This is a genomic window from Seongchinamella unica (assembly GCF_004354085.1).
Lineage (GTDB): Bacteria > Pseudomonadota > Gammaproteobacteria > Pseudomonadales > Halieaceae > Halioglobus > Halioglobus unicus.
On record NZ_SMSE01000005.1, the window covers coordinates 57,672 to 114,826 of the forward strand.

At 55.2% G+C, this 57,155-nt stretch carries 55 protein-coding genes and 1 tRNA gene (1 of these 56 only partly in view); 38 read left to right on the plus strand and 18 right to left on the minus strand.

The window, feature by feature from the left end:
* From pdxA to E2F43_RS18040, 10 genes are all read left to right on the plus strand, one after another.
* On the plus strand, positions 1-612 hold the 3' portion of the coding sequence (gene pdxA / locus E2F43_RS17995; RefSeq protein ID WP_133215336.1) for a 4-hydroxythreonine-4-phosphate dehydrogenase PdxA. It extends 387 nt beyond the left edge of the window; only the last 612 of its 999 coding nucleotides appear in the window; its start codon lies beyond the left edge, outside the window; it ends in the stop codon at positions 610-612.
* A gap of 158 nt (positions 613-770) precedes the next feature.
* Positions 771-2,603, plus strand: coding sequence for a hypothetical protein (locus tag E2F43_RS18000; RefSeq protein ID WP_133215338.1), 1,833 nt, complete (start codon positions 771-773; stop codon positions 2,601-2,603).
* Positions 2,603-3,856: a hypothetical protein gene (locus tag E2F43_RS18005; RefSeq protein ID WP_133215340.1), complete on the plus strand. Its 1,254-nt coding sequence runs from the start codon at positions 2,603-2,605 to the stop codon at positions 3,854-3,856. Before E2F43_RS18000 ends, E2F43_RS18005 begins: the two co-directional genes overlap by 1 nt.
* A complete protein-coding gene (locus tag E2F43_RS18010) occupies positions 3,853-5,289 on the plus strand; it encodes a hypothetical protein (protein ID WP_133215342.1) in 1,437 nt (478 codons plus the stop codon). The genes E2F43_RS18005 and E2F43_RS18010 overlap by 4 nt, the downstream gene beginning before the upstream one ends.
* Positions 5,290-5,410: 121 nt before the next feature.
* A complete protein-coding gene (locus E2F43_RS18015; protein WP_133215344.1) occupies positions 5,411-6,556 on the plus strand; it encodes a hypothetical protein in 1,146 nt (381 codons plus the stop codon).
* A 135-nt stretch (positions 6,557-6,691) separates the two neighbouring features.
* Positions 6,692-7,564, plus strand: coding sequence for a class I SAM-dependent methyltransferase (locus E2F43_RS18020; protein WP_133215346.1), 873 nt, complete (start codon positions 6,692-6,694; stop codon positions 7,562-7,564).
* Positions 7,565-7,609: 45 nt separating this feature from the next.
* Entirely contained in the window at positions 7,610-8,692 is a 1,083-nt protein-coding gene (locus tag E2F43_RS18025) for a LicD family protein (protein WP_165954394.1), read from the plus strand.
* Positions 8,689-10,950 (plus strand): bifunctional glycosyltransferase/CDP-glycerol:glycerophosphate glycerophosphotransferase, encoded by a 2,262-nt coding sequence (locus E2F43_RS18030; RefSeq protein WP_133215350.1) that lies wholly within the window; start codon positions 8,689-8,691, stop codon positions 10,948-10,950. The genes E2F43_RS18025 and E2F43_RS18030 overlap by 4 nt, the downstream gene beginning before the upstream one ends.
* Positions 10,950-12,254: an ATP-grasp domain-containing protein gene (locus E2F43_RS18035; RefSeq protein ID WP_133215352.1), complete on the plus strand. Its 1,305-nt coding sequence runs from the start codon at positions 10,950-10,952 to the stop codon at positions 12,252-12,254. The genes E2F43_RS18030 and E2F43_RS18035 overlap by 1 nt, the downstream gene beginning before the upstream one ends.
* Entirely contained in the window at positions 12,251-13,360 is a 1,110-nt protein-coding gene (locus E2F43_RS18040; protein WP_133215354.1) for a DegT/DnrJ/EryC1/StrS family aminotransferase, read from the plus strand. Before E2F43_RS18035 ends, E2F43_RS18040 begins: the two co-directional genes overlap by 4 nt.
* 114 nt (positions 13,361-13,474) lie before the next feature.
* Here the strand turns inward: E2F43_RS18040 and E2F43_RS18045 are convergent, their stop codons facing one another.
* The gene (locus tag E2F43_RS18045) at positions 13,475-13,891 is read right to left on the minus strand and encodes an FAD synthase family protein (protein ID WP_133215356.1); all 417 of its coding nucleotides are present in this window, start codon (positions 13,889-13,891) and stop codon (positions 13,475-13,477) included.
* A gap of 215 nt (positions 13,892-14,106) precedes the next feature.
* On the opposite strand from E2F43_RS18045, the gene E2F43_RS18050 reads away from it, so the two are divergent.
* The 4 genes from E2F43_RS18050 to E2F43_RS18065 are packed head-to-tail and all read left to right on the plus strand — an operon-like array spanning position 14,107 to position 18,927.
* Positions 14,107-15,513 (plus strand): undecaprenyl-phosphate glucose phosphotransferase, encoded by a 1,407-nt coding sequence (locus tag E2F43_RS18050; protein WP_133215358.1) that lies wholly within the window; start codon positions 14,107-14,109, stop codon positions 15,511-15,513.
* A 25-nt stretch (positions 15,514-15,538) separates the two neighbouring features.
* Positions 15,539-16,687 (plus strand): UDP-galactopyranose mutase, encoded by a 1,149-nt coding sequence (glf, locus tag E2F43_RS18055; protein WP_133215360.1) that lies wholly within the window; start codon positions 15,539-15,541, stop codon positions 16,685-16,687.
* A 1-nt stretch (position 16,688) separates the two neighbouring features.
* Positions 16,689-17,672 (plus strand): glycosyltransferase, encoded by a 984-nt coding sequence (locus E2F43_RS18060; RefSeq protein ID WP_238947011.1) that lies wholly within the window; start codon positions 16,689-16,691, stop codon positions 17,670-17,672.
* Between the two features lie 55 nt (positions 17,673-17,727).
* Complete coding sequence (locus E2F43_RS18065; protein ID WP_133215364.1) at positions 17,728-18,927, plus strand: FkbM family methyltransferase; 1,200 nt, start codon at positions 17,728-17,730, stop codon at positions 18,925-18,927.
* A gap of 72 nt (positions 18,928-18,999) precedes the next feature.
* Here E2F43_RS18065 and E2F43_RS18070 read toward each other — a convergent pair whose 3' ends face one another.
* Both E2F43_RS18070 and E2F43_RS18075 read right to left on the minus strand, forming a co-directional pair.
* A complete protein-coding gene (locus tag E2F43_RS18070) occupies positions 19,000-19,710 on the minus strand; it encodes an ABC transporter ATP-binding protein (protein WP_238947012.1) in 711 nt (236 codons plus the stop codon).
* Positions 19,710-20,489 (minus strand): ABC transporter permease, encoded by a 780-nt coding sequence (locus tag E2F43_RS18075; RefSeq protein ID WP_238947013.1) that lies wholly within the window; start codon positions 20,487-20,489, stop codon positions 19,710-19,712. Before E2F43_RS18075 ends, E2F43_RS18070 begins: the two co-directional genes overlap by 1 nt.
* 119 nt (positions 20,490-20,608) lie before the next feature.
* On the opposite strand from E2F43_RS18075, the gene rsmA reads away from it, so the two are divergent.
* The 5 genes from rsmA (at position 20,609) to E2F43_RS18100 (ending at position 25,761) form a co-directional block, all read left to right on the plus strand.
* Positions 20,609-21,409, plus strand: a complete 801-nt coding sequence (rsmA, locus tag E2F43_RS18080) for a 16S rRNA (adenine(1518)-N(6)/adenine(1519)-N(6))-dimethyltransferase RsmA (protein ID WP_133215366.1) — start codon at positions 20,609-20,611, stop codon at positions 21,407-21,409.
* Complete coding sequence (apaG, locus tag E2F43_RS18085; protein ID WP_133215368.1) at positions 21,396-21,809, plus strand: Co2+/Mg2+ efflux protein ApaG; 414 nt, start codon at positions 21,396-21,398, stop codon at positions 21,807-21,809. The genes rsmA and apaG overlap by 14 nt, the downstream gene beginning before the upstream one ends.
* A 4-nt stretch (positions 21,810-21,813) precedes the next feature.
* Positions 21,814-22,644, plus strand: a complete 831-nt coding sequence (locus E2F43_RS18090; RefSeq protein WP_133215370.1) for a symmetrical bis(5'-nucleosyl)-tetraphosphatase — start codon at positions 21,814-21,816, stop codon at positions 22,642-22,644.
* A gap of 150 nt (positions 22,645-22,794) precedes the next feature.
* Positions 22,795-24,483, plus strand: coding sequence for a hypothetical protein (locus E2F43_RS18095; protein WP_133215372.1), 1,689 nt, complete (start codon positions 22,795-22,797; stop codon positions 24,481-24,483).
* Positions 24,484-24,522: 39 nt separating this feature from the next.
* Positions 24,523-25,761 (plus strand): multifunctional CCA addition/repair protein, encoded by a 1,239-nt coding sequence (locus E2F43_RS18100; RefSeq protein WP_133215374.1) that lies wholly within the window; start codon positions 24,523-24,525, stop codon positions 25,759-25,761.
* 248 nt (positions 25,762-26,009) lie between these two features.
* Here E2F43_RS18100 and E2F43_RS18105 read toward each other — a convergent pair whose 3' ends face one another.
* From E2F43_RS18105 to tsaD, 4 genes are all read right to left on the minus strand, one after another.
* Entirely contained in the window at positions 26,010-26,300 is a 291-nt protein-coding gene (locus E2F43_RS18105) for a CCDC90 family protein (protein WP_133215376.1), read from the minus strand.
* Between the two features lie 113 nt (positions 26,301-26,413).
* Positions 26,414-26,920, minus strand: a complete 507-nt coding sequence (folK, locus tag E2F43_RS18110) for a 2-amino-4-hydroxy-6-hydroxymethyldihydropteridine diphosphokinase (protein ID WP_133215378.1) — start codon at positions 26,918-26,920, stop codon at positions 26,414-26,416.
* On the minus strand, positions 26,920-27,276 hold the full coding sequence (gene folB, locus E2F43_RS18115) for a dihydroneopterin aldolase (RefSeq protein WP_133215380.1): 357 nt from the start codon (positions 27,274-27,276) through the stop codon (positions 26,920-26,922). Before folB ends, folK begins: the two co-directional genes overlap by 1 nt.
* Positions 27,276-28,313, minus strand: a complete 1,038-nt coding sequence (tsaD, locus tag E2F43_RS18120; protein ID WP_133215465.1) for a tRNA (adenosine(37)-N6)-threonylcarbamoyltransferase complex transferase subunit TsaD — start codon at positions 28,311-28,313, stop codon at positions 27,276-27,278. The genes folB and tsaD overlap by 1 nt, the downstream gene beginning before the upstream one ends.
* Before the next feature lie 110 nt (positions 28,314-28,423).
* Between tsaD and E2F43_RS18125 the strand changes: the two genes are divergently transcribed.
* The 10 genes from E2F43_RS18125 to E2F43_RS18170 all read left to right on the plus strand — a co-directional run bounded on the left by E2F43_RS18125 (position 28,424) and on the right by E2F43_RS18170 (position 36,949).
* The gene (locus tag E2F43_RS18125; protein ID WP_133215382.1) at positions 28,424-28,621 is read left to right on the plus strand and encodes an AbrB/MazE/SpoVT family DNA-binding domain-containing protein; all 198 of its coding nucleotides are present in this window, start codon (positions 28,424-28,426) and stop codon (positions 28,619-28,621) included.
* Positions 28,622-28,741: 120 nt separating this feature from the next.
* A complete protein-coding gene (locus tag E2F43_RS18130) occupies positions 28,742-28,972 on the plus strand; it encodes an AbrB/MazE/SpoVT family DNA-binding domain-containing protein (protein ID WP_133215384.1) in 231 nt (76 codons plus the stop codon).
* A complete protein-coding gene (locus E2F43_RS18135; protein ID WP_133215386.1) occupies positions 28,959-29,303 on the plus strand; it encodes a type II toxin-antitoxin system PemK/MazF family toxin in 345 nt (114 codons plus the stop codon). The genes E2F43_RS18130 and E2F43_RS18135 overlap by 14 nt, the downstream gene beginning before the upstream one ends.
* Positions 29,304-29,423: 120 nt before the next feature.
* A complete protein-coding gene (gene rpsU, locus E2F43_RS18140) occupies positions 29,424-29,639 on the plus strand; it encodes a 30S ribosomal protein S21 (RefSeq protein ID WP_117955815.1) in 216 nt (71 codons plus the stop codon).
* A 17-nt stretch (positions 29,640-29,656) separates the two neighbouring features.
* Positions 29,657-30,112, plus strand: coding sequence for a GatB/YqeY domain-containing protein (locus E2F43_RS18145; RefSeq protein WP_133215388.1), 456 nt, complete (start codon positions 29,657-29,659; stop codon positions 30,110-30,112).
* Positions 30,113-30,398: 286 nt separating this feature from the next.
* On the plus strand, positions 30,399-32,321 hold the full coding sequence (dnaG, locus tag E2F43_RS18150) for a DNA primase (RefSeq protein WP_133215390.1): 1,923 nt from the start codon (positions 30,399-30,401) through the stop codon (positions 32,319-32,321).
* Positions 32,322-32,538: 217 nt separating this feature from the next.
* Complete coding sequence (gene rpoD / locus E2F43_RS18155; RefSeq protein ID WP_133215392.1) at positions 32,539-34,341, plus strand: RNA polymerase sigma factor RpoD; 1,803 nt, start codon at positions 32,539-32,541, stop codon at positions 34,339-34,341.
* 276 nt (positions 34,342-34,617) lie between these two features.
* On the plus strand, positions 34,618-35,145 hold the full coding sequence (locus E2F43_RS18160) for a fasciclin domain-containing protein (RefSeq protein ID WP_133215394.1): 528 nt from the start codon (positions 34,618-34,620) through the stop codon (positions 35,143-35,145).
* Positions 35,146-35,263: 118 nt separating this feature from the next.
* Positions 35,264-36,340, plus strand: coding sequence for an NAD(P)H-dependent amine dehydrogenase family protein (locus E2F43_RS18165; RefSeq protein WP_133215396.1), 1,077 nt, complete (start codon positions 35,264-35,266; stop codon positions 36,338-36,340).
* Positions 36,341-36,343: 3 nt separating this feature from the next.
* A complete protein-coding gene (locus E2F43_RS18170) occupies positions 36,344-36,949 on the plus strand; it encodes a hypothetical protein (RefSeq protein ID WP_133215398.1) in 606 nt (201 codons plus the stop codon).
* Here the strand turns inward: E2F43_RS18170 and E2F43_RS18175 are convergent.
* The gene (locus tag E2F43_RS18175) at positions 36,936-37,574 is read right to left on the minus strand and encodes an alpha-ketoglutarate-dependent dioxygenase AlkB family protein (RefSeq protein WP_133215400.1); all 639 of its coding nucleotides are present in this window, start codon (positions 37,572-37,574) and stop codon (positions 36,936-36,938) included. The two genes, E2F43_RS18170 and E2F43_RS18175, sit on opposite strands and share 14 nt — an antisense overlap.
* 143 nt (positions 37,575-37,717) lie before the next feature.
* On the opposite strand from E2F43_RS18175, the gene E2F43_RS18180 reads away from it, so the two are divergent.
* The 4 genes from E2F43_RS18180 (at position 37,718) to E2F43_RS18195 (ending at position 40,441) form a co-directional block, all read left to right on the plus strand.
* Complete coding sequence (locus E2F43_RS18180) at positions 37,718-38,260, plus strand: hypothetical protein (RefSeq protein ID WP_133215402.1); 543 nt, start codon at positions 37,718-37,720, stop codon at positions 38,258-38,260.
* Between the two features lie 244 nt (positions 38,261-38,504).
* Complete coding sequence (locus E2F43_RS18185; protein WP_133215404.1) at positions 38,505-39,677, plus strand: glycerol dehydrogenase; 1,173 nt, start codon at positions 38,505-38,507, stop codon at positions 39,675-39,677.
* Positions 39,678-39,779: 102 nt separating this feature from the next.
* A tRNA-Ile gene (locus tag E2F43_RS18190) sits at positions 39,780-39,856 on the plus strand.
* Between the two features lie 96 nt (positions 39,857-39,952).
* On the plus strand, positions 39,953-40,441 hold the full coding sequence (locus E2F43_RS18195; RefSeq protein ID WP_133215406.1) for a hypothetical protein: 489 nt from the start codon (positions 39,953-39,955) through the stop codon (positions 40,439-40,441).
* 156 nt (positions 40,442-40,597) lie between these two features.
* Here the strand turns inward: E2F43_RS18195 and E2F43_RS18200 are convergent, their stop codons facing one another.
* The 9 genes from E2F43_RS18200 to E2F43_RS18240 form a co-directional block, all read right to left on the minus strand.
* Positions 40,598-41,053 carry a hypothetical protein gene (locus tag E2F43_RS18200; RefSeq protein WP_133215408.1) on the minus strand — a complete coding sequence of 152 codons (456 nt, stop codon included), beginning with the start codon at positions 41,051-41,053 and terminating at the stop codon, positions 40,598-40,600.
* 15 nt (positions 41,054-41,068) lie between these two features.
* Positions 41,069-41,392 carry an STAS-like domain-containing protein gene (locus E2F43_RS18205; RefSeq protein ID WP_238947014.1) on the minus strand — a complete coding sequence of 108 codons (324 nt, stop codon included), beginning with the start codon at positions 41,390-41,392 and terminating at the stop codon, positions 41,069-41,071.
* 14 nt (positions 41,393-41,406) lie between these two features.
* The gene (locus E2F43_RS18210) at positions 41,407-42,240 is read right to left on the minus strand and encodes a hypothetical protein (RefSeq protein WP_133215411.1); all 834 of its coding nucleotides are present in this window, start codon (positions 42,238-42,240) and stop codon (positions 41,407-41,409) included.
* A gap of 112 nt (positions 42,241-42,352) precedes the next feature.
* A complete protein-coding gene (locus E2F43_RS18215) occupies positions 42,353-43,666 on the minus strand; it encodes a restriction endonuclease subunit S (RefSeq protein WP_238947016.1) in 1,314 nt (437 codons plus the stop codon).
* A gap of 1 nt (position 43,667) precedes the next feature.
* Positions 43,668-45,194: a class I SAM-dependent DNA methyltransferase gene (locus E2F43_RS18220; RefSeq protein ID WP_133215415.1), complete on the minus strand. Its 1,527-nt coding sequence runs from the start codon at positions 45,192-45,194 to the stop codon at positions 43,668-43,670.
* Positions 45,195-45,241: 47 nt separating this feature from the next.
* The gene (gene hsdR / locus E2F43_RS18225; protein ID WP_133215417.1) at positions 45,242-48,652 is read right to left on the minus strand and encodes a type I restriction-modification system endonuclease; all 3,411 of its coding nucleotides are present in this window, start codon (positions 48,650-48,652) and stop codon (positions 45,242-45,244) included.
* A 49-nt stretch (positions 48,653-48,701) separates the two neighbouring features.
* Positions 48,702-49,259, minus strand: a complete 558-nt coding sequence (locus E2F43_RS18230) for a hypothetical protein (RefSeq protein WP_133215419.1) — start codon at positions 49,257-49,259, stop codon at positions 48,702-48,704.
* A 42-nt stretch (positions 49,260-49,301) separates the two neighbouring features.
* The gene (locus E2F43_RS18235) at positions 49,302-51,080 is read right to left on the minus strand and encodes an N-6 DNA methylase (protein WP_133215421.1); all 1,779 of its coding nucleotides are present in this window, start codon (positions 51,078-51,080) and stop codon (positions 49,302-49,304) included.
* 22 nt (positions 51,081-51,102) lie between these two features.
* Positions 51,103-51,363 (minus strand): hypothetical protein, encoded by a 261-nt coding sequence (locus E2F43_RS18240; RefSeq protein ID WP_133215423.1) that lies wholly within the window; start codon positions 51,361-51,363, stop codon positions 51,103-51,105.
* A 1,183-nt stretch (positions 51,364-52,546) separates the two neighbouring features.
* Between E2F43_RS18240 and E2F43_RS18245 the strand changes: the two genes are divergently transcribed.
* The 5 genes from E2F43_RS18245 to E2F43_RS18255 all read left to right on the plus strand — a co-directional run bounded on the left by E2F43_RS18245 (position 52,547) and on the right by E2F43_RS18255 (position 54,331).
* Complete coding sequence (locus E2F43_RS18245; RefSeq protein ID WP_133215425.1) at positions 52,547-53,050, plus strand: hypothetical protein; 504 nt, start codon at positions 52,547-52,549, stop codon at positions 53,048-53,050.
* A 193-nt stretch (positions 53,051-53,243) separates the two neighbouring features.
* Entirely contained in the window at positions 53,244-53,411 is a 168-nt protein-coding gene (locus E2F43_RS19130) for a hypothetical protein (RefSeq protein ID WP_165954396.1), read from the plus strand.
* 4 nt (positions 53,412-53,415) lie between these two features.
* Positions 53,416-53,592: a hypothetical protein gene (locus E2F43_RS19135; protein ID WP_165954397.1), complete on the plus strand. Its 177-nt coding sequence runs from the start codon at positions 53,416-53,418 to the stop codon at positions 53,590-53,592.
* A gap of 35 nt (positions 53,593-53,627) precedes the next feature.
* Entirely contained in the window at positions 53,628-53,870 is a 243-nt protein-coding gene (locus tag E2F43_RS18250; RefSeq protein ID WP_133215427.1) for a hypothetical protein, read from the plus strand.
* 41 nt (positions 53,871-53,911) lie between these two features.
* The gene (locus E2F43_RS18255; protein WP_133215429.1) at positions 53,912-54,331 is read left to right on the plus strand and encodes an antirestriction protein; all 420 of its coding nucleotides are present in this window, start codon (positions 53,912-53,914) and stop codon (positions 54,329-54,331) included.
* A gap of 177 nt (positions 54,332-54,508) precedes the next feature.
* On the opposite strand, the gene E2F43_RS18260 is transcribed toward E2F43_RS18255, so the two are convergent.
* The gene (locus E2F43_RS18260) at positions 54,509-57,154 is read right to left on the minus strand and encodes a hypothetical protein (RefSeq protein WP_133215431.1); all 2,646 of its coding nucleotides are present in this window, start codon (positions 57,152-57,154) and stop codon (positions 54,509-54,511) included.
* Position 57,155 lies beyond the last annotated feature (1 nt).

Genomic DNA, 57,155 nt, shown 5'->3' on the forward strand with positions numbered 1-57,155 from the left:
ATCCCCTTCAGCGGCCACACCGAGCTACTGGCGGAGGACACCGATAGCGACCGGGTCGTTATGATGCTGGCCACCGCCAAAATGCGCGTCGCCCTCGCCACGACCCATCTGCCACTGAAAGACGTGCCCGCTGCGATCACCCCCGAGCTACTGACAGAAACCCTGGAGATTCTCCACCGGGACCTGCAGCAGAAATTCGGCCTGGCCGCCCCCAGAATCGCGGTACTTGGCCTCAATCCGCACGCCGGCGAAGGCGGCCATATGGGTAGCGAGGAGATCGATACCATCATCCCCACGCTGGATAAGCTGAGAGCCCGGGGGATGGTGTTGCAGGGCCCGCTCCCAGCCGACACGGCATTCAACCCCAAGGTCCTGGACCACTGCGACGCAATCTTCGCCATGTACCACGACCAGGGTTTGCCGGTGCTCAAGTACGCGGGATTTGGCGAAGCGGTGAATGTGACCCTGGGATTGCCGATCATCCGCACCTCGGTGGACCATGGGACCGCGCTGGATCTCGCGGGAACGGGTAAGGCGGATGCTTCGAGCCTGAGGGCCGCGCTGGAGATGGCGATAAGTATGGTTAATTCCGACCCCGAAACCCGGCGATAAATTTACCGTCATTCCCGCGAGGCCGGTGATTCGACACACCGAAATCCAGCGAGCCCAAGCCCCAGCTCACGCAACCCGGTCCAAACCACTCCTGGCGGTTTACACCCCCACCAGCCCCCCGTAAAATTCACCCCTTACTCCCCCCCAAGCAGAACCCCATGTCCGAGACCCCCTTCACATCACCCAGTGGCCTTTATGCATTCGCCGAGTGTGAAGCCGTCGATATGCAGAACGGCGGCGTCCTGCTGATCAACAAATACAGCGATGCCCAGCTGCTGGTGGGGGCCCCTGTCGCCCACAGCATGCCCATGTGCCGTGTATTCAGGACCCTGGAACAGCACGCCCAGGTGCTGACCGCGTCGATACCCGAACTGGCGGGACAACATGCTGACGTGATGAAAGTACTCAACATGCTCAAAGACGCGGGATTGATGACCACCGCGGAATCAGTGTGCGACCGGCTCAATGCACCGGTACCTCCTCCGGTGGACCTGCCGCCCACACGGGTGTTCATCATTACCTGTGATCGCCCCGCCGCGGTAACACGGCTGCTGGATTCCATGCTCAGGGCCGGCAACCTGACCCGACACCAGGCCCTGTTTCTGGTAGACGACTCCCGCGACCCGGCCAATGCCGAAAAGAACCGCGAAGCGGTTGAGCAATTCAACCTCACCTGCCCACTCAATATGGGCTACTTCGGAGCCAGGGAGTCCAGGCAGTTCATGGCCGGGCTTATTGAGCAATTGCCCGAACAGGAAGCGTCCATTCGCTTTTTGCTCGATCAGGATCGCTGGCGCGGGCGCGAGACCTACGGGCGAGTGCGCAACCTGACCCTGCTGCTTTCAGTGGGCTGCCGCGCCATTGTCATGGATGACGACGTGATCTGCGCGGCGGTGGATTCGCCCTACAAAAAACCCGGCCTGCAGTTCGGCAATCTGGAACGGGAAGCAGAGTTTTACCGGGACCAGCAGGACATACTGGCCCGCACCCAACGCGCCGACTTCGACCCCCTGGGCGGACACGCCCAGTGCCTGGGGCTTAACATGGGCCAGGCTATCGCCAAATTGTCGAATGGCCAGCCGGTACAGCCTCAGGACCTGGCGGGCGCAAACTCCGCCTACCTGAGCCTGTGGTCTGCGGAGTCTCCGATACTGGTCACCCAGAACGGCAGCATGGGCGATCCCGGCACGCCCGGAACCGAGTGGATTCTGACCCTGGACCCGGCATCCAGCAAGCGACTGACCGAATTCCCGGGCGGCATCGAAGGGGCACTGGCGAGTCGCAGCTACTGGCTGGGACAACCGCGGCCTACATTCACCAAGATGTCGGTGATTTCCCAGGTCAGCGGGCTGGATAACACGCAGCTGCTGCCCCCCTACTTTCCCGTGTTCCGCGGTGAAGATTACCTTTTTGGCGCAATGACCGAATTTCTCCACCCCCACGCCGCAGTACTGGAGCATGACTGGAACGTACCGCATCTCCCGCTGGAACCACGCCAGGGTAACCCCAATCCGGCGCCACTGAGCGGCAGGGGCAAGATCAATATCAACAAGTACATTACCGATCACACCAGTTACCAGGCGGGTATCTCCGCGAAGAGCCGCCTGCAAGCCCTTGCTGCACTGGTGGCCAACCTGTCGGAAATGTCGGACCGGGCCCTCACCTCGCTGTTTCGCCAGGAAGTCGCCGGGGAGCAGGCGGCCGAACTTAAGCGCCTGTCCAGCTACCTCCAGGATGGCAGTATTCGGGCGCCCGTCTGGCAGGAGTGGTTACAGCAGAGCGCCAGCAATATCGGCGCCGCCATGCAGGTTCCGGCAAAAGTGACGGACATCACCGGTCTTCCCGAGGCCATGACTGAGCAACAGGTACTGGCAACAGCGCGGGAGCTGTGTGCAGGTTATGCCCCTGCACTTTCCAGTTGGGAGAAAATTCGCAATGCCGCCGGCCAGCTCTCCCGGCGAATAACCGAACAGGGAAGCCTGGATGGCTGATGAGTGAAGCGGCAGTAGACAGCACCGCGGACGTCGCGGAGACGCTGAGCAACCGGGGCTTTGTCGTCGCACTGGCTTGGGCAGTGATTGCACTGGGCCTCAGCGCGATAATCGCTGTCACCTGCTACCTGCTTCTATCGCCTGACCTGAAGCGCTTTGAGGATGCGGCAAGCCGGGGAAACGTGAAGCCCTGGAAGCTGGAAGGTAAAGATCTGATACCCCGAATGGGAAACGGAGAAACCACCTCCGACAACGCCTTGCGTATCACCGAGTTGGAACCCGGCTTGGACAAACGGGCGATTTTCTCTCGTCGCGCACGACTCAAGGCGGAAGACTATCCCTTTCTGCAGAGTCAGATCAGCGACCTGCACCCCGACCTGCTTGTTTATTTCATCTGGCGAACGGAGCGCGCCCCGGAAGATGTGTTCTACCAGCGCATTTACTGGACCGGTGACACGCCCAAACTGCAGATGCTGGGAGGACACCCGGAGTGGCGTGGCAAGATCACCGAAGTTGGCATTGACGCCTATGGCAAGTTACGCGACTACCCGACCGCAGTAGAATCCCTGACGTTCATGCCCAACTCGCCAGCGAATCTGCTGCGATCCATTTGGGCGGAATGGACTGCGGTTGAAGGCTGGACCCAGAAATCAGCCCATCACCTGCGCGGCACGCCACCCGACCCCATACTGCCGGTCACTCCCGTGGTGGCCGCCTGGGCTGGTGGCGCACTAATAATTCTCGGCCTGTTGTGGTTGTTCAACCGCCCGTCCGTCGGGACCTCAATGGTGCTGGCAGTAGCCATTCCGTGGATTTCGCTGGATTTGATCTGGCAAAACTGGCTGAGTACACAGCTGAAAGACACTCGCCACCTGTTCGCCGGCAAGACCATGCACGAAAAACTGCTCGTGGATTGGGAAGGCGATTTGTACCAATACGCACACCACCTCAAAACCAGCGTACTGCCTGAACCAGGCGTGAGGATTTTCCTGTTGGAACCCGGCCCCCTGAGGGGCTATCGCCGGCTCAAAATGCAGTATTTTCTGCTGCCGCATAACATTTTCAATTTCGGCCAGTTCCCGCGGCCTGAGTCCGTACTGCCCGGGGACTATTTACTGGTGCTGGGCGAGGTAGATGGGCTCGATTTTGACAGCAGCCACAGCGCACTCACCTGGAATGGCAAAACCCTTCCTGTAGAGCGCATCGACCAGCATACCCTCGGGAGCTTGTATCGATACGGGGGTGGCTCGTGATGGACCTGTGGCCGGGCACCCTGGTCGCGATCCTGCTGCCCTGGTTTACGGGGTCAGCCTGGACCTACTGGCTACTTTCACGCGGCAGCCACTGGCACCCCGCCGCCGTGATTGGCCACGGCTATTTGCTGGGCCTGTTTGCCACCACGATGATCATGCGATGCTTTCAATGGGCGGGATTGCAGCAGAGTTTCTGGGGCACCAGCTTGTGTCTACTACTGTTAGGGCTATTAGCTATCGCCCTGCTCTACCTGAATCCAGCAAAAACCAGAACCAAACCGGCTGAGCATCCTCTGATGGCCTGGCAAAAGGTCTTAATAACCCTGCTGATGGCGCTGATTGCCCTGCGCTACGCTACAATTTTCCAGGAGCTCCTGCTACGCCCGTTGTTCCCCTGGGACGCGTGGATGAACTGGGCGCCCAAGGCGCTGGTCTGGTTTCACCACGGTGAACTGGTACCTTTTCGCAGCCAGGCAGAGTGGCTGGCGTCACCAGCTGAGGCGCTGGTGCATATAGAAGGTGCCAGAAACGCCTGGAAGTACCCGGTGGGTGTACCGTTAGTACAGCTCTGGGGAATGTTGGCAGCCGGCACCAGCGATCACACCGTAATCTACCTACCCTGGGCACTAATTATCCTTGCCCTGGGCGCAGCGCTCTATGGGCACCTCAAACTCATGGGTGCTCCAAGCATACTGGCCACCACTGCAGCCTACGCCTTGCTGAACATGCCATTTGTAAACGTACACTCGATGCTCGCCGGGTACGCCGACCTATGGGTGACAGTGGCCTTCGGCTGTGCCATCTATGCACTGGGCGCATGGCACTACACGGGTAGGTGGACCTACGCTTTGTTAGCCCTGATTCACGCGGCCTTCTGCATGCAATTAAAGACTCCCGGTTTGATAATAGGTGGCATTGTCGTGATCACCCTGCTTATAAGCTCGCTGCAATTTAGAATGAGTACATGGCTTGGACTGGCAGCGACCGCTGCCGCGATCGGCCTGGTCGTTGCTTTCTTCGGCATAGACATCGAAATCCCCTCCGCCGGTCGTCTAGCCATCGACAGCAAGCAGATCACCGTACCTTATATCGGTGAATTCGAGATCGCATTCCACAACGTAAACCAGGCAATGCTGCAGGTACTGTTCAAAATGATCAACTGGAACATTCACTGGTACCTGCTGCTGCTCGCGGCCATCGCACTCATGACCAGGCGGGAGATGGCAAAGGGCCTCGCAACAGAACTGGTCTCGCTGGTTATAACGCTGCTGTTTCTATTTTTCGTCTATTACTTCACTGAGCGTTCGGAGTTCGCACTGGATTTCACGCAGGTTAATCGCGCTCTAGTCTACTCGATTCCTGTATCGGTAATGCTTGTATTTGGCCTCTTGCTCAACTGGGTGCGCGGTGTTCAGGAGGGGGCAGACAAGTGATCCAGATTTCAATTCACGTCCTATGCTGGCAAGGATACCGAGAACACGCGAAACTCCCTCTGGTTCCCCACCGATTGATAAGCACCAAGCAGAACCACCCATCGGATTGGAATCATAAAATTTGCTTGGCAAGTCAGAAATTGCGTGGGGGCAAAGCGAAGCCATGCTGGAAAGCCAATCCCTGTTCCCCTCAATCTGCAAGCAGATGAAAACCGTCTATATCCACGCCGGCAATCTTAAGACCGGTTCTTCAGCACTTCAGGCATTCTGCTCACGTCATCGAAACTGGCTAGGCTCCCGTGGCATCAACTATCTGGTATCGGCGAGACCAAGGAGAAATCATGACACTCACAGCGCACTGCCACTGAGCCTGCTGAAGGAGCTCGGTTGCTATACACCGCTGTGGTACGACGACAACGTCATTTTCCAGGACATTGCTGCGACGGTTAAAACCGAAATCAACAACAGCGACCTGCCTGGCCAATTGATTTCCAGTGAAGAGTTCTACCGCTTTGGAACTTTCAGCCCCAAAGTGCAGGCTAAGGCAATTGAGCAACTGCAGGCCCTTTTTCATGGTTATGACGTTCGTGTCATTCTCTATATCCGGGGACCGATGGAATTTATGGTTTCCTGGTACAAGGAGGTAAACGAAGAGCCGGTTCCACGCCCCAGATTCTCGAAGTATTTTATGAAAATACCTAAGGCCTACCTGGATCCGACTTCAACCGCCTCCTTCCTCAGGCAATGTTTTGGCGACGACGCGTTACGCGTGCTGCCTTACACAAATAGCTCCACAGATCATATTCAGAAGTTTCTTCAGGAAATTGGCGTTAATGATTCGCCATATAGAGAACAAGAGCGTGCTATCGTCAATCAATCACGCCCTGAATACGAAATCGAGCCCCGAAGGCTAGCGCGCATAGTTGCGCAGCTTCCCGTAGAGGACAGAGAGGAGTTTGCGCAAAGTTCCGCTACAGACAACGGCAGTACATATTCCGAATTCTGCAGGAAGATCGATTCGATAAACCTGGCATTCAGCGAATTTTGCCACGCGGAGTCGCTTGACCTGGACTATCAACCACTTAACGCAGACGAAATGCTGGAGACTGAGGCCAGGCTAAATTCTCACAAATGCAAGCGCCCCGGCTTCATAGCGATAGCTCGAGCGAAGTTTGAAACCCCGTCCACCCGCACAAGGGTGTGGACTATTATCGATATACTGGGCCTAAGCCGATTGTTTCAGCGCATGTTCAACAGGACAAATTAAATGAAGTTAAGCCCAACATATGACGATCTTTTCAAGTGACACATTAGGCACGACAGTCACCAGGCCAAAAGGAAATCAGGCAAATGACGAGAGCAGGGTAGCAGACATGTATTTGCGGATTATCGCCACGAAAAAATGCACTCCACCAATATCCAAAATCAACACCTTGTGAAACTCCAGCAAAGCACCGAATCGGATTTATTAGAAATGATTAAAGCAAAGATCAAAGAATACATTGCTAAAGCAATAAAACCTGAGATAGAAGCCGCAAGGCTACGCTCACAGGAAGAAACCAGGACCATCGTCGCAGAAGAGGTAGCGAAAGCACTGAAAAACGAGCGCATGGCGTTTCACTGGATAGTCAGAAACGAAATCCTGAAGAGCCAGTACAACCTACATTTCGCAGAGCTCAGGGAGGCAAGTGAGTCCTCTTTCGACTATGCGAAAAAGCATTTTCAAAGCTCCAAGGCCTTTGACGACAAGGTTCGGCTGCGTGAATACCTTTTTACTGAACAAAATTTTACGGAAGGCCTTTTTCTGGAATTTGGTGTTTTCAAGGGCGAAAGTATTCGGCAAATCGCAGATCTATTTCCTGAACGAGAGATACACGGATTCGACTCATTCGAAGGACTACCTGGAAACTGGCGCCTTGGGTTCGACAAAGGACACTTCAGCACCGAGTTACCTACAGACTTGCCAGGCAACGTCGCTTTGCACCAGGGATGGTTTTCCAACTCGCTGCCAATTTTTTTGGCGAAGAATGAAGAAGGAATAAGCTTTCTGCACGTTGACTGTGATCTTTACTCTTCAACTGAAACCATATTCAAGTTACTGCCAGACAGGATTGGCTCGGGGACTATTATTCTTTTTGATGAGTACTACAACTATCCCGATTGGGAGAAGGGAGAGTACAAGGCATTTCAGGAGTATATCGCTGAGTCTGGCAAACAGTATGAGTATATTGCTCACAACATAGCACAGTGCCAGGTAGCAGTTAGGATTCTGTAATGAATTCGTATGCTATCAGCAACTCACTACAGTCAGGCTTTGCCCGTGAAAACTGACGCAGTTAAGCGCGCGATTCTTGGGCGAAAATCCGCCTACTTGAGCTTCTTTCTTATCCCATTCTTACAAATTGTCCTGGTATTGCTAAGGGCTCCGAAACTGGTAAGGAAAGACGTGAATTCGCTGCTTGGAAAACGACGGACATTCCAGGCCCTGGAATGTGTGCTCTGGTTCATCAATCACAGTCGCTATAGATTTGGCGAAATGGGGACTCAATTTGACATAGGTGGTGTTCTGGGCAGTCAGGGCAAGGAAGCCACACTGGCCTGGATTGAAGAATTTTGTCATGACGAACATCTCAAATGGACGGCTACTCAGAAGCTAAGCTTAGCCGGGGTTTGCGCCCTGGGCAGCACAGACCCCTGGAAAACAACACTTGAGTGCACCCCTGACTCTCTGGGCATAGTGAAAAACTGCGCCACCAGGGAGCGCAAAATCAGGCAACACAATCATTGTAGCCTTGATGGAAAGGACGCCCTGTTGGCGCTGAAAGACCTGCTGCGACTAACCGACCGCGCCTCAATTCCCTGGTTCATGGTCAGCGGCACCTTTCTGGGTGCGGTTCGGGAAAAGAACTTTATTGGTCACGACTATGATATTGACGTAGGTATCATGGAAAGCGAGTTCAATCTTTCGGAGTTTATTCGATGCATAGATGCAAGCGAAAACTTTCATATTAAGGGTGTAGAGTATTTTCTGAACTGGGCTAAAGATGGCAGCCATGAATCCGAATTGGAACCTGCTAAGCCCGCAGTGGTGAAACTGCTGCATCGATCCTCTGTCACTATCGACCTATTCGTTCACTACCAAGAGCGCGAAAAGTACGTCCACGGTACCGGTAGCCATGTCTGGAGCAATTCCCCGTTTTCAATCGCGCCATACGATTTCCTCGGGATGCAAGTACCTGGGCCACAGAACTTTGACCTTTATTTAACAGAAAACTACGGAGACTGGCGACAGCCGAAGAAGAGCTTCGACTGTGACTTCGACACGCCAAATCTGAACTGGGCATCAAGCCCCTACACAGAACTCTATTTACGAAACCATTTCGATACCTCAGGACCCTCATGAAAGCCGTATCCATTGTTATTCCAGTTTACAACACGGAACTTTTCCTGGAAGAGTGCCTCGATAGCGTTCTGGAACAAGAGACAAAGCTCGATATCGAGGTCATATGCATCAATGATGAGAGCCCTGACAATAGCTTGAAAATCCTTCACCGATATCAGCGCACGTTCCCAAATGTTCTGAAGGTGATTGATCAACCCAATACCGGAGGCGCGACTGCGATTAATCGCGGCATATTAGCCGCACGCGGTGACTTCATTCTCATTCTGGACTCAGACGACTATTTGCTGCCAGATAGCCTGGATTCACTTTATGATCGAGCGATCGTTACGGACGCGAAGATCGTCGTTGGGAAAATGCTCAAACTGACCAACAACGTGTTCTCCTCAGTTGAAGAGACGGATTGGATTAGTGGCTCTGCCGTACTTTCCACCCCGAAACAGAGGTGCCAGATTTTCATCAGCAAAATGTATCACGGAAAATTAATGCGCAGGGATTTTCTGGTTTCAGAAAATATTTTCATGAAGGATGGTCAAATATATGCAGACGGCCCCTTTGTTGCGAAAGCGTACACTTCCACTTCGAGCATCGCCACCTTGAACAAGGACGTCGTGGTTTGGCGAAAGCGTGAAAGCAGCAATAATCTTTCAATCACTGACAGAAAGAAGGAAGCCAGGACCCTTCTCGACCACATGGAATCACTTAGTATGTCCTGGCAAAATACCGCTAGTGCTAACGAATCACTTTACCTTGAGAAGCTTCTGGAGTTTGATTCCCGCCGCCCTGTATGGCACTTATTCCCCTTTTGGTTGGAGCGTGATTTTTCGTTCAAACAGCTGTCCAGATTCTATGAAGCCACGGCGGACTATTACTCAATGGTGCGCCACACACAGGTCAAAAACTTGCCGAGGGCGGAAGGTTTCATCGTTAGAAGTTTGTTCAGGAGGAATAGATATGAATTCTACCTTTTCTGTTATCTCTATTACTGCCGTATCCGCTATAGGCAATTTAGAGCTCGAACCAGAGCCGGCTTGCGGAAATATTCGCCAAAGAAGTTGCTGGGAAAGCTTGCCCCAATTGGGTTAAAGAGAGCCTACCGGAAGATTAAGCCGAACTACGCCGGGCATGATATTTTTCGCTCCTATCTTAGCTCTACAGAAAGAGACGACAATCTGGTTGTATTCGAAAGCTTCTTCGGAAAGTCATACAGCGGCAACCCAAAGTATATTCACCAGGAGCTGGCGCGGCATTACCCGGAATTCCGCAGCGTCTGGGTATACAACAAACAACCCCTGGACATTCTGAACTGTGAAAAACAGGTACGACGCGGGTCTGATGAATACTTTCAGGCACTTGCCAAGTCCAAGTACTGGGTGAATAACATTCAGTTTCCCGTGCATGAGAAAGCTGACGACACAGTTTATATCCAGACCTGGCATGGAACACCGCTCAAGAAACTTGGATGGGACATAGAGGTATCTGGCCCAGAGGCTGGAGCCAGAGAGAAGGCATACCGAGAATCAAGAAATTGGGACTACTTGCTTTCGCAAAATTCGTACTCCACGGAAATCTTCCGAAGGTGCTTCAAGTTCGGTGGAAAGATACTGGAACAGGGATATCCAATCAACGACATATGGAGCTCTCCTGAGCTGGACAGGATAAAGCAGAGAGTCAAGGATTCCCTGGGTATCCCGGCATCCAAGCGAGTAGTGCTGTACGCCCCGACGTGGCGAGACAACAACCCGTTAGGCAACTGGATCTACAAGGCAGACGACGTCTTTGATTACGAGGCATGGTCCCGTAACGCCCCGTCTGACGTGGTGCTACTGCTGAAATTTCATCACCTGGTACTACCGCCGCGCCTGAATGGCTACGAACAAAGAATAATGAGCGTGAGTGATTATGACGATACGCAGGAGTTACTCGCCATCGCAGACTGTCTGATAACGGACTATTCTTCAATTTTCTTCGACTATCTGAACAGCGACAGACCTATCATTTATTATGCTTATGATTTAGCTGAATATCAGGACTCCACAAGAGACATGTATGTCTCTATGGACCAGTTGCCCGGTCCCGTGGTCACCAGCTTTTCTGAACTCCTCGATAGGGTCGATCAACTGGAGGAAGTGGCAACAGGCTTCCAGGACCTGAGGGATGAATTTGCGGCAAAGTTTTGTCCGAATGACGATGGTAGCGCCGCCAATCGCATACTGGGTGAGATCTTCAAGGCATCCAACGCCATAGAGCACGCACATTGATGAAAAAAAATATACTCATTTTTCCAGCCGGATCTGAAATTGGATTGGAGATTCACGCCTCCCTAAAACATAACAAGCATTTTTCGACTTTTGCAGCCTCATCCATACCCAGCCATGCAAACTGTGTGTTTCCGGATAGTGAGCATATACTTCCTCACATTTCCGACTCCGGCTTCATCGATGGACTCAATCAATTGCTCACTGAACTGGAGATCGACTATATCTTCCCGGCTCACGACGAAGTCATCCTTGCTTTGGCAAAAAGCTCTCAACGTCTCGCTGCGGAACTTTTATGCGTGCCCTGGGAGATCTGCCAACTCACGCAGTATAAAGCCAACACTTATACGGCGTTGAGTGAGGAAGCATTCGTACCCCGCTGCTACAGCCAAGCCACTGAAATCGATAACTATCCTGTGTTTCGTAAACCATCGAGGGGACAAAATTCCATAGGAGCGCATATTGTCGATGATGCCACGCACCTCCAATCCATCGACAAACCATTCAAAGATCACGTCATAACCGAATACCTACCAGGGCGTGAGTACACTGTAGACTGCTTCTCGACCCGATCCGGAGAGTTGCTATTTTGCCAACCCAGGGAGCGACTGCGAACAAAATATGGAATCAGCATGCACTCGCTGACCACCAGCGATCACGCCCAGCGTATTTCGGAGATCGCCAGGAAGCTGGTCTCTCGTTTGGGCATTTTCGGTGGCTGGTTTTTTCAGGTCAGGGAGGACAAGCTTGGAGTACCAAAGCTACTGGAGGTCGCCCCCCGAATAGCCGGGACGTCGGTTTCGGCGAGGTTCGGCGGGGTGAACCTCGCAGCGCTGACAATTTACGACGCCATGGGTATTCCCGTTTCTGTGATTAAAAATGACCTAAATGTAGAGATCGAGAGGTCTATCGCCAATCGAGTAGTGGCCAGGGAGGAGTTTGACTCCCTGGTAATTGACCTTGATGACACCCTGATCACGCCCGACAACAGAGTTTGCATCAAGGTTCTGTCGCTCATTTACCAGTACAGGGAAACAAACCGTCCGGTTACACTGGTATCCCGTCACGCTCGAGATATCAGGCAAACATTAGACCAGCACTGTCTATCGTCCTTACTATTTGACAGTATTGTTCATCTCCAGTCCGGGGAACCGAAGAGTGACCACATGCCGGTCAAAGGCCGGACCCTCTTTGTTGACGACGCATTTGCCGAGAGGCTGGAAGTATCGAAATCGAAAGAGAACGTGGTGGTTATCGACGTAGACGCAGTCGACGGTTTTATCGACTATAGAAGAGGGTCAATATGAGTAATCGAATTGTAATTTCGGAGCCCTCGCTGCCCTCTCTTGAAGAACTGAAAAACAGCCTCGATGAAATATGGGAGAACCGCTGGCTCACCAATGATGGTCCATTCCTGCAGCAGTTTGAGAACGCTCTAAGGGGATATCTTGGGGCGAAACATGTGGCAGTACAGACCAATGGTCATAGCTCTCTTGAAATCGGCCTCAGGGCGCTGGATCTCTGCGATGGAGAGGTCATCACTACACCCTACTCATTTGTTTCTACCAGTCACGCCATCAGGAACGTAGGCGCGCAGGTTGTCTTTTCTGACATCGACGCCAGTACCTTCAACCTTGACCCCTTACTTATTGAAGAAAAGATTAACCCAAGGACCCGAGCAATTCTCGCAACCCATGCCTATGGCCTGCCTTGCAACCTGGAGGCGCTGGATGAGATCGCTACCCGACACGGTCTTGCCCTTATCTATGATGGCGCTCACTCCTTTGGCACCACTGTCGAAGGGAATGCGCTGTCACTGTATGGCGATATCTGCATGCTGTCATTTCACGCAACCAAGATCTTTAACAGCATTGAAGGTGGCGCGCTTGTCACCGCAAATGAAGAAACTCTGAATAGAGTTAGGCTGCTACGAAATTTTGGAATCTCGGGCCCAGACGAAATATCTGGCTGGGGCACAAACGCAAAGATGAATGAAATCCTTGCCGCCGTTGGCTTGCTGAATCTAAAGGGAGTTGAAGAGGAGATTTCACGCCGTACCCAGGTGGGACAGCAGTACCGTACCTCTCTACAGGGTAATGATGCGTTGCAATTACTTGATCCTGGCCATGGTATCCGTTGGAACCACGCTTACTTCCCGGTTCTTCTTGATGAGAGCTTCGCTGGCGACGACCTCAAGCGAATCGAGGCCGCGCTGCGAATTGAAGGTGTCGTCTGTCGCCGTTATTTCAGCGTCTCCATAAATACCATCGATGTCTACCGCGATTGCCCGGGGGCTGATGAATGCAGGGTGTCAGAGGATCTGGCCAGGAGGGTTATTTGCCTTCCCATCCACGGCCGTATGTCTACTCAAGACGCTGAAGAGGTATCCAGCAAGTTGCAACGCTTGCTTTGACGCTCGAAAAGAGTGGCCGCCAGAAAGCTCGTAAAGAACAGCAGTTATGATCGTACGATAAGTTAGTAAAAAAAACCGCTATAACACTGCTGATAGCACGCCAGGAGGACGATGTCAGAAGCTATCTATAATGTTCTTTATGATATTTTTGTATTCTGTTGTCGAAAGAGCCGGGGTTCGCTCCAGATAGACAACTTCACAAACGTCAGACAAGTCATCGAATTTACCTTTCCAATCGTCGCCCATAACAAGCAAATCTGCTTTCTGACTTAGAATGTACTCGCGCTTTTTTTCCAGGCTCTCTTCGACAAACACCCGATCCACACCCTTGATCTCGCTCACAATCGCCAAACGGTGTTCCTCGGAAAAAATCGGGTACTTTCCTTTCTTTGAGAAATTCAGGGCGTCTGATGACACGCCAACAACAAGGCTATCGCCCAGTTCCCTGGCCCTCTGAAGGATGCGCAGATGACCAAAGTGAAACAGGTCAAATGTTCCGAATGTCAGTACCGTCTTAACCACAAAATTCATCTCTCAAAACCAAGTAAATTCTCTCAAAGGAGGCCTGAAGAAACCCTAATTTGTAACGCGCCAGGATAGAGTCCCGACACTAGCCTACTGCACCAGTCGCGGATAAAGTAGAATACCGTATGTACCTGTAGTTTCCTACTTGGAAGACGGGCCAGGTGGGGGCGGAGTGTATTGGCAATCCATTATTCGAGAATAAAAAGATAGCAACGTTTTCAATGAATACCATTTCGGCAAAGGGTTATCTCCGGGAGCATTCCAACTTGCTGCTCTGGCTGATGCGTACACTGGATATACTCCTGTCTTTGGGTAGCTGTGCCATTGCCTACCAGATTGTCTTCAGCGACGGTCGCCCACCACCCAGTATCCTCCACTACCAGATCGCTATCATCCTGTCTGTGCTCCTACAGCTTGTCGTATTCCACGCTGTCGACCTCTACCGGGCCTGGCGAGGGGAGGACCAGTTACGTGAATTTACCCAACTTCTCCTGGCATGGAGCATCATCTTCGCAATTTTGGTGTTTCTGTCGGTGATCACCAAGACTTCCGCCAGCTTCTCCAGGGCCTGGATGCTGATGTGGTTCACAGGAGGCTACCTGGCACTGATGTTTGCTCGTCTGCTGCTACGGCGGGTGCTGGCGAAGATGCGCGCCAGGGGATACAACCTAAGGCATGTAGTCCTTCTGGCCGACGGAGAGACAGGACAACGCGTGCTGGAGAACCTGCTGGCGTCCCCGGAAACAGGCTTTAACATTCAGGGCTACTATTCTTCAATGCCACTCTTAAATGACCCGGCAAATGTTCACAAAGGCTCCCTGGCTGAAGGAGTGGAATACGTCAAAACCAACCGGGTCGATCAAATATGGATTGCCATGCCACTAAGGGAGGAGGACTTGATTGAGAAAATCATGGCCGAACTGCGGGACGTTACCGCAGACATCCGCCTGGTGCCCGACTTTTTCGGCTTCCGCCTGATCAATCACTCTATTACCACCATTGCCAATATGGCGGTGGTGAATCTATCTATGACTCCGATGGACGGAGTAAATCGCTGGGTGAAGGCACTGGAAGACAGAATCCTGTCGTGCATCATATTGGTGCTGATCTCTCCCCTACTTCTGTTGATTGCAATCGCCGTCAAACTAAGCAGCCCGGGGCCGGTGCTTTACTCCCAGGAACGGCTAAGCTGGAACGGAAAGCCATTCAAGATGCACAAATTCCGCACCATGCCCGTGGATGTGGAATCCGACAGTGGTCCGGTTTGGGCCACCCAGGGTGAGACTCGCGCCACGCGGGTGGGTTCATTTTTGAGAAAAACCTCCCTGGATGAAATGCCCCAATTCTGGAATGTGCTCAAAGGGGACATGTCCATTGTTGGCCCCAGGCCGGAGCGCCCCGTATTTGTTGAGCAGTTCAAAAGCGAAGTCCCAAGCTATATGCAAAAGCACAAGGTCAAGGCGGGAATCACGGGCTGGGCACAGGTCAATGGCTGGCGAGGCAACACCGACCTGCAAAAACGTATTGAGCATGATCTCTATTATATAGAGAATTGGTCACTGGGCCTGGATTTGAAGATCATTCTGATGACCCTGGCCAGGGGCTTTATCAACAAGAACGCCTACTGAGGCGTGCCACAAGGTCATTAGCTATATGTGTGATTTCCTCGCCGTAGGCGCCGGGTTTAGTGGAGCGGTAATCGCGCGAAGCCTGGCGAATGCAGGCCACACCGTAAGCGTCGTCGACTCACGCCTCCACATTGCTGGAAATTGCCACACCGAGCGCGACCCCCAATCCGGCGTAATGGTGCACCGCTACGGCCCCCATATCTTCCACACCGACAATGAACAGGTCTGGGACTACCTGAACCAGTTCACCACCTTCATGCCCTACACCAACCGGGTAAAGACCACCAGTGGCGGCAAAGTCTATTCACTCCCCATCAATCTATTGACCATCAACCAGTTCTTCGGCAAAGCCATGTCGCCGGCAGAGGCGCAGTCGTTTATCGAGGAACAGGCCGATCTCAGCATCGAGGATCCGCAAACCTTCGAAGAGCAGGCCCTTCGCTTCGTCGGCAAGGACCTCTATGAGGCATTCTTCAAGGGCTATACGCAAAAACAGTGGGGCTGCTCCCCTACCCAGTTACCGGCCAGCATTCTCAAGCGACTGCCAGTGCGCTTTAATTACGACGACAATTACTTTTTCCACAAGTACCAGGGCATGCCTCGGGACGGTTACACGGCTATTGTTGAGAGAATCCTGGACCACCCGAATATTTCTGTCCGCCTGGGCACTCAGTTTTCCCGGGCACAGGTGAAGGACTACGACCACGTGTTCTACAGCGGGCCAATTGATGGCTATTTTGACTACGACCTGGGTCGACTTGGCTATCGAACCCTGGACTTCAGGGAAATTCGCACAGAGGGAGATTTTCAGGGTTGCGCGGTAATGAACTACGGTGATGAGTCAGTACCCTATACCCGTATCGCCGAACATAAACATTTTTCGCCCTGGGAGCAGCACGATAAAACGATCTGTTTTGAGGAACACAGCCGCGCCTGCGAGGAGGGTGAAATTCCCTATTACCCCATACGCCTGACCGAAGAACAGGCTATGCTGCGGGATTATGTCGACAAGGCGCGGCGTGAAGCAGGTGTCTCTTTCGTCGGCCGCCTGGGCACCTACCGTTATCTCGATATGGATGTCACCATAGCCGAGGCCCTCGAGGCATCGGAGCGGTTTTTGACACTGCGGGAACAGAGAGAGACAATCCCCTCGTTTTTTGTTGAGCCAATCTAACGTGCCCCATCCCGGAAACCTTGCCGCTGTTATCGTTACCTTCAATCGCCTCGACAAACTGAAGGAAACGATTGCCAAAACCCTCGACAATGCCTTCTATCGTATTGTGGTGGTCAACAACGCCTCGACTGACGATACAGCCGGTTGGCTGGATTCCCTCTCAGACCCCCGGCTGCTGGTGATTCACAGCGAGACAAACCTGGGCGGGGCAGGCGGATTTAATTTAGGCTTCGCCCACGTTGCGGAGGACCTCCCGGACGCGGACTGGCTGGTGTGTTTTGACGATGACGCCTACCCAGAGTCCAACGTTGTTGACACATTCAATACACTCTCTATCCCAGAGGACGTTGGCTCACTGGCCGGAGCGGTATACTTGCCGGATGGCCAGACAATCAGCGAAATGAACCGGCCCAGCAACAATCCATTCTGGCACTTCGGTGAGTTTCTGGGCACTGCTGGAAAGGGGCGTATGGGCTTTCACGTCAGCGACGACGCCTACAGGAGCGAAACCCCCCTGGATGTAGATACGTCATCCTTTGTCGGCTGTTTCATCCGCTTGGCCAATATTCGAAAAGGGAAGATTGGTCTGCCCCGCAGCGAACTGTTCATTTACGCCGATGACATCATCTACGTGCTGGATTCTCGCAGGGCGGGGTTTCGCCACTGGTTCGTCCCGACCATGCGGTTTCGTCATGACTGCGAAACCCTGATCAATCAGCAAGACGTTTACCACCCGCTCTGGAAGGTATATTACACCTACAGGAATCGCCTGGAGCTATTTCGTATCGCTTCGGGGTGGTTTTTCCCCCTTGTGCTTCTTATAAAAGTACCAAAATTTTTCCTCACCTACCGGCACTATGAGGTGAGCGAGCGGCGGAAGTTTCTGGAAATAACGCGACAAGCAGTAAAAGATGGCTTACGTCGCGATTTCAGCCGAAGACACTCTGAGGTAGTTTCTCTAGCCAACCTCGAAGAAGGCCGCTGAATCTTTACAACCTGAAATCCATCCTAAGGGTCCGTGCTCAAATTCAGAGATAACCATGACCGATTCAACCGACGGCACCAACCCGGCAAAAGGAATCCTTTTGCACGATCTTCTTATCTTCAGCTCTCAGCTGGAGGGCAAGGACCTTGTCCAGCTTGACCAACTGATTAAGCGCTTTGGTGAGTCTTTGCGCGTGATAGAAGACAACATCTACTTGAAACTCAACACCGATGATCGGGCCATATTTATATTGTGGTTCCTCAAAAGGTGGGGGGACATACAACTTGTGCATGACAGCGAACTTCTAGCTTATGACCAAGTCGTAAGCCTGGCAAAGTCAGCTCCATGGGAAGAATTTTCAGTGTGTGGTCGGCCCTATCGAAAGGTCAACTACTCGAGTCAAGGTTACGACTTGGACATCATTCAGTATCCCTGGGTGCTTGGGATTCATGATTTTTATTATAACCAGTATGAACATGGGCCGGTGATCATCGAAAAAGGTGACGTCATAATTGACGCCGGTGCATTCATCGGAGACACCGCAGTATTGTTCAATCATAAAGCCGAGGGGCAGTGCGAGGTGCACTGTTTCGAACTACTGGACGAAAATCTCGAGCTGCTAAGAGCGAATGTCAAACTGAACAAGCTCGATGAGGAAAGAGTTTTTGTCAATCAATTAGCACTGTCGGACCGCTCGGGCGAAATACTAGAGATCAAAAATCATAATATTCAAGGGGCGACCAAAGTAGACTCCAATACTTCGTTATCCCCGGGCAGCAGTAACAGTATTGGAACAATTTCGATTGATGACTACGTTCGCCAACGATCTCTTGATCGAGTCGACATGATCAAAATGGATATCGAAGGAGCGGAGTTGCAAGCCTTGAAGGGAGCTACCGAAACAATAAGAAAGCACAGGCCAAAATTGGCAATTTGCCTTTATCACCTGCCGGCTGACCCAGTGAAACTACCCAAACTCTTAAACGAAATCGACTGTGGTTATCAATTTTTCTTTAAGTGGGCGCATTTAAGAAGTGGTTGGGAGGCAGTCTTATTGGCACACCCCGATGCTCGATCTGGCATAAATGAACGGGATTCAAACACACATCCGGACAGTGAGCTCTCATCCGCGCTACTTAACGTGCTAAGTCAATTTTCTCTAAAGTACTCTCAGGCTGACAATCTATGGAAGAGCAGAAGAAGACCTCTTTACCTTAGAGCAATTGAGCGTTGTAAGAAATATCTAAAAAACTGACGAAGGTGGGTTACAGACCAGAAAGCCGTATCCTCGGCTAACAGCAGCACAGAGCAGTGCTAGAGGTTGGCCCTACTTTCTCATCGAGGCCCGATACTCCGCAATCACCTCTTCCGGGTCACCCTGCGCGCAAATCTTTCCCTGGTCGATCCAGATCGCCCTGTCGCACAAAGACTTCACTTGAGCATCCGAGTGCGAGACAAACACCACGGTCTGGTCTCCCGCCATTCGCTCCTTCATGGCCTTCTCGGCCTTTTTCCTGAACTCGGCATCCCCGACGCTGAGAATTTCATCCACCAGCAGAATGTCGACATGGGTCAGCAGTGCGGTGGTAAAGCCAAGGCGTGACTTCATCCCCGCGGAGTAGGTTTTTACCGGCTCCTCGAAGGAGTCACCCAGCTCAGAAAACGCCTTGATTTGTTCAAGGTAAGCGAGCGCCTCGGATTTAGTTGCCCCCTGCAGCATGGCCGACAACATGGCGTTATCGCGGCCGCTCAGGTCCAGCTTGTGGCCAAGACCAATGGTGAGCAGGGATGCCGTTTTGCCCGGCCGCTTGACTATTTCACCGCCGGTGGGCGCCAGGATTTCCGCCATAATTCGCAGCATGGTGGTTTTGCCCACACCGTTGCGGCCAATAATGCCCAGCGTCTCATTCTCATAAAGCTTGAAAGAGACCTGATCCAGCACATGGTGCACACCATGGTCGAACGTGCCCTTGCTGGTCTGGAAGCTGAGGGACACATCCCTCAGTTCCAGCATGACCTTTCTGTCGGGGGCACTCATCAGGTCAACACCTTCAAAGCGAGGTACTTGCTCTTGTTTCGCATGAATTTAATGGACAAGACGATGATGGCCCCGGAGCCAAGCGCAATGGCCATAAGATGGAGCGTGTCCGGAGCGGTGTCATTCATAAGCACCTGCCGGTGCGCGTCAATCATAAAGGCCAGCGGATTCATGGTGAGCAGGAGTTCGGTTTTCTCAGGACTGCCGATGTCGCGCACATCCCAGAAAATGCCAGAGGTAAACAACAAAAAGGTCATCCCCAGGGGTATTAATTTCTGGAAATCCCTCACGATGCACACCAGGCAGGAACCCACCAAGCCACAGGCCACAATCATCAGATACATTACCAGGAAGATGGGAATCATCCACAGCCAGGCAAAGCCAGGATACTGTCCAAACATGATCAGGATCAGGAATAACAGCAGATACACAGAGGATTGCCGGTAGAGACTCTCCTGTATCGCCGCCATCGGCCACAATGATTTGGGCATATTGATCTTGCCCACCAGGCCCTGGCTCGCGACGATACTGCCCGAAGCCTGAATGACCGTCTTGGAGAACCAGATAAAGGCAAACTTGCCACAGGTAAGAAAGAGGATGAAATCGCCGGACTTCTTGCCGGAGTCGAGAATCAGGTTGAATACGACAAAAAACACAGAAACCCACATCAGGGGCTCCAGGAACCACCACAGTATACCCAGCTTGAACTTGGAGGCATCAGCCTTGAGCAACATGCGGGCCTGCACGTCGATCAGGCTGAAATACTGGCGAGGGGTCATGCGATTATCCGGCTGCCTGGATACAATGGAGTGATCTGGACGGCCCGAAGTTTAACAGATTTTTGACCGCCATTGGCGAGACCGGTAGTAATCACACCCACCACCGGTACAATGCGCCTATGGCAAAAAGACCCGGCACCCACATCCCTCGCAAACGCTTCGGCCAGAACTTCCTGGTCGACCAGGGCGTGATCGACCGCATCGCCAACGCCATTGGGATACAGGAGGGGGAGCACCTGGTAGAAATCGGCCCTGGCCAGGGCGCCCTCACCGAACGGCTGGCCCCGACTGGCTGTCGACTGGACGTGATCGAACTGGACCGGGACCTGGTCGCCGGACTGCTGGCAGCCTTCAGTATTTACCCCGGGTTCAAGTTGCACAGCGCGGATGCCCTCAAGTTCGATTTCTCCTCTCTGGCGGAGGATGGCAGGCCATTGCGGGTAGTCGGCAACCTGCCCTACAACATTTCCACCCCGCTGATCTTCAAGCTGTTGGAAAACGCCGCCATTATCCAGGACATGCACTTTATGCTGCAGTTGGAAGTGGTCGAGCGTCTGGCGGCACAACCGGGCGGCAAGGCATGGGGGCGACTGGGCATCATGGCCCAGTATCACTGCCAGGTAGAGCACCTGTTCGATGTTCCCCCTGCTGCCTTTAACCCGCCCCCCAAGGTACAGTCTGCCATCGTTCGACTGACCCCCTGGCGGGCGTCTCCCTGGTCGCAATGCGAGGAAAGTGAATTGCGCAAGGTGGTGCAGGCCGCATTTGCCCAACGCCGCAAAACCTTGCGCAATAACCTCAAAGGCCTTATAGATGGAGCAGCGCTGGAAGCGCTGGGTATCGACCCGGGGTGCCGCGCAGAAACCCTGCAACTGAGTCAATTCATCGAGATCGCCAACGCCGTCAATGAACAAACCTGAGTTTAACCCTGCCCTGGTGGGCGTCAGCGTGGTGACCACCTATCTGCCCAGTCACTCCAACCCGGAGGACAGGCATTACACCTTCGCCTATACCATTACTGTCAGCAACGCCGGAGACCTCCCGGTGCAATTGCTGTCTCGGCACTGGGTTATCACCGATGCAAACAATGAGGTGCAGGAAGTCCGTGGCGATGGTGTCGTGGGCGAGCAGCCTATTATAGCGCCCGGTGGGTCCTTCCGTTATACCAGCGGGGCCACCCTGCCGACCCCCGTCGGCTATATGGAGGGAAGTTACTTCATGGTGGTGCGAGAGCCAATGGCTGTGGATCCAGAGGCACTGCCCCAATTCGAGGTCCCCATCCCCGCCTTCACCCTGCACACGCCCACGGCCCTGAACTGATCCCATGGCCACCTATGCTGTCGGCGACATCCAGGGCTGCCTTCAGCCCCTGAAGTGCCTGCTCCGACAGGTCGACTTCGATCCGGCCAGAGATGTGCTGTGGTCCACCGGCGATATTGTAAACCGGGGCCCCAAGTGCTTGAAAACGTTGCGCTTTCTCTACAACATGCGCGACAGCCTGGTGCTGGTGCTGGGCAACCACGACCTGCACTTACTGGCCGTGGCGGCAGGGGTCCGACAGCCCAGCAAATCGGACACGCTGGACAAAATCCTGGCCGCGCCAGACCGCGATATTTTGCTTAACTGGTTGCTCCACCAGCCGCTGATACATCACGAGCACGACTACACCCTGGTCCACGCGGGCATTCCGCCCCAGTGGTCGGTAAAAAAGGCCATTAAGCTGGCCGGCGAAGTGGAGGCCGTGCTGCAGAGCGAACAGTGCACGGAGTTTTTCCGCCAGATGTACGGTAATGAACCCGCCGTCTGGTCCAATGGACTGACAGGCATGGACCGACTGCGGGTGATTACCAATTACCTGACCCGGATGCGCTACTGTACCAGCGAGGGTTGGCTGGACCTGGTCAGCAAGGGGCCGGAGCCGCCCTGTAATGGCAAGAAGGTGTCCGCCTGGTTCAGCCACCCCAATCGCAAGACCCGTGACGATAAAATCCTGTTTGGACATTGGGCCTCGCTGGAGGGAAGAACCGATAGTCCAAACGCGATCGGGCTGGATACCGGCTGTGTATGGGGTGGCTCGCTATCCCTGTTCTGCCTGGATACGGGGCAGTGGACTCGCTGCCACTGCAAGAATGGCAAATGCGTGGATAAGCCCTGATCCGGCAATTCAGGCTTGCTGGACAGAGGCGGCTTCTCCAGAATAGAGCCATTCAAGGAAGGCAGGGGCAGCTCCCCGGGGATAGTATTCAACTTGCGGTCGTCTCACCCTTCAGAGCTTGCCAGCTTATTTTCCCGCCGCAATCTGGCCGTGCTTCTGGGCATTTTTCTTGTCGCCCTGCTTCCCCGTCTTTACAGCGCCCAGACCGTGGGCTGGCACTGGTATGGGCAGGGCAGCTTTACCCCCATCAACTTTGACGAGGCCAATACCTGCCGCATGTGGCTAAAGGCCGCCAGGGAATATTCCCCGCTGGTGGGCGCACAGACCGTTAGCATCAACACAATCCTCGGCCACCCACCGCCGGCCAACGCTGAAGGTAACTACAACGTGGCCAAGGCCTACTGCCTGAGTGGGCCCCACATGCTGGTGGCGAGATCATTCTCCGCCTTCCTGGGCGCAGCGACGGTAGTCCTGACCTGCCTGATCGCCTTCACTCTCAGTCCGCACACACCGCGGGTTGCCTGGACGGCGGGGCTGTTGCTGGCTTTGTCGGGATTTCACGCCACTCAGTCCCACATGGCCACCGTGGATGTGGCGATGACCTTCTACATCTACCTGTTTATCCTCAGCGCCATGCTCGCGGTGAGCAATCGCAAAGCCCTGCCGATGATGCTGTGCCTGCTGCTTATGCTGCCCGCCATATTCGCCAAGAAAGTCTGGCCCTTCCCGCTGCTGGCGTTGCTGGCCTTCTTACCCGCCAGTACCTGGCGGAGTTTCCTTGGGAACATGAGCAACAAACACTTTGCTGGCGTGGTGGGCGCAGCGTTGATTATGGCGGCCTTCGCCTTCAACACCGGCTTTCAGTCCCTCGGGTGGTATCCCCTGTTGGGACTGTTCTATCTCGCCGTGCCCTGGCGAAAAATCCCCCTGTGCACAGCCCCGCTTTACCTGGCCATTCCCTGGGTTGCCTGGGGAATCGCGCAAACGGACATCGCCTTCCTGAAAAGCTTCACCACCGGCTACCTCAACGGCAAGTTCGGCTCCGGTTTTGGCGCCATCGGCTGGAACAAGCTGGATCGCAATCTGCTTAATCTACCTGTACTGCTCATTGTCGGACTGGGACTTCCCGCCGCCCTGCTTATTCCCCGCGGGGTCGTGCAGATGATCCGCGATCAGCGCAACGTGCGCCTCTGGCTGTGCCTGCTGCCGATTCTCGCCTGGACCGCCTATATGCTGTTGATTGCCCCCAAAACCACCTACCGCCACTACCTGCCATTGATACCTGCCACCGCCCTGCTGGCCGCACAGGGATACTGGTCGCTCAAATGGGCCCATAATAAACTGCTACTGGCTGCATTTTTCCTCTGGCCGGCCTTGCTGCTGATTGATTTTGAGCTGGATTTTCACCAGGACACCCGGCGCCAGGCAGTCCACTGGTACCAACAGCACGCAGGCGCCAAGGTATTCCACACCTTTTATGCATCGCCCCCTCCGTTTCACCGGCCATCACCGGTGCTGTTCAAGGAAGAGTACGCGATGGGCGATGCCAGCGTGCTCAGGCAGGGCGATTACCTGGTGCTGAGCGAAAACTGGTACGAAACCGCCCAGGCGCAGGAGCTCAACGGCTTTCGCGTAACCAACCTGGAGCGCCTGGTTAAAACCACCCCCGAGCGCGCTGCGCTCTATCGGCAGATTCTCGCCGGCCGTCACCCCGACCTGACCCTGGTGCAGGACTATACGGTTTCCAACTTCATGCCGGAGCTGGTTCTTCACAAGGTCTACTACGGGACCTTCCAGAAATTTGTGGGTGACCTGAAAATCTACCGCATCAGCAAATAAGTGGTGAGCCGCCAAAGCTGCGCGGGTAAACTTCTGCCCATGGAAACCTACCTTGTCGGCGGCGCTGTGCGTGACACCTTGCTCGACTACCCAATCCACGAGCGGGACTGGGTGGTAGTGGGCGCTAATCCACCGCAGATGCTCAAGCGGGGCTTTAAGCAGGTGGGCAAGGACTTTCCCGTATTTCTTCACCCTGAGACAAAAGAAGAATATGCGCTGGCTCGTACCGAGCGAAAATCAGGACATGGCTACACCGGCTTCGAGGTGCACTACGAGCCGGACGTGACGCTGGAAGAGGACCTGCAACGCAGAGACCTTACCATTAACGCCATTGCACAAACCGGAGACGGGAAATATATAGACCCTTATGGTGGCCGGCAGGATATTGAAAACAAGGTCCTGCGCCATGTGTCCGATGCGTTCGTGGAGGACCCCCTCCGGGTGCTTCGCACTGCGCGATTTGCTGCCCGCTACCACCACCTCGGCTTTACTGTGGCACCCGAAACCACTGCACTCATGGCTGAAATTGTTCGCCAGGGCGAATTGGCGCACCTGCCGGCGGAACGTATCTGGGTTGAGTTGGATAAAGCCCTGGGTGAGCGCCATCCAGAAGTGTTTATTGAGGTGCTGCGCAGCTGTAGCGCGCTGGAGGCCTTGCTGCCGGAGGTCGAGGCCCTGTTTGGCGTACCGCAGACCGCAAAGCACCACCCTGAAATTGATTCCGGCATCCACACCTTGATGGTGGTACAGCAGGCGGTGCGGCTGAGCGAGCAGAAAGACGTTCGCTTCGCCGCGCTGCTGCACGACCTTGGCAAGGGGGTCACCCCCAAAGCGGAGTGGCCGCGGCATATCGCCCACGAGAAACGGGGGCTGAAGCTGGTCAAGCAGGTCTGTCAGCGGCTGAAGGCGCCCAATCAGTACCGCGACCTGGCGCTAAAGGTCTGTGAATACCACTTGTTGTGCCACACGGCCCGGGAGCTACGAGGGCAGACGGTGTTAAAGCTGCTGCAAAATACGGATGCGCTGCGCAGGCCTGATCGATTCGAGGCTTTTTTGCTGGCCTGTGAGGCGGATGCGCGGGGCCGACTGGGGAGTGAGGAGAAAGACTATCCACAGGCGGATTATCTACGTGAAGCGAGGGAAATATGCCTGGGGGTGACGGCGGAGATGTTTGTTGGGGTTGAGGGTAAGGCGCTTGGTGAGGCTATTGCTGGGGAGCGGGTCAGGCGGTTGGATGAGTTCAGGAAGGACGCTGGATCCCGGCGTTCGCCGGGATGACGGGGCGACGGGTGACGGGCGACGGATGACGGATGACGGATGACGGGTGACGGGTGACGGGTGACGGGCGACGGATAACGGGTGACGGATAACGGGTGACGGGTGACGGGTGACGGGTGACGGGTGACGGGTGACGGGTGACGGGTGACGGGTGACGGGTGACGGGAATGTTAACTCTCGGCGATGACAGGAGACTTTAAGCTATCGTGGACGACTGCAGGTTTTAGGCTCTCTACGACAACTGCAGGCTAGTATCCCATCAGGCCGGAAAGTGCGGGGATGACCGTACTGGCGGCTATTACTGCCAATATCCAACTGTGCAGGTTAATTTTACTTTCCAACACGGCAAATTTCGCGTCAAATCTGGCGTCTTGTTCCGCCAAGCGCGCATCCAGGTAATCCTTGGTGACCACACTGTCCACATTGAATAGAAACGCTTCTGCCATGAGTTCCGCCTGCACTTCTGCTTGATGCTCAGGCACGCCGGCCTCAATTAGCCGGCGGGCGAACTTCAGTGTATCAAAGGCGATGGCAGCCATGATAGTGGCTCCTGATCGGAGAAGTTCTTTGTAGTTTCTCCAGTTTGCGCCGTGGCAGGAACATCAAAAATGGCCAACCACCCGGTTTTACCCGGGCAAGGCCACGTCAGGGCTCAGGAAATCTCCCTGCCTCGCCATGAAAACGCCACCCTGGATATTCGCTGGGCGTCCAGCCCCAGCTCTGTCCACAGTGTCTCAAAGGAGCGGCCATCGGCAGGGTGCGAGTTTTTCGGCACAAGATCCGCCAGCGGTCTCAGCACAAAGGCATTCTCCAGGATCTCCCCCCGAGGGAGCTCAACGCCATCAATCACCCCCACCAGGCCATCATAGGTCAGGATATCGATATCCAACTGACGGGCACTGAAGCGGGTCGCATTTTTGGGGCGGCCGTGCTCATATTCGATGTGCCTCAGTCGTTTGGCCAGTTCGGCCAGGCTGAGGTCGGTAGTTACCCCCACCACCAGGTTGAGGAAAGGCTGGCCGTCAAAGCCAATCGCGGCGGATTCGTACACGGGTGATATATCCAGTTCACCAAACAATCCGGCCAGCGCATCCAGCCCGGCGGTAATGTATCGTTCCCGTTCGATATTGCTGCCCAGGCCAAGGTAGACTCGCGCCATCAGGGCTTCTCGCCCCGTTCGATGATCACACCAACATCCTCGGCTGCGGCCACGGCGCCGGGTTTGGCCAGGGTCAGTCGCAGCCAGGGGATACCGAATTCCCCCAACACGATATCTGCCACCCGTTCCGCCAGAGTCTCGATCAGTTCAAATTCGCTATCTGAGACAAAGGCCAGGATTCGGCCAGAAATGGCGTCATAATCCACCGCGTCCTCTATGGCATCAGTCGCAGCGGCGGCGCGGTTATCAGAGGCCAGTTCCAGGTCCAGCACCAGGGTCTGGCGGATGCCCCGCTCCCAGTCGTACACCCCGATCACGGCGTCCGTCTTCAGGCCTTTTATGTAAACAATGTCCATCAGGCGGCCCCCGCAACCGGCGGCAACTCTTCCATGGGCCAGCGCGGGCGCACTCGGGTGTCCTCGGTGTCCACCTGTCCGGCCTTTAAGCGCTGGGCCCCGGCGTAGGCAATCATGGCGCCATTGTCGGTGCAGAACACCGGCGCCGGATAGAAGACTTGCGCCTGCTCTTTGGCGAGCGCCATTTTCAGCTCTGCCCTCAGGTTTGAGTTAGCACTCACTCCGCCCGCCATCACCAGGGTCTTGAGCCCCTCCTGCTGCAGTGCCCTGCGGCACTTGATCACCAGCGTCCCGACGACGGCGTCCTCGAACGCCCGGGCGATATCCGCCTTGTCCTGCTGGCTGACTTCGCCATCAACGCGGCAGTCTTCAACGGTATTCAGGGTGTAGGTCTTGAGCCCGCTGAAGCTGAAATCCAGGCCGGGACGGTTGACCATGGGGCGGGGGAAATGAAAGCGCTCTGGGTTGCCCTTTTCTGCCAGGCGAGCAATATGGGGGCCACCGGGATAGGGCAGGCCCAACATCTTGGCCGCCTTGTCAAAGGCTTCGCCGGCGGCGTCGTCCAGGGATTCACCCAGCAGTTTGTACTGGCCAATACCGTCAACACGCACCAACTGGGTATGACCACCAGAGACCAACAGCGCCACAAAGGGGAATTCCGGGTGCTCTTCCTCCAGCATGGGCGCCAGCAGGTGGCCCTCCATGTGGTGCACCCCCAGGACCGGCACACCCCAGCCCCAGGCCAGGGACCGCGCCAATGTGGCGCCCACCATCAGCGCCCCCACCAGGCCGGGCCCGGCGGTATAGGCTATACCATCGATGTCGGCTGGGCTTACCCCTGCCTCAGTCATGACTTCCTCTATTAACGGCAGCGTTTTGCGCACGTGGTCGCGAGAGGCCAGTTCCGGCACCACACCACCGTATTCCACGTGTATGTCGATCTGGCTGAACAGGGCGTGGGCCAGCAGGCCGCGATCTGTGTCATAGAGCGCTACGCCGGTTTCATCACAGGATGTTTCGAGGCCCAGTATCAGCATTTCGCGATTGTTCTCGTCGATTTTCATCAATTTAGTGCAAATTATGGCGCTAAGCCAAGGCGCGAATAATAATTGAGGTGACCCAACGGTGCCAGCAAAGGAATGCGCGCATGAATATCTACACAGAAACCCTCCGGGACAACCTCAGCGTCCAGCTACCCAGGGATTTGGTGACAATTCTGGATATTGAACCCGGTGATACGGTCATCTTCCAGGTAAAAGGCAACCAGGCACGGATCTCCGGCCTGGAACTGTCGGATTTTGAGCAGCCCACTTCTGATAACAACCCATTTATTAACGAAAGGTGATCTCCAGAGCAGGGGCAAGGGCAATAGCGCCAGGACTCACCCGGCTGGCACAATATGCGAGAGAAGCGTAACATCACTGTATAAGGTAATACTGGTATTACCCATTACGGAGGTGTGCCAATGACAACATCCACCAGCAGGTTGACCAGCAAATACCAGGCGACAATCCCGGCTGATGTCCGCAGACATCTGGAATTACGCGCAGGCGACAGGGTTGCCTTTGAAATCAGGGAAGATGGGGTGATTCTCAGCAAGGTTCGGCCGCTGGATCAGGAGTACCTGTCGGCTGCGGAGGAAACGCTATCCGAGTGGGCTTCGCAAGAGGATGATGAAGCTTATGCCGACCTTTAACCAGTTCGATGTGGTGGTTGTACCTTTTCCTTACACCGACTGCACTACCCTTAAGCGGCGCCCCGCCTTGGTATTGTCTGATCCTAACGACTTCAACAACAGAATCGGACAGTCGGTAATGGCTATGATTACCTCGGCAAAACACTCGAACTGGCCGCTGGACATCGAAATCACCGATCTGGACTCTGCCGGCCTGCCAGCGCCATCGCTGGTTCGGATGAAACTCTTTACCCTTGATCACCGACTGATTATCCGGTCTTGCGGGACTCTTTCGGATTCCGACCAGCGTCAGGCCCAAAACACACTTTCCAGGCTGTTCAATTCCACCTGAAAACCGGTCGTTTTACCCTTTGCAAACCCTCCTCCAACAGTATAGAATGCGCGCCCTTTCAGGCTTTCACTGGCTGTAAACCGGTGTCTGCAATAAACAAACGAGACAGGTAAAGAGTTAATGCCCCACATCAAGGTTAAGGAAAACGAGCCTTTTGACGTAGCACTGCGTCGCTTCAAGCGTTCCTGCGAGAAGGCCGGTGTACTGGCTGAAGTGCGCAAGCGTGAGCACTACGAGAAGCCCACCACAGTTCGCAAGCGCGCTGGCGCTGCCGCTGTTAAGCGTCACCTGAAGAAGCTCTCCCGGGAAAACCGCAAGCGCGTACGCCTGTACTGAGCGCTGGATCCCCTCCTATGAGTGACCAGTCGCTGACCGCTAGCATCAAGGCCGCCATGAAAGCGGCCATGAAAGCCAGGGACAAGGAGCGACTGGGTACCATCCGGCTGATACAGGCCGAATTCAAGCGAATCGAAGTGGACGAGCGCGTCGAGATCGACAACGCTCGCGCACTGGCGGTGCTCGACAAAATGGTCAAGCAGCGCCGCGATTCCGCCCAGCAGTATGCTGATGCCGGCCGCACCGAGCTGGCAGACAAAGAAAACGCCGAAATCGCCGTTCTGCAGGAATTTCTTCCTGCCCAGCTTACCGAAGACGAAATCATCGCCATGATCGACGAGGCCATCGCCGCCTCCGACGCCGAAGGCATGCAGGCCATGGGCGCGGTGATGGGGCAACTCAAGCCGAAACTCGCCGGCCGGGCTGATATGGGGAAGGTGAGCGGGTTGGTCAAGGGCCGGCTCGCGGGCTGAACCCGGTTTCACAGCAAACCAACGCTTATTTTATTGCCGAGAATGTATTCTCGTCATCGCGCGTTATCCCTTAGAATCAATTATCGTCACCCCCGCGAAGGCGGGGGTCCAGAGACTCCGCTGAACGCACTTTTCATCCACCCCGAGATAGAGGTGAATGCGGATACGCCGAGTCGCGTCGCTGGATTCCCGCTTGCGCGGGAATGACGATGTCCTGAGAGCCGCGCTCAATTCGACACAAATCGATTACGCCCATCCCCGGCTTTGACGGTACACTATCCTTCTTATGGCCGGACGTATCCCTCAAACCTTCATCGATGACCTGCTGGACCGGGTCGACATTGTCGATGTGATTGACCGGCGGGTGAAGCTGAAGAAAACCGGCAAGAATTACAGCGCGCGCTGCCCTTTCCACGAGGAAAAGACCCCTTCCTTCTCCGTCAGCCCGGACAAGCAGTTCTATTACTGCTTTGGCTGCGGCGCCGGTGGCAACGCCCTCGGCTTCGTTATGGATTATGAAAACATGGAGTTCCCGCAGGCAGTGGAAACCCTTGCCAGTTCGGTGGGAATGGAAGTTCAGCGGGAGCCCTCCAGGGGTGGGCCGGCGCGGGAACAGCGGGAAGACTCCAACAAGTCCCTGTACGCGCTGATGGAGCAGGTCGCCAATTACTACAAGCTGCAATTGCGTCAACATCCCGAGCGGGACAAGGCCGTCGACTACCTGAAGCAGCGCGGCCTTTCCGGCCAGATCGCCAAGGAATTCCACCTGGGCTTTGCGCCGCCGGGCTGGGATAACCTGCTCAAGGCCCTGGGAGACAGCGACGAGAAAAAAGCACTGCTGATGAAAACCGGCATGCTGGTGGAAAATGACCAGGGCCGCATTTATGACCGCTTCCGGGATCGGGTGGTATTTCCCATCCGCGACCAGCGCGGCCGGGTGATTGCCTTCGGGGGCCGGGTACTGGGCGATGACAAGCCCAAGTACCTGAACTCCCCGGAAACCGACATCTTCCACAAGGGGCGCGAACTTTACGGCTTTTATGAAGCCCTCCAGGCCAACCGGCGACTGGAACGCCTGCTGGTGGTTGAAGGCTACATGGATGTCATCGCCCTGGCCCAGCACGGCATCACTATCGCCACCGCCACTTTGGGCACCTCCACCAGCAAGACCCACCTCGAACGCATCTACCGCCGCTGCCCGGAAGTCATTTTCTGTTTCGACGGCGACGAGGCCGGGCGCAAGGCGGCATTCCGGGCGCTGGAAGCGGCCCTGCCCTGCATGGAGGATGGCCGCCAGGCGCGCTTCCTGTTCCTGCCCGAGGGAGAAGACCCGGATACGGTGATTCGCAGTGGTGGCCCGGAGAAATTCGAAGCGCTACTGGCGGGCGCCACGCCGCTGGACACCTTCCTGTTCGATGCGATGGCGGAGGGACTGGATACCAGCACCCTGGACGGCCGGGCGCGACTCAGCAAACTGGCGCTCCCCTACATTCGGCAAATGCCCGAGGGCGTCTTCAGGCAACTGATGTTCAAGGCGCTGGCGGAGCGCACCGGCCTGGAACTGGACAGCCTGATGCGCTTGGAGATTGCCGCCCCTGAGCCGTCCCCCACCGATCAAATTTGGGGTCAGAGTAAAAATTCGCCTCTCCCCGGGTATGAGCAAGGCGAGTGCGAGCGAGTTGACGAGAATTTTTACTCTGACCCCAAATCTGGCGGCGAACCCCAACCCCGTCGACGGCACGCCAGTCCCCAGCGCCTGGCGGGTTTTTCCAACCTGGCCCAGAGCGCAATCGCCCTGATCCTGCATCAACCGGAAGTCGCCCGCAAGGTCAAGACCGAAGGCCTCCAGGAATTGCAGGGGCAGGATGCCAGCCTGCTCAGCGAACTGATCGCACTGGTGCAGCGGCGGCCGGAATCCAATACCGGCATGTTACTGGGCCACTGGTACGGCACCCCGGAAGGCGAGTTACTCAACCGGCTGGCCGGGCAGGAACGGCTGATTCCCACCGAGGGCATCGACCAGCAGTTCAGCGACACTATTTATCGCCTGGCCCACCAGTTGCCACAGCAGTCGAAACTTGCCCAGCAGGTCGACAAACTGAAACTCACCAACTACGCTGAAACCAGCGAGTTGGAAAAGCAACGCCTGAGAGAAATGCTGCAGGAAAAAATGCAGCGTGATGCAGAGCGAAACCGACGCGACCGCTGAAAATCAGGTGGTCAGGCTGTGTCCGTCGCAAGGGCATGTACCCCGTTGTATTTGGCCGATTCGCCCCCATATAACAAAATCCACGATGCAGGGGCGAAAGAGGGCTTATATGCGCCAATTTTCGCCCAATTAGCAGGCTTTTCTGTAGTTAAGCCGTTGATATTCCGGTATAATTGCCGGCTGATCTTTTTTTGCATATTTGAAAGGTGTCAACTTAATGTCTGACGTTGTACAGCAACAGTCCCGCCTGAAGGCGCTGATCGCCAAGGGTAAGGAGCAGGGTTATCTGACCTACGCCGAGGTGAACGACCACCTCCCCGAGGACATTTCCGATCCGGACCAGGTTGAAGACATCATCCAGATGATCAACGACATGGGGATCCAGGTGTTCGAACAGGCGCCGGATGCCGATGAACTGCTGATGACTGAAGGCGACCCTTCCGCCGACGACATCGCCGCCGCCGAGGCCGCCGCGGCCCTGGCCGCCGTTGAAACCGAAGCCGGACGCACCACTGACCCGGTACGTATGTACATGCGTGAGATGGGGACCGTGGAACTGCTGACTCGCGAAGGCGAAATTGTTATCGCCAAGCGTATCGAGGAAGGCATCCGCGAGCTGCTGTCCGCCCTGGCCCTGTACCCCGGCGCGGTAAAGGCAATTCTCGACGAGTACGACCTGGTCACCAAGGAAGAGCGCCGCCTGGCGGATATCATGGTCGGCTACCTGGACCCCGCCGAGCATGTGCCCTCCGCGGCAGAACTGGCCGAGGCCGCCGCCAACAAGGCTGATGACGACGAAGATGCTGACACCGGCCCCGACCCGGTGGAAGCCAAGAAGCGCTTCGCCGCGCTCAAGCGCCAATACAACAAAACCGAAAAGGCCATTGGTGCCAAAGGCCGCCAGGACCCCACCTCGATCAAGGAGATGGAGAAACTGGGCGAGCTGTTCAAGTTTTTCAAACTGACCCCGCGGGTATTCGATCCGATTTCCGATTCCCCGCGCAATATCCTGGCCGCCGTGCGCGACCAGGAGCGCGAGATCATGCGCATTGCGATCAAGGTCTGCGGTATGCCGCGCAAGGACTTCATCAACACCTTCCAGGGCTCTGAAACAGACCTGAAGTGGGTGTCGCGTAACGCTCGCAAGAAAGACTACGGCCCCAAACTCAACGCGGAGAAGGAAACCATCCACCGTCTGCAACGTCGCATCCAGCAGATTGAGGAGCAGACCGGCCTCAGCGTCACCGAGATCAAGGAGATCAACCGGCGCATGTCCATGGGCGAGGCCCGTGCCCGCCGGGCCAAAAAGGAGATGGTGGAAGCCAACCTGCGACTGGTTATCTCCATTGCCAAGAAGTACACCAACCGCGGACTGCAGTTCCTGGATCTGATCCAGGAGGGCAATATCGGCCTGATGAAGGCCGTGGACAAGTTCGAATACCGCCGCGGTTACAAGTTCTCGACCTACGCCACCTGGTGGATTCGCCAGGCCATCACCCGCTCCATTGCGGACCAGGCCCGCACCATCCGTATTCCGGTGCACATGATCGAGACCATTAACAAGCTCAACCGCATCTCCCGCCAGATGCTGCAGGAAATGGGCCGTGAGCCCACGCCGGAAGAGTTGGGCGAACGCATGGACATGCCCGAAGACAAGGTTCGCAAGGTACTGAAAATCGCCAAAGAGCCCATTTCCATGGAGACCCCGATCGGCGACGATGAAGATTCCCACCTGGGTGACTTCATCGAGGACAACACCATCGCCTCACCCGTGGATTCCGCCACCGGCCAGGGTCTGCAGGAAGCGACCAAGGAAGTGCTGGCGGGACTCACCGCCCGTGAAGCCAAGGTGCTGCGCATGCGCTTCGGTATCGATATGAACACCGACCACACCCTGGAGGAAGTGGGCAAACAGTTCGACGTAACCCGCGAGCGTATCCGCCAGATTGAGGCCAAGGCCCTGCGCAAGCTGCGCCACCCGACCCGCTCGGACTACCTGCGCAGCTTCCTCGACGAGTAAGCCACCAACGACGCCAGCGAAAGCCACCTGCGGGTGGCTTTTTTGTGCGTGGTGCCTTTGTCCTTGAGCCCGGCCCCTCAATGAGCAGCATCCACCTAAATCCGCACCTGACTGTGGACAAAAGATAAACAAACGGACTTTCGGTGCAATCCGGTAAATCCACCGCCAATTCCCGGCCGTACTTCTGAACATGTAACTGCTGGCGGGAGTGCCCTCGCACGAAGCGTGCAGCAGCTTACGATGACGTGATTACACTTGAACTCATTGGAGCTGAAGATGAAAAACCCACTTTCCACGATGCTGGCATCTGCCACACTCTCAATACTCCTGGCGTCAGGCGCCAATGCCCAGAGCTTCGGCGACTGCGTATCGACCAACCGGGTCACTTTCGATGGCAGCATCGTCGACGCGGCCATCGCTACCCCCGAGCTTAGCACCCTGGTCGACCTGGTCGTCGCCGCCGGTCTGGACGAAGCCCTCGCCACCATTGAAGACATTACCGTATTTGCGCCCACTAACGACGCGTTTGCCGCCCTGCCCCCTGAGTTGGTCGACGTGGTCGTCGGCAACACCGACCTGCTGACAGAAATTCTCACCTATCACGTTACCGCGGGCCACCCCGACCCCCGCAAGGTGGCCGGGGCCGTGGCACAGCGCAAGGAAACCCTGCAGGGTCAATCTGTCTACTTCAGCCGCAGCGAGGGAGAGCCCCGTGTTAACAACGCCGGCGTGTCCTGCACCGGCGTGCAAACTGACAACGGCAGCGTATGGATTATCGATAGCGTGCTCTTACCGGCACTGTAACTTACAAGGTCCCCGCTCTGGCCGCCCTCCGGGGCGGCTTTTTTTTGCTTGTCTACCGGTTGATCCTGACGCGGGCCATGCCCGTATACTGGAGACAATCACAACGAGGAACTCGATGATGGCAAAAAAAGTGATTGTCTGGGGTACCGGTAACGTTGGCCGGCCCGCCATCCGCGCCGTGTTGACGCACAGCGATCTGGAATTACACGCTGTGATCGTATCCAGCGAGTCAAAAGCGGGCCGGGACGCGGGTGAACTTGCCGGCGTCGCCCACTGTGGCGTCACCGCAACCCGGGACTGGCAATCGATTATCAGCACCGGCGCCGACGCGGTGGTGTACAGCGCGACCGCAGATACCCGCCCCGAGGAAGCAATCGCCGAGGTGATCGCCTGCCTCAGCGCCGGTATCAACGTGGTAGCTCCCGGCCTCTACTTCTATCTCGATCCCGAATCCACCCCGGCAGAAGCACTCGCCCCGATTGAATCTGCCTGCTCCAGTTCAGGCGCTTCCCTGTTTACCTCCGGCATCGATCCGGGCTGGGTCATGGATATGCTGCCGGTGGTGCTGAGCGCAGCGACGGCAGACATTCGTGAAATCCGCACCCGGGAGATTTTCAATTACGCCCTCTACGACCAGCCCCGGGTCGTTCGCGAGGTGATCGGCTTCGGCCAGTCGATGGAGGAACTGCCCATGATGTTGCATGACTTTGCCATCGACCTGGTGTGGTCCCCCATGCTCCGGCTGGTCGCCAGAGCTTTGGGTAAACCGGTGGAAAAAATCGACATCGCGGTGCAGCGCCGACCCCTGGAAGCCAGTGTGGAGGTGCCCGGCATGGGCCTGTTCGAGGAGGGTACCCAGGGAGCCTTCCGCTTTGAAGTCACGGGGTATCACGGCGGACAGCCGCTTTACGTTCTGGAGCACATTACCCGAATCGATGACAGCTGTGCGCCCGACTGGCCCTACCCTCCGGAGGGCCAGGGCTGTCACCAGGTCCTGATCAGCGGCAGTCCCCGGCTGGAGGTGACGGTGCATGGTCACGACCCGGTCGAACCCGGGGTTGCTGGTGGCGGAAACGCCTCCGCCGCCGCCTGGTTGGTCAACGCCATTCCCGCAGTGTGTGCCGCCAAGCCGGGCGTGGTTACCGTGCTCGACCTGCCCGGCTTAACCGGCGCGGCCCAATTACAGGTGGCTTGATTGATGAGCGAACAGGAACAGGCCTTCGAGGCAATGGCACAGTCGAATACCTTTCTGCTGTTGAAGCAGGCCGGGGTTCACCTGGGCGTTTGGGTGATGGCGTTTTGCCTGTTTGCCGCCAGCGACAGCTGGTCGCAACTGACCGGATGGCACCTTGCTTCGGCGCTTAACGTACTGACTGGGGTCATCGCCGGCTTCGTCACTGTCAATTTGCTGCACGAATGGTTTCACTACTTTGGCGCGCGGGCGACTTCCGCAAGTTACTCGATCAACGCCAGGCCCAGCATGTTTATTTACGACTGGAAATTCGAGGAGAACAGCCTGGGGCAGTTCTATGTCATGAGTATCGCCGGCACGGTTGGCGGCATGCTTGCCGTATTACTGGTGTTTTCCGCAGTGGAGCCTGACAGCGCAGGCCGCGCGGCCGTTTGCGGCGGCGCTGTTGCCAGTTTCGCCCTTGGCTCACTGATTGAGTGGCCCGTCCTGGCACGAACCCGTCGAAGTCACAACCCACTGGCCGAACTGTCCCGGCTGACACCCAGAGCACTCGGAACGGCCGGGGCCGGCAGTGCCGTCGCCGGGCTGGTCGCCTGGGCTATCCTGGTCTGACGCTGCCCGGTTGTATCCACCTGAAAGTCAGGTTCAGTCTGGCACCGCAGGGCCGCGCCAATTTGCGAATCCCGTGCTTCCAGTTAGCCTGGGTACGGCCCCGCATGACCAGCAGGCTGGCCGAGGGGAGCGCGAGCTTGAACGTAGCGAGATCACGCCGATGCCTGTGCCGAAAATAGAGGTCACGGGTCTCACCCAGACTCAGTGACGCTATACAGGGCATGGGGCCCAGTTCGGGCTCATCGTCCGCATGCAGCCCCATGGAATCTGCGCCATCGCGGTAGTAGTTCAGCAACACGCTGTTATAGGCTGCACCACTGGCCTGCTCTACCGTCTGCTTGAGTTGCAGCAACAGGGGCGTGAACGGCAGCGGCTCATAGGTCTTTCCCGAGTAGCGGTACCTCGCCTCAGCGGCGCCGTACCAGGCCGTTAGTCGGGGTTGCAGGTACCGCTTGCCATAGAGCTGGATGGTTTCCTGAGCCCAGGGTGTTTGTTCAACCAGGACCCGCAGGACGTCAGCACCGTCGAGGCCCAGCTGGATGCGGGAACTGAACAGCAGGTCCGCGTCCTCCAGTGGCAGCGGTTCCAGTGTTGCCCCGGCGAACATCTCGTTCTGTTGGCCCATGCATGGTCACTCAGGTTTGCGGAGGCCTTCATTCTGCCACAACAGAGCGCACGGGAATTTGCCATGTCTCAATCTTGTTGCCACTATTGGCGCACAACAACCATAACAACCAATGGAGCGGGCCCTCGTCCCTTGCGCGCGGTATGACACAACACGAATACGTCTTTGTAGCGATATCTATCATCCTCGGCCTGGCCATAACCCGGCTACTGCATACGGTCGCCATGCTGATCCGGGTGCATCGCAGGGTAAGTTTTCACTGGTCCACCGCCCTGTGGGGACTGTGTGTGCTCGCCTACGTGTTACAGTTCTGGTGGGTTGGCTGGGGTCTTCGGGACCTGGAAAGCTGGCACTTTGGTGACTTCGTGGTGCTGATTGTAGGCGCTATCTGCGTGTACGGCGCCGCTGAAATGGCGCTGCCGGTCCCGGAAGGATCCGGAAATCTCGATTTTCTCGTCCACAGCGAGAGCCTGGGGCGACTATCCTGTCTGTCGATGTTGTTGTATTTCCTGGTCGGTCCCTACGTCAACGTGACCATGTTCGGCAATCCCGTGATTCCCTCGCTGGTATTCCCTGTGATCGGCATCGCGTTGACGGGAATGATGATTGCAGTACCCCGGTTTTTCGCCGGGCTGGCAGTAGTCTTTGCCGCTTACTCCGCCCTGATTCTCTCACTCACCGCCTGAGCGGGGACGGCCTCACTGGAAGAGGATGGTAAATCCGCGTTACATGGGGGCACCACGTCCAGGACATCATCGACCTACCGGCTAAGGTTACCTTACATCCACAACGGGGCCGTGCCTGCGGGCAGTCATTCTTTACCACACCGCCCCTCCCCCACAATACCCGGCCCTCATTGGTCAGCACGCCCGACGAGTGACCAACGGATAATCTATACTGAGTGCCACTGATTCCACCGCAGGGGTTTCCATGAGTACTGACACCGTCGAATATTCCCAGAGCCAGGCATTTGCAAGCCCCTGTTATGGCAACACCCTGCCCCGTGTGTTTGGGTCACCGGGCCGCTACGTGCAGGGCAACGGCGTCATCGCCCAGGCTGGCCATTATCTATCCAGGCTGGGCTTTAAACACAGTGCCGTTTTACTTTCCCGGCGGAGTCTGGAGGCCGAAGGAAAAGACATTATCAGCAGCGCGGAGGAGTCAGGCCTCAGTCTGGAGATCCTGGTATTTGGCGGTGAGTGCTCCTTCGAGGAAATCGATCGCCATACGACGGCGATGCAGGCACGAGATAGAAGCGTCGACAGCGTCATTGCCGTCGGTGGAGGCAAGGTCGTTGACGCGGGCCGCGCCCTGTCCCGAAGACTGGACGTCCCGGTTGCCGTGGTACCCACCCTGGCATCCAACGATGCGCCCTGTGCCGCGGTCTCGGTCATCTATACACCGGAAGGGGTAACCGCCGACGCCGAAATTTACGACGTAAACCCGGTGCTCGTACTGGTGGATACCGGTGTCATCGCCGCGGCAGAACACCGGTTTCTGGTGGCCGGGATGGGCGATGCGCTGGCCACCTGGTATGAAGCACGTGCCTGCGCCTGCAACCCCGAGGGGATCAACGTATTTGGTGGCCGCCCCACCCTCGCGGGGACCTCGCTGGCGCAACTGTGCGCTGAGACCATCTATACCTATGGCGAGGAGGCGCTGAAAGCGGTTGAGAATTCCGAGGTCAGCGACGCGCTGGAGCACGTGGTAGAGGCGAACACACTGCTCAGCGGGCTCGGCTACGAGAGCGGCGGCCTGGCCGTTTGCCACGCCATCGCACAGGGTTACACCGTCATCGATCACGTGCACCGCAATTACCTGCACGGCGAGATGGTGGCCATGGGCGTGCAGGCTCAGCTGGTTCTGGAAAACTCAACCGAGGAAGCGGCCAAATCGGCACGGTTTTTTTCCGCTATAGGCTTACCCGTGCATCTTAAACAGCTCGATATCGATGCCGGCAACAACGAGCAACTGGATGCCGTTGTTGACGCCGCCCTGGCGTTTCCCTATATCAACAATATGCCCATGAAAGTCACCAAAACCAACCTGAAAGAGGCGATTATCGCTGCGGACCGGCTGGGGCTGGAAATTTCACGCAGATAAGCCTGTGAAAGCCTCCCCGGCACCTTGCTATGCAAGTTCACTACCACGGGCTTTTACCTTATAATCCCGCGCTCACCTCAGGTGGCCATTGCCATCTATCCGGGGCCCATAGCTCAGTTGGTTAGAGCATCCGACTCATAATCGGCAGGTCGAAGGTTCAAGTCCTTCTGGGCCCACCATTTTTCATAATTTTCAATGAGTTATAGAGGCTTATACCTCCCGACTATGGCAGTGCAACCCGGTCTCAATAGCAGGACGGTTGGGTCAAGAACAAAATGAACGAGAAAGACCAAATTGCTGTAGCAGTGGCCCTGCGAGCACAAGGATCGACATATGGGCAGATTGGGCACAAGCTCAAAATCTCTCCCGTCAAAGCGAGAAAGCTCGTCTTGGAAGGCGGGGAACCAGAACCCGATAAACTAAAAATCTTTACCGATCTCGGTATGTCGAAACCGACTGCCCGCAGGTTAGCTGCCGACTATTCGTCGCCCGAAGACGTACGCCAAGCATCCGACGAAGAGCTTCTAAAACTGCCTGGCTTTGGGAAAGGGTCTCTCGCAGACGCTCGAAAAGCGCTTGGACAAATTGTTGGTGATAGCACTGCATCGCCAACTGCCGAATCATTTAAGCTCATCGAAAAGACGCTGAATATTTGGATTAGCAGGGCCAAGAACTACGCTCATGAATTCCCTGATGAATTCTCCAAACTGTCGGACCAAATGCTGGAAACAAGCCAGCGTATCGACAAAATACTGGCAGAGTAATTTCCGAGCCAAAAGTGCTTGTAATCATTCCTGCGTGGGACATCAGTGTTCTCTCCATTAAACAATCTTCGCAGATTCAGTTTAACGAATGCCGGTGTCCCCCCTTTATGATGAAGATCCGCCGGTTTACGCAGTTTTATTTACAGGCTCCATAAGCTACGTTTTTGGGGGATATTTTTCCGCAAATGCCTTCAAAACTTGATGTTTAAATTCTTGCGAAGTTTCGAAAATTTGAGCAACATTTTGAGTAGCTTTATCCGGATCTCTTCCACCCGCTTCTTCAAGATTCATACTTAACGCTCGCCTTATGGATACTAACTGAGAAATCGGTATTGTGACCGACCTTGATGCATCCAAATTGTAGATAGACCTTCGTAATGCGGCCAGGTCCGGGCCCAATTTCTTCCAGGCAAACTCAACTTCATGCGCTGTTTCTGCTTGCCACAAAGCACAGCCTTCTTCACGCAGCTTATCAATTGTAGCTAGTATATCCCGGATCAGAGTGAATGTTTCATTTCGTGTGGCAACTCTTAGCGCATTCCGGTATATCACCCTCCAGCCGACAATAACAATCGCTGCTGAAAAAAGCGCTAATACAATCTGTAAGTTCACTGCTAATTTCCATTTCTACAAATACTTGGCGGGTGCCTGGATGTATTCCCAAATTTCTTGCTCAACGTCCTTCATTTCGGTCACAATTTTCAGCCTAGCCTTCAATTCTTGTTCCGTAAATCCTTCATATAAGACTAGTCCTCCGAAAGCCTCATGCAAGAACGATGACCCGTACTCGTAACCAGGCACTACATCGTCCAAGTACACCCATACCTTTTCTCCCTTTCTCAGACTGGGGGCAATCTTCTCTTTTCTAAAACGTTCACCGCTAAATTTTCCGTCCTCAAGTTTTCGACCAAAAGGAGATCTGCTAAACTCGCCCACACGAACTTCTATCATTTTTGCATCACCTGTTATTTCAGGGCCAATGACCACTCAACAAGAGTTCCTTTCAAGGTTGCGGGCAATGCGCTGACTTGCTCGACCTCATCATTCTTAAATACATATTTTCCCCTCCCGCTCATAATCAGCAATGTATCATCGTTCTTCTTAATCGCAATCGGCTGCTGCATGTTTGCTGACCCACGCCCCCGCCCTGGCTCCTTAGTCGACGTCCAACCCTCAGTCATGGCCGTTTCGAGTTTTCTCTCATCTCGCATATATCCAAACTTCTCGCCCTTGACAGTCCCTGGGATTCCCACACCATGATCATAGAGCAAAAAATTAAATCTGCCTGCGCCTTCATCTACATAAGCGTATTGCCACCACCTACTAATCAAAAATTTGTCAATAACAGTATTCTTGTCATATGCATGCTGTTTGATATTTAAATACGCTTCTTGAACGGCACTAGCAAGCTTCGGTGGCGGAGTAAATCCCTGGCGAGCAAGCCATTTCAAAAGCTCGGGGTATTCCCTTTCAGGGTCATTCCCTGTTTTGAACGGATTCTCCGAATCTTCCCAAAGGCGCTGTAGCTTCTTCTGACCACCGGGTTTAATTATGTCCCACAATCCAGTTTCAATGAATAGAGAACTTTTCTTAGCTCCAACAGGAAGTTGAAACGTTATAGCCTGGTCACTGAAAGCCAATTCTTTAGGGGCACAATTCTGACAAACATTCACTACCGAGGCCAAATAGAGAACCGCTGCGGCCGTAATCTTCTCCACATTCGACATATCCACGTGAAGATAGGCTTTCTGATTGATAACTATATCAAATATTTCATCTACAAAGGTTTTGGTGATCACATAATTCTGATCTCCATAAAAGCACAAAACCTTCGGTGACTTTAACCCTACCCTTTGAATTTCCCGCCCTCTCATACCTACTAACTACCTCTCCAATAAATGTCATCCCACATCACTCCTCCGTGGTGGTTTTTTTGGTACCAGTACGCTTCAGAAAAACGCTCGCAGCTTCGTCGTCAGTACTCTGGGTCACAAGTTCGCCGCGAAAGGCTTTGGCGAGGATGGATTGGGTCATTTCTTCAACCTTGCTCCTCGCCTCCTCAACTGCAAGCTCAAGCTGTGAACAGATCTGAAGTAACCCCGTAGCCTGGTGAACTATCTCCTTCTGCTCGGTAAGGCTAGGATATGCAATCTCATATCCTAGTATTTGCTTGCCGCTTATGTGAGGAATGTCACTACCAGTTTGGTTCGGTACAAGATAATTTGAGAACGAAATGTCCTGTAACACGAGGTACAGATAATTCGGCGTAATAGCGTCAAAACTCTTAAAACGCGCGACTCGCTGCACTAGAACGCATGGCAAATCAGTAGCTCTGGCTCTAGCCAACTTGAGACCAGCGGATACGATTGGCCGGTCCATTGCCAAAATAATGTCTCCCTCCTCTATGAACAGGTGTCGAAATTCCCGTAGCTTCGCATCCGGGTAGCATTTCGTGTCTAACCACCGGAGAGCTCCCGGCTCGATATTTTGCCCCCGAAGTAACGGAACTCCTTCAGAAACGAATTCCTTGCTCTTAAACGCGTGGCCTATATCTATTTCAACAACATCACCGAGTTTTGAATTGATCCACTTGCTATAGTCAGAACCCGTCAACTTCCCACTCACCGCAGCAGCCAGGACAGACTGGCGGAAGCGTTTGAGAATATCTGGGATAGCATCTACGCGGGCCTTGATGGTGTCAACTTGGGCGAGGAGTTCATCGAGTTTATTGGCGATGCGGGTTTGTTCTGCCAGAGGGGGCAGACTAATGACAGCAGCCAGCACATCTTTACCGCTTATGTTCTGCTGCGCTGCGCCTTTTGCAGCAGCAGTAAGCTGATCAAAGAATGCTGGAGACCTCAAAAGATGAATCAAAAACTCTCGATTTAGTGAATCTCCATGCTTGGGACTAATACGTGCTACACGCTGATTTAGGGCAGCAGGCAGGTGCTCTTTTTTTATTACTGCTACGCGGCCAATATTCCCTGTCAGAGACATGAGGATATCACCCTCATTTAGCTCAAACTTTTTCGCCTTTACGTCGGCTAGGTCAACATAAGCAGGTTTACTGAGATCGATCCCATCATCCTGGACATTCCCTATGCGTATCAGGAAATGACCCCATTCAACATAATCGCCACTTTTAAATGCAAAGCCATTTTGGAGTTGAGCAACATCGGCAAGACTGCACTGGCCCCATCCACTTGGTAACACGCTTTTCTCCATATCAGCCAACGCTCTCCGCAAGCCCTAGTGCTTCCGCCAGCACATTCTTCTGGGCAATAGCCTCATCCTCTGCCCCAAGCGCATCCATCAACTCAGAAAGCTCGCGCAGCGCTTCAGTCAACTCCGACATAGCCTCCCCCGCCAGCTGCTCGGGCTCAGGCAAATCCGCCGCATCCACAACATCCTTGTCCTTGATCCAACTGATATCCAGGCTGTCACCACGCTCGGCAATGACTTCCCGTGAAAACACCCTCCAACGAGTCTGGCTGTCCGCGTCATCAGCCAGCTCTTCCCGCTTGGAGCCACCATTCTTATCCGTGCCGAAGCAGTTGATGAAGTCCTCGAAGTAGTCCTTGGTAAAGGCAGTACGCTTGCCGAAGCTGGGCATATTCGAACGCATATCGTAGATCCAAACTTCCTGGGTGTTGCCCGTATCCTGCGACACATTCTCCGGCTTGGAGAAGAACAACACATTGGTCTTCACACCCTGGGCGTAGAAGATACCCGTGGGCAACCGCAGGATGGTGTGCAAGTTGCACTTGTCCATCAGGTCCCTTCTGATCTGGGCACCTGTATTGGCCTCAAACAGCACGTTGTCAGGCAGCACCACCGCCGCCCTACCCCCAGGCTTCAGTGCCCGGTAGATATGCTGCAGGAAGGCCAGCTGCTTATTGGAGGTGGGGAACGTAAAATCATCCCGGCTGGGCAGGCCGCCACCCTTCTTGGTCCCGAACGGCGGGTTCGACAGGATAAGGTCGGCTTTGGGTAGTTTCTCGGCCTCTGCTGACATGGTATCGCCGTAGATGATGCCGTAGCTGTGACCATCGGATTCAATGTCGTGCAGAGCCAGGTTCATGAGGGCCAGCTTGTGCGTGTCCTGGACGAACTCCATGCCGTAGAAGGTGTGGTGCTGGTATTGCTCCCACTGTTTTTCGTCCAGCTTGTTGAGGTCGTTGTGCTCTTCCAGGTAATGGTTGGCGGCGATGAGGAAGCCACCGGTGCCCGCAGCCGGGTCCTGGATGATTTCGCCTAATTGTGGCTGTGTCAGCTGCACCATCACATCGATCAGCACCCGGGGCGTAAAGTACTGCCCTGCCCCTGACTTTTTCTCGTTGGCGTTCTTCTCCAGCAGACCCTCATAGAGGTCACCCAGCCCCTCCTCCTTGGCGCTGTACCAATCCAGCTTGTCGATCTCGGTGATCAGCGTGGTCAGGGTGGCCGGTTTCTTGATAATGGTATTGGCATTGGCGTAGATGGACCGGGTCAGGATGGAATCTGTGATCTCTGCGTCGCCCAGGTCCAGCAACAGCTTGCGGTAGAACGTGAGACGGTCCGGCGCGGCCTTGGCTTCCAGTTCTTCCCAGCGATAGGCTGCGGGTATCCGGTCTTCCGTGCCGGTCTCTTCGGACATCTTCAGGAACAGCAGGTAAGTCAGCTCCTTCACATAGTCGGTGTAGGTCACCCCGTCGTCCTTCAGGACATTACAGAGGTTCCAGAGTTTGGCGACGATATCAGTCGTGGTGGACATAGATTTCTCTCGGAGGTGGTTACAACAGGATCACGACCGGTCACTTTCTAACCAGTTTGATCCCATACAGCTTCGTTGATGGCTTCCAGCAGTTTGGGTAGTTCTCCATCAAACATCTTATTGATGCGGTTGAACCCGCCCTTGCGGCTCAGCGCACTGTCATTGATGGACTGCTCATCCAGGGCCAGCCGGGTCTTGAGCAATTCACCAATATCTCTCAGCAGGTTCTTCTGGGCAGGTTTCCACGGCTTCTGACCGAGGATGACACCGATAGCGTTATCCACCCGCTCCTCCCAGGGCACCAGGGCATCACCGACGGCAGCCTTCCTGACGTACCCGACGATCCTGGCGGCGATATCCTTGTTGCTCTCCAGGGCCCAGGCCTTTCTCAGGTTCTTCTCGGTAAACTGCGCCTCGGACAGCTCCAGCATCAGCTCCTTGATCTGCTGGCGGGTTATCTTACCCGGCTGGTGAATGATCGTCTTCAGGGCAATCATGTCGTTTTCGTGGTTCTTGATGAAGGCCTCGAACTCGCTCAGGTAATCCGCGGGGCTGACCGTCTTGCCGTAGTTCTCAGCCACATCGATCAGTTCATCGTCCTTCTCGCTGATGAAAATAACCGGGGGGCTGGACTGGGATTTCTTGTCCAGCAACTCGCCAAGACCGGGGTGGTTGATAAACCAATCCGCTACCTCGCCGATAGGCAAGCCCCTGATATTATTGATGAAGTTCTCGGGCGTTTGGCCCACCTTGGCCTCAAAGGCCTCGCGGGCTTCATCGCTCATAGTTCGCCGCTTGCGCTGCAACTTGGCTACAAATTGATCACGTGCCTGGTCCTGCTGCTCGGCGTCGTGGGTCTGCCTGCCGATGATCTCCTGCTCCAGCTGCTGGAAGCTGATATTGGGGTTCACCACCACCGGTTTCATGTTGGTGAGGGGTTCCAGGTTGTCATACAGGTTCACGGCGTCGAAGATCCGGAACACCTCCTTGCCGATCTCCGGGCACTGGCGGGTGGCCCGGCCCTTCATCTGCTCATACAGGATGCGGCTCTTCACCGGCCGCAGGAACACCAGGTTACAGATTTCGGGGACATCAATCCCCGTGGTCAACAAATCGACCGTCACCGCGATATTGGGCAGGCGGTCATTCTTGTAGAAGCGGATGGCTTCCAGCGGCTTGTCCGTGGCGCCCGTGATCTTTTTGACCAGGCCGTCCTCGCACTCCCCGTAGGCCACGGCAATAGCCTCCTTCATCAGGCGCACCACCATATCCGCGTGGCGGTCGGTGGCACAGAAGATCAGGGTCTTGTCCGGTTCGAAGGGATCGATGTTCTCCGCTAGCACGTTGCAGACAATGCGGTTGAAGGCCTCGTCCTCGATCACCCGGTTGATCTTGGAAATGTCGAAATTGACCTCGTCCTCGACGTGGGCGTAGTCGATATCGTTCTTCAGGCTGTCGTAATAGGCGATCTTGTCCCCCACCGCGTAGTCGATGCCCTCCTGGTTGTGCCGGGTCTTGATGTGGAACGGGGGCTCATGATCGATCAGATAACCGTCGATCACCGCTTCCCGGTAGCTGTACAGGAACACCGGTTCGCCGAAGATCTCGGTGGTATGCAGGGCGGGAGTAGCCGTGAGACCGATTTTCACCGCATCGAAGAAGTCCACCACCCGGCGGTACTTGGATATGTAGTCGTTCTGGGAGCGGAACTTGATCTCGGTGTCGTCCAGCTCCCTGTCCAGCAGATAGCCCCGGTGGCACTCGTCCACCACGATACAGTCATACTGGTCCACCGTGGGCCGGTCATCCTCTGTATACAGAATCCGCTTCACCATGCCCTGGACCGTGGCCACATGGACCTGGGTCGCGCTGTCGGGGGCGGCTTCCTTCAAGCCCTTGATATTGAAGGTATCGGCGAAGGTCTGCTGGTTCAGCATCTTGGTGGTTTCGAAGGCATCGGTGGTCTGGGCCCCCAGGGCACTGCGATCCACCAGGAACAGGATGCGGCGGAAGCGCTGGGCCTGGAGCAGGCGGTAGATCATGGCGATCGCGGTCTTGGTCTTGCCGGTACCCGTTGCCATAGCGAGCAGAACATGGTCCTGCCCGTCCCGGATGGCCTGCTCAGCGGCCTTGATGGCGTCGATCTGGTAGTAGCGCAGCTGGAAATCGAAGTTGAAGCTCTGCTGCTCCAGCTTTTCCTCCGCTTCATCCAGGTTCTGCTTGAGGAGGTTCTGCAGGCCCTCGGGGCTGTACCAGCCATCATTGGCTTTGCGGTTATTTTGGGGACGGCGGAGGTCTCGGAACCAGATGCCGGACATCTCCTGGTGCTGCTCCAGGTAGGGACGGCCATTGGTGGCAAAGGCAAAGGGGATTTTGAAGGTGCCCTTATCAGGGTTACCCGCCTCAATGGGCCAGGCGCTGTCCAATAACTCTATGCCGTCGCCGTCAGCAATGTCGCGGCTGTAGCGCTCCGCCTGGTCGATGTCCCCCGCGACGCTCTTCGAGGCTTTCTTGGCCTCCACCGCGGCCACGGGGGCAAGTCCATAGAACAAAATATAATCAGCAGGCCCGGATGCCGTGGGCCACTCCGCGATGGCCTTGAACTTGCCGGCCTCCGGACGGCCGCCACTGGCGTATCGAAGGTTCTCGGTATCAGCCTCCCAACCTGCATCGCGCAGTTGCTGGTCAATGCGCAGGCGAGTCTCGGCCTCGGTTTCATACCAGACAGAGGTCTTGATGGCCTCCTTGACCTCCGCTACATTTTCCTGAGCCTGGGGTGTGTCTTTGGCAGCTGCCTCGGCGATCTGGTGCTGATGCTGTTCAAAGGCCTGCTTTGCCTCCAGGTAAGCCGCCTCCTGCTCGTGGGCCAGGGACTGCCAGACATCGGCGTCCTCCTTGACCCGCTCGGCATACTTTTCCAGCTCCGCGGCCCGCTGCGCCTCGGCTTCGGCCAACTGCTGGGCCACGTTCAGTTCACGCTGCGAGGCCTGCTGTGCCCTAAGAAGCACGGCAATGCGCTCCTCCATCTCCCGAACTTGCGAAGCGGGGTCCTCGGGCTTCTGGAACGCACCTGGCTTCCACCCCTTGGCAGGCCTGCCGAACGTCTTGTGATACCAGGCAGCCAGACCCCATGCGGTCCTCAGTCCCTCCAGGGCCTCCCTGTGAGTGGTGGTGAACTCATGGGTAGCGACATTGCCTGTACGGCGGATATGGTGGAACGCATCGGTCACTTCCCGGGGCAGATTGACCTCTTGTTGCACCTTGCGGAGCAGGTCTAGTTGGGTAGTTCTTTCCTCGGCCTCAATACCCAGGCGGCTGGCGATATCCTGGGCCAGGGCCTCGCCAAGCTGGCGGAGTTTGAGGAGGGTGGTGTTTGGGTCAGGTACGAATGCTCGCTCTGCAGTACTAGCTAACTGCAGTAATAGTGGGTCGTGGCTTTCAAGAAAATTGAAATTCATTGCTTGCTACGTCCATATATGCAGCGACATTCCAAGACCTGATAGTACATCACTTCCAACCCAGGACAGGCTCACCGGTATATTCCTCAACCATTTTTGCCACATCAGATAGGAAGGTGGCCCAGGACGTCGGGGGTATTGGATAGAAGGCCCTCACCGGGCCATCTTTCAACCCACAGTCTGAGAACGCTTGCTCCCTTTCCGGAGTCCATACTATGGCTTCTTCTCCGGTAAACACCTCGAAAACGTCTTCAGGAATGCGCACTTTCAAAAATGAGACATCTTGTCCTGCCTGTTGGCACTCCTCGACAATTCCCATCAGTGAAATGCGCTGACGCCTCTTGTGCCGATCTCCGTAGGGAAATTCGGCGCGTTTGCTGTGGTAAAAGGCTATGCCATCTCCTTTCTGGATAACGGAGTCTCTATTGAGCACCTTGCCCCAGACTTGCGAGGAAAATAGGTAGCCGTCATCGCTCTCCTTGCTACTAAGTTGAACATCGCCTAAGAATTCATCGACAATGCCCCAATCGCTACCACGACCAGCTGATGCACTTAGTGCAAAAAGCCACCCGCTCCGGGTAGCAAGAAAATTGTCCAAACTGCTCATAATCTTCTCTTCCTTCTCAAATCAAAAAATTGCTCTACGAGATCAGTCGAGCGACCACAGTTCATTCATCGCGCTGCTGAGTTGACTCTGAATATCATCAAGTTGTACTAGCAGCCGTTGAAGTTCTTCATCATTCTGTTCGACTTGATTTATTTCATCGGCTGTCATTAATGGTATCGGCAGCTTCTTCAGGTCTTGCATTTTGATCATGGGTACTGCGCCGGAAGTAGACCAACGAGATATAAGCGCTTTGCAAAGAGGCGAAATCAGATATCGGTGTATTACCAGCGGCGGCATTTTCTCTGCGTTTTTCGTTCTCAAGATGACGAAAGATTGATTACCGATACAACCCTCGAACTCCTTTGCGACAAGTGCGCACTTACCTAGGCTACCTTTGATCGCGAACAGTACGTCGCCTTCCTGCAATACCTGCCGCCGAGCACGTGACAGATCTTTGTCTAGAGGCATGATTTCTCGCATGCCCTCAGTCGCTTCTATAACTCCATACTCATTGACTTGCGCCGGAGACACCTCTTTAAATTTTTGTGCAAATAACGAGTTGGCGATGTCGGCAGAAGTAGTAGCAGATCGAATCGCCTGGCACCGGATTATCTCAGTCACCTCACCCAACCGAAGCGTAGTCTCAAACGAGTCAACCAGGCGCTGGGCTCGTTCCTGATCTGAGTCGACGATGTACCGCCTGATATCGAGGTTTACGTCATTATCGAGAACTTCGCTGACGGGTACGTATTTGGATTGCTCAGATTCTTTATCGCTATCGAACAGCTGAACGATTGCGTCGACGTCGACCAGCTCACGATAAGATGATCGACTCGAATGACGGGACATCTGGCGTGCATCGATAAACTGGATGGCATCAAAGCTGTCTATTGTATTAATAATAATAATGGCGGGGGCAGCGCTCATACCCACAACCGTTCGCTCCGGAAGCTGAACCACCGCGTCAAGCCGCCCAGACGCAACCAAGTTGCGTTTAAATTCTGCTTCGTCGCCAAAACTCTTATGGAGCCAAGATTGCGGGACAACACAGGCTATACGCCCGTTAACCCGCTTCATGGCTGCCATGATTTCAGCCACGGTAGTGCTGACATTGGCAAATTGGGCACCTGATTCTAGTTTACTCATCGCAGGCCGCGTGGAACGGCTACCCCATGAATCGGCAATAAGCCCAACACTGAAGGACTCTTTCAGACCAGCGGTGCCGAGGTCGTGTTTACCCCGGAGCTCAACGTCAGTACCCGCTATATCGAATACCGCCCGCTTGAAAGACTCCCCGGATTGGACACCTAGTTCATAAACCGTTGGGGCTCCAAGGCTGGCGGCCAAGGCCATTGTTTCGGCAGCGACTCCTCGGCAGAGCACTCGGGTGTCAGCGCTACCGTTTTTCGCGGCAAGCTGATATGACAACTTGGCCATCTCGAACGGGATTCCAAAAAATCCTGGCGTGGCCCTGTACCAAAGATTCAGCATCTGCAGCGCAACATCCAAACTGGGGAGATCTGCCTGGAGTACAGAGCTGACAAGCTCCCGACGCATACTGATCGGTATCCGCTCGAGTAGCTCTGACACCATCACCGCATTCAGTCGTTCGCCCCCCCGAGCCTCCAGCCGATCGCGCAGGTATTTCACGCGCTCTGACTTCTCTTCGGTTGATAACCACGCGGCCAGGTCACCCTGCGGCACCATAACGCCGATGTGGAATAGCTCAATAATCGCCCGGGTAGCCTCTGATTGGCTCAGTGATTCTTCGCGAAGCACCTCAACCGCATTCCAGAACCACTTGTCGTCTTTCTCAATCATCTCGATTTAATCCGTCTTGCCACTAGTGGCGGGTGTAACTGTCCAACCTGTAAGTCGTGATGTCGACATCGCCGTCACGTACGAGCACGATTCCTCCCTTTTCTTGCATCTTAATCAAAAGCTTGCGTAGGCGATCGAGTTCCTTGACCGCATCCGCACACGCTTTACCGTTCACATAGCACAGATCTCCTTTTTCAACCCCGAACTGGCTTACCAGGTCGAGCATGCCCCCCTGAATGCCACGCTGAGACATCCTGCGTTGTATATGTCGTGTTCTAGCCATCGGCCCTCTCCTCACACTGGTCACTTGTAGCCATCGTGGAGGAATATCTCCTGATTGTCAATAGTCAGGGATTGACTAATTTAAGTTATATGCTACTTTTGTCACCAAGATTAAAGCACGGGAGCAGCATTGAATGAAGCCAACTATCAATACAGTCTATTGGTGCCCAATCTGTGAGGGTGGCGTTCGTGCCTACCAGGTAGCGAAGCACATTCGGGCACACGGCCCTGATGCAGTCACAGAAGATAATGAAGACTATGTTTTCGGCTTGCTACTGGAAGTGAATTCGATAAGGAAACAACTACATAGAGAAGGCAAACCGTCACGGCAATCAGGCTCGCTGGGCAGTGCGACCCAGTGGAGGCGCATCCAAGTTGTGTCTGGTGGCGGCTGCAATGGAACTGGCAAGCGAAGATGACGGGCCTCGAGGTAGTCTTCTATAGCAATTAATCCGTGAGATATGTGCGACCATTTGAGAAGGGACTCCATGATTAAATTGATGCTAGTTGTATATGCCGTGAGCTTCTCGCTGTTCGGGACCGCCCAAACGCCCATCCCCCGCGTCAACCACGACTGCCCCACCGGCTACTACCGCGCAGGTGACTACTGTCAGCCCCTCTCATCAACCCGAGACAACAACGCTATCGTTAAACAGGGCAAGTCTTGCCCCAGGGGCTTCTACTCTGCCGGAGATTACTGCAAGCGTATGAGCGGGTCAGACAGGGAAGCGGTCCCCAGGGAGGACAGTGGTGATTGTCCGACTGGTTGGTATCGAGCAGGTGACTATTGCGTGAAGTAAGGCATGGGTTGTTAGACCTCGTATGCTCTCTTTGAATTACGAAAAAATTTATAAAAATTCAAAAATTCAAAAGCATCTGCGCGGGCATCAATGACTCCGCTTGCCTTGAGCTACATGGCACCCTGTCCCCAGCCAGATTGATTTTCCCTTACCTTGCGCGACAAATCCCTTCCTATATAACCCCCCTCCCCAGACCCCCTTTCGATCCAAATGTGATCATCGATTTGCCGTAGCAAATTTGAAACCAAATAAAAGCCCGACCCAGAAATTGAGAAAAAGCGCGTATCTAATATAGAACGACTCGCGTTGCACCGGCCGCTGTCTCAGCGACATACAACCGCATCATTCACCCCGTAATCCATGACCCTACAAGGAGGGCACCCTATGCCTACGAAAAAATCATGCATGACCTCGGACAACACTATCCAGGTGATGAAACAATCCAACTGCCCTACGTCCTCAGGCAAATCTAAACTCGGCTATTCCATCGGTATCGACGAGGCCGGCGAGATCTACTTAAAGCTCACCAGCAACTCTGGTGGCGGCTTCTTCAGCGAAGAATGGGTTGACTTCACCGCCATCCAGGGCGCCTGGAATAAATGGCCCCAGGATCAGCCCCTGACAAGCTTTGCCTTATCCAAGATGTTCCGGGGTAAATCTGCCAACAATCCGGGCTTCCTCACCGCTGTTCTACTGGCGGAGGGTCTGTTGGAGCGTGACGGCGATAACAAGCGAGTCTACCGGGTAGCCGACCCAGGGCCTTTCCTGGCTAGCATCAAGGGAACTGAAAAGGGCTCGAAGAAGCCTGCCCGCAAGGCCAAGGCGCCGCCTCGAAAGAGCACCACCACTCGGCGCAAGTCGGCGACCCCCTCCAGGAAGAGCAGGTAGTCTCCGCAGGCCCCTCAGACCGAGACTAAGTCGGCAGGCGTATTCCCCTCGCCGTCTGTAACCTTCTGAAGCGCAACGCTTTTTCCAGACGCCGGATATCGCTTTTCCCTATATCGACCTTATACCGACCCTTCCGGCCTATGGCCGTTTTCCCAACTTAAACAATTACTTACAGCAAACCAAAGGAGGATTGATGCTTTCCCTCACCCTCGTCCTGTCCGTCGTTCTGGCTCTGCTAATCGGCTCCACGCCGCTACTGGTGCTGGCCGTCACCGGACTGGCGATCAAGTTTCACCCCATCACTGCCCTCACCGCCCTCGTGGCGGTTCTCGTGTGGCTGTTCTACCAACTCAGGAGATAACCGTATGCAAACCTACGAAGACTACCTACCCGACGCCCTGGAGATCGTTTCTGCCTGGGAGATTCCCGAGGAGGAATTCGCCCAGGTGGTGAACGACCAGGCCCGACTGATGGCTGGTTCAGGCGTTGAACCCACCCCGGAGATTCTCTTCACCAGCCCCTACCTCGCGCTCCAGTTCTAACCCCCCCCAAAAAAACACCAAAGAGGAGTTACACCATGAAGACACCCGCCCTGCGGGAGGTCAGCACTCGCCTGGAGGAAGCCGTTGCGCTTCTTCCGGGAGAGCCTGCTGGCCCCGCTGACCTGTACGACCGGTATGAGGAGGTGGCGATCGCCATCCTGGACAGTGAACACGGGGATTTCATTCCCGGCGAGCTGCAGGAGTACCTGGAGACCCTGCTCTATGCCAAACAGCTGGAGCTGGGGCTGATCCCTTTCCCGGATCCCGCCGAAGCCTGAATCTGCTTATCACCTTCCACCCAAACTTTCTGGAGAACACCATGAGTGATACCCACGCCATCCGCAGCACGCTGGTTCCAGAGGATCAGCGCCTCGATATCACCGCCGATCTATTCGGCGCCCACTTCCCATTGCGTTTGGAGCCCGTCATCTACGGCATTACGGACAGGATGGCCCCGGAGTACCACGGAGGTTACTGGCATTTCTATGCCCTGGACAACGGCGGATTCTATATGGCACCGGACAACGACAAGTGCTTTCTGGTGCAGAGCAGCAACTGCTGGCAGGGAGAACTATCAGCGGACGCCCTCGGCATTACCGCCTGTCTAGCCACTTATAGCCACCTGTCATTCAGCGGTGACCCCGTCTTTTCCCGGACCTGCGCTGAGCACTACCACCTGTTGCGAGAATTCATATACCAGCACCCGGAGGTAGCGGCGATACTGGGCGCCATTGATTGACCACTGGGAGCGAAAAAATTTCGATGTATAGATAGCAGCAGCCGTTGATGAGAAGGGGTATCGGGGTTTTCGGGGTGGTCGACGGCCCACAAGCGGAGAATACGCGTTATTCAACGCAACAATTCAGCAACAGGCTGACAACTACCCCGAGTACCCCGATACCCCGACACCCCACGCTTAGTGATTATTCCCGTTCGTACCTTCTGGCGGCAGTGCCATATCAACACCCGCGCGCACCACGCGATACTCATGTGCATGCTTGCCCTGCAGGCCCCGACGATCCTTACGCTCCAGGCGTAAGCCGTCTGCGATGCGACCTTCATTCCTGGAGAGGTACCAGCCGAGCAGTCTGTTTTCGATACGCCGGTTCTTGCCGGCGACATCAATCAGTGCATCATGGAGTGCATAATCCTTGGTTGTGCCGATGCCATTCGAGTGTTGATTTCCGTCCGGGGTATTGGCGAGCGAGGACGCCGTTACCCAGGCCGATTTATGCACGTCGTGCCAAGTGGTCAACAGGGCTGCCAGATTTTCCGCCTCAGGATCAGACTGACGCAGGCGCTCCTGGGAAAGTGCCGGACTGGGCAGTTCCAGCCATTGAATCGGGTGGCACACCATCTCACTCCACCGTTCGAAGCGCCCCAGCCGCTCATCATCAAACGCGGTACAACCCGATTGCTGATAGCCTTTCAGGATCGTGAACAGGGCCGTTAGCAGTTTTGAGCGGTTCTTACGCACGTGACCGACGAGGTCCTTCTGCTTGAAAGTGCGCCGCTCAGGGTGCTCGACCCCGGCATCGAGCTGCGTAAGAAGAGTACGGCGAGTCATATCGCCGCGAACAGTAAGATTGTTACCGGTGGCAGCCAACGTGCAACAGACAGGCACCCTGATCGTATTATTGGTCCCCAACTGCCGATCAGTCCATTCTGTCGTGGTCAGCAGCGCGTTCAAGGAGTCACCGCCGATCGGCCTGGAGTAGTTGTCCAGGTTGATGCTCGTAAAGCCCTGAGAAACGAAAGAGGTAATGCGCTTCCGCATCTCCTCCTCGCTGTCCCTCCCCTGGACCGGCGGCATGAGAGCCGCATCACGGCCGCGCACGATGATATTGGCGATTTCGACCAGCAGACCTTTCCCGGTGCCGGGTGTGGTTGCTGAAACAGCGAACATAGGCGCGGTAGGCAATACAGCCCGGACCGCCAGTGTAAACAGGTAGGCAAGGACCACCGCCCTATCCAGGGATTCATCCACAAAAGGAAACTCCTCGAACGGTTCCATGAGTACCGACAAGGCAGCAAGCGCTTCTTCTTTCGACACCTGCTCAGGCAGAGTAATGGGAGCGACGCGTCCCTCAACATACAATTGTGAGGCAGGATCGTAGCCAGGGGTTGAAAGCAGGCTACCGTGCTTCTGAAGAAGCGGACACTCGCTCAGACCCTTCAGCGGAGGGATACCGCCCCACATCCCATAGCCATCAAGTAATGCCGAAATAATATTCGCGGGTGGGTCAGCAGGGTGCCATCCCTGCTTTTTCGAGTACTTCTCCCAGCGAAACTGCTCACTAAGCGTCACCAGGAGGTTGGAGTGACGCAGGGGCAGGATGCTGGCGGTGCCCGAGGGCAGGTGAATTCCATCATCCGTGACCTCCTCCCCTGAATGCGCCACACGAACCAGTTGCATGCCGCGCTGGTATACCGGCGGAGGGTGCCGCAGTGCCAGCTCAGAAACAACCGTCGAAAAGACCTGGGGGATCGTACCGGCCTGGATGCGGATCAAGGGCCGGGGGTCGAGTTCGCGCGCGTATGCAGCGCACGCCAGAGTACCATCTCCCTTGTGATCGAGAATCCGGAACAGGTCAAAAGCGTCCTTGGCGCGGGTTTGTCCGTCATTCTCATTCAGCGGATCAGAGCCGTGGTGGGAGTAAGCCCGCCAGATACCGTCGCTGCACCGGAAAAGGACCACGCCTGCTGTACCGGTGGTCGAACCAGGACACAACAGGCGATAGGACGGGGCATCGTTTTCGCGCCCAACTTGAGCAAGGGTGTAACCTTTTTCTTGCAGGTAGCTGACCATCTGCTCCGGTTGGCCATGTGCTTCGTTATAGCGAGCGGGAATGCTATCGGAGTCTCGAGGAGGGGCCTCAGTGACCTGAGCATCTACCGCGTCCAGTGTCAGCGGTTCGCGCGTTTCTTCTGCATCGGCCTCGATCTCAGGAATCCGGTGTCCCTCATGGTGCAGGCACACGTACTCACTATCCTCTTTCGCCAAACGCGGAAAGTACCACGGCTGCGACCAAGCAGTGTTTTCCTTGACGTTCACCAGGTAGACCTCCTCAGCTGCCAAGCGACGAAAGATCCAGTTCAGCACCCCCTTCATCTCCTCAGCGTCTTTCGACTCCAGGGGAATAAGTACACGATAGCGGTTGCCCTTGTGCGCCTGCCCATGGGAATGCGTCGTGTAGAGAAGGTGGGAGAGGTCCTCTTTAACCAGCACGTCGTGGACACGCTGCGGATCGGGGGCACCTTCGGAGACACTCCCGGTTGCCGGGTCGTATCGGCTATCGCAATCAACCACTACGAGGCTCGAATGGGCGATGTTGGCATCCCCGCGTACCGGAGCCCCCTCGACAAACGGGCCCCTGACAAAGTACGACCCGTCCTTTTCATGAACAGGGGGCCTATTCATGAACCGTTCGCACAGCTCAGTAAAGCTGACGTCCCATGCCTCCAGGGCGGTGTTTTTAACCCCGCCATCGCTCTTCGCGAGGTGCAGGGTGCGTTCAGTCAGATTGGCTGCTTTTGCAGCATCAACAGTCTTACTGTTCATA

Excerpts from the sequence above, each read along its gene's own strand:
- E2F43_RS18000 (WP_133215338.1), top strand. The coding sequence starts at position 771 with ATGTCCGAGACCCCCTTCACATCACCCAGTGGCCTTTATGCATTCGCC.
- E2F43_RS18005 (WP_133215340.1), top strand. The coding sequence starts at position 2,603 with ATGAGTGAAGCGGCAGTAGACAGCACCGCGGACGTCGCGGAGACGCTG.
- E2F43_RS18020 (WP_133215346.1), top strand. The coding sequence starts at position 6,692 with ATGCACTCCACCAATATCCAAAATCAACACCTTGTGAAACTCCAGCAA.
- E2F43_RS18030 (WP_133215350.1), top strand. The coding sequence starts at position 8,689 with ATGAAAGCCGTATCCATTGTTATTCCAGTTTACAACACGGAACTTTTC.
- E2F43_RS18035 (WP_133215352.1), top strand. The coding sequence starts at position 10,950 with ATGAAAAAAAATATACTCATTTTTCCAGCCGGATCTGAAATTGGATTG.
- E2F43_RS18040 (WP_133215354.1), top strand. The coding sequence starts at position 12,251 with ATGAGTAATCGAATTGTAATTTCGGAGCCCTCGCTGCCCTCTCTTGAA.
- E2F43_RS18045 (WP_133215356.1), bottom strand. The coding sequence starts at position 13,891 with ATGAATTTTGTGGTTAAGACGGTACTGACATTCGGAACATTTGACCTG.
- E2F43_RS18050 (WP_133215358.1), top strand. The coding sequence starts at position 14,107 with ATGAATACCATTTCGGCAAAGGGTTATCTCCGGGAGCATTCCAACTTG.
- glf (WP_133215360.1), top strand. The coding sequence starts at position 15,539 with ATGTGTGATTTCCTCGCCGTAGGCGCCGGGTTTAGTGGAGCGGTAATC.
- E2F43_RS18065 (WP_133215364.1), top strand. The coding sequence starts at position 17,728 with ATGACCGATTCAACCGACGGCACCAACCCGGCAAAAGGAATCCTTTTG.
- E2F43_RS18070 (WP_238947012.1), bottom strand. The coding sequence starts at position 19,710 with ATGAGTGCCCCCGACAGAAAGGTCATGCTGGAACTGAGGGATGTGTCC.
- E2F43_RS18075 (WP_238947013.1), bottom strand. The coding sequence starts at position 20,489 with ATGACCCCTCGCCAGTATTTCAGCCTGATCGACGTGCAGGCCCGCATG.
- rsmA (WP_133215366.1), top strand. The coding sequence starts at position 20,609 with ATGGCAAAAAGACCCGGCACCCACATCCCTCGCAAACGCTTCGGCCAG.
- apaG (WP_133215368.1), top strand. The coding sequence starts at position 21,396 with ATGAACAAACCTGAGTTTAACCCTGCCCTGGTGGGCGTCAGCGTGGTG.
- E2F43_RS18090 (WP_133215370.1), top strand. The coding sequence starts at position 21,814 with ATGGCCACCTATGCTGTCGGCGACATCCAGGGCTGCCTTCAGCCCCTG.
- E2F43_RS18100 (WP_133215374.1), top strand. The coding sequence starts at position 24,523 with ATGGAAACCTACCTTGTCGGCGGCGCTGTGCGTGACACCTTGCTCGAC.
- E2F43_RS18105 (WP_133215376.1), bottom strand. The coding sequence starts at position 26,300 with ATGGCTGCCATCGCCTTTGATACACTGAAGTTCGCCCGCCGGCTAATT.
- folK (WP_133215378.1), bottom strand. The coding sequence starts at position 26,920 with ATGGCGCGAGTCTACCTTGGCCTGGGCAGCAATATCGAACGGGAACGA.
- folB (WP_133215380.1), bottom strand. The coding sequence starts at position 27,276 with ATGGACATTGTTTACATAAAAGGCCTGAAGACGGACGCCGTGATCGGG.
- tsaD (WP_133215465.1), bottom strand. The coding sequence starts at position 28,313 with ATGCTGATACTGGGCCTCGAAACATCCTGTGATGAAACCGGCGTAGCG.
- E2F43_RS18125 (WP_133215382.1), top strand. The coding sequence starts at position 28,424 with ATGAATATCTACACAGAAACCCTCCGGGACAACCTCAGCGTCCAGCTA.
- E2F43_RS18130 (WP_133215384.1), top strand. The coding sequence starts at position 28,742 with ATGACAACATCCACCAGCAGGTTGACCAGCAAATACCAGGCGACAATC.
- E2F43_RS18135 (WP_133215386.1), top strand. The coding sequence starts at position 28,959 with ATGCCGACCTTTAACCAGTTCGATGTGGTGGTTGTACCTTTTCCTTAC.
- rpsU (WP_117955815.1), top strand. The coding sequence starts at position 29,424 with ATGCCCCACATCAAGGTTAAGGAAAACGAGCCTTTTGACGTAGCACTG.
- E2F43_RS18145 (WP_133215388.1), top strand. The coding sequence starts at position 29,657 with ATGAGTGACCAGTCGCTGACCGCTAGCATCAAGGCCGCCATGAAAGCG.
- dnaG (WP_133215390.1), top strand. The coding sequence starts at position 30,399 with ATGGCCGGACGTATCCCTCAAACCTTCATCGATGACCTGCTGGACCGG.
- rpoD (WP_133215392.1), top strand. The coding sequence starts at position 32,539 with ATGTCTGACGTTGTACAGCAACAGTCCCGCCTGAAGGCGCTGATCGCC.
- E2F43_RS18160 (WP_133215394.1), top strand. The coding sequence starts at position 34,618 with ATGAAAAACCCACTTTCCACGATGCTGGCATCTGCCACACTCTCAATA.
- E2F43_RS18165 (WP_133215396.1), top strand. The coding sequence starts at position 35,264 with ATGGCAAAAAAAGTGATTGTCTGGGGTACCGGTAACGTTGGCCGGCCC.
- E2F43_RS18170 (WP_133215398.1), top strand. The coding sequence starts at position 36,344 with ATGAGCGAACAGGAACAGGCCTTCGAGGCAATGGCACAGTCGAATACC.
- E2F43_RS18175 (WP_133215400.1), bottom strand. The coding sequence starts at position 37,574 with ATGGGCCAACAGAACGAGATGTTCGCCGGGGCAACACTGGAACCGCTG.
- E2F43_RS18180 (WP_133215402.1), top strand. The coding sequence starts at position 37,718 with ATGACACAACACGAATACGTCTTTGTAGCGATATCTATCATCCTCGGC.
- E2F43_RS18185 (WP_133215404.1), top strand. The coding sequence starts at position 38,505 with ATGAGTACTGACACCGTCGAATATTCCCAGAGCCAGGCATTTGCAAGC.
- E2F43_RS18195 (WP_133215406.1), top strand. The coding sequence starts at position 39,953 with ATGAACGAGAAAGACCAAATTGCTGTAGCAGTGGCCCTGCGAGCACAA.
- E2F43_RS18205 (WP_238947014.1), bottom strand. The coding sequence starts at position 41,392 with ATGATAGAAGTTCGTGTGGGCGAGTTTAGCAGATCTCCTTTTGGTCGA.
- E2F43_RS18215 (WP_238947016.1), bottom strand. The coding sequence starts at position 43,666 with ATGGAGAAAAGCGTGTTACCAAGTGGATGGGGCCAGTGCAGTCTTGCC.
- E2F43_RS18220 (WP_133215415.1), bottom strand. The coding sequence starts at position 45,194 with ATGTCCACCACGACTGATATCGTCGCCAAACTCTGGAACCTCTGTAAT.
- hsdR (WP_133215417.1), bottom strand. The coding sequence starts at position 48,652 with ATGAATTTCAATTTTCTTGAAAGCCACGACCCACTATTACTGCAGTTA.
- E2F43_RS18230 (WP_133215419.1), bottom strand. The coding sequence starts at position 49,259 with ATGAGCAGTTTGGACAATTTTCTTGCTACCCGGAGCGGGTGGCTTTTT.
- E2F43_RS18235 (WP_133215421.1), bottom strand. The coding sequence starts at position 51,080 with ATGATTGAGAAAGACGACAAGTGGTTCTGGAATGCGGTTGAGGTGCTT.
- E2F43_RS18240 (WP_133215423.1), bottom strand. The coding sequence starts at position 51,363 with ATGGCTAGAACACGACATATACAACGCAGGATGTCTCAGCGTGGCATT.
- E2F43_RS18245 (WP_133215425.1), top strand. The coding sequence starts at position 52,547 with ATGCCTACGAAAAAATCATGCATGACCTCGGACAACACTATCCAGGTG.
- E2F43_RS19130 (WP_165954396.1), top strand. The coding sequence starts at position 53,244 with ATGCTTTCCCTCACCCTCGTCCTGTCCGTCGTTCTGGCTCTGCTAATC.
- E2F43_RS19135 (WP_165954397.1), top strand. The coding sequence starts at position 53,416 with ATGCAAACCTACGAAGACTACCTACCCGACGCCCTGGAGATCGTTTCT.
- E2F43_RS18250 (WP_133215427.1), top strand. The coding sequence starts at position 53,628 with ATGAAGACACCCGCCCTGCGGGAGGTCAGCACTCGCCTGGAGGAAGCC.
- E2F43_RS18255 (WP_133215429.1), top strand. The coding sequence starts at position 53,912 with ATGAGTGATACCCACGCCATCCGCAGCACGCTGGTTCCAGAGGATCAG.
- E2F43_RS18260 (WP_133215431.1), bottom strand. The coding sequence starts at position 57,154 with ATGAACAGTAAGACTGTTGATGCTGCAAAAGCAGCCAATCTGACTGAA.